Source organism: Curtobacterium sp. MWU13-2055 (genome assembly GCF_023242305.1).
In the GTDB taxonomy this organism is placed as follows: domain Bacteria; phylum Actinomycetota; class Actinomycetes; order Actinomycetales; family Microbacteriaceae; genus Curtobacterium.
The window spans coordinates 1-56694 of record NZ_JALLIO010000011.1; the positions used below are offsets into that span (position 1 = coordinate 1).

Genomic DNA, 56694 nt, shown 5'->3' on the forward strand with positions numbered 1-56694 from the left:
GCCGGTGACCGTGAGGCTCCACGCGCCGGTCGAAGCGTTCGCGGTGGTCTCCTGGCTCCCGATCGACACCTTCGCGCCCTTGGTGGCGGTACCGGACACGACCGCGCTCTTGGCGATGTTGTCAACGGAGTCGACCTTCGCCGTCAACGCGACGTTGGTCAGCGGCCGGGTGACCTGGATGGATCGGCTCGCGGAGAACACGGGATCTCCCATGGGTGTGTTCCCACCCGTGAAGAAGTAGACGGTTTTCGTCTCCCCGGCCGCCCAGCCCCAGTAGTTGTATCGAGACCCGTTGCTGCCGATCCAGCTCCCGGTGTGGTGGGGATTTGAGCTCAAGCTCACGACGAGATCGCATTGATATACGTCGCCTTGGCAATTAGGAGTGCCGTAGACCGTGAAACCACCGGCATCAAGGTTTCGCGCGCCGTAGTTGGTGGGTGGCGTAACCGTGAAGGCGTCGATCTGGTTGCCCGGTGACGACGTTCCGGGCACGGCGGAAGCGGCGGCGGGACCGAAGGACAGCCCGCTCACGATGGTGGCGACAGCGAGACCCGCTGCGCCGAAGGACTTCAGGGCGGTGGTCGCCCTCTTCTTGCTTGACATGTGCATCTTTCAGGACGGGCCGCTCACGCGGCGCTCGGGAGGATGTCCATGCAGCGGCTCGTGCCGCACATGATGTGCCAATACTAGCATGTGAAATATTCACAGAACGATCCGGCCTGCTGATAAGCGCGACCTGGGAGTTGAGTGGGATCGACGCAACTTCGGCCTCCCGGAGTTGACGCCAACCGAGTCCTGAGTAGAGTTGAGTCCATCGGACGCAAGTCCAACGACTTACCTCGAGCAAGAAGGAGCACCACACATGGGACGTGCAGTAGGCATCGACCTCGGAACCACCAACTCGGTCGTCAGCGTTCTCGAGGGTGGCGAGCCCACCGTCATCGCGAACGCCGAGGGCCTCCGCACCACGCCGTCGATCGTCGCCTTCACCAAGGACGGCGAGGTCCTGGTCGGCGAGACCGCCAAGCGCCAGGCCGTGACGAACGTCGACCGCACCATCGCGTCGGTCAAGCGTCACGTCGGCACCGACTGGACCACCGAGATCGACGGCAAGAAGTACACGCCGCAAGAGATCTCGGCCCGCACCCTCGGCAAGCTCAAGCGCGACGCCGAGCAGTACCTCGGTGAAGACGTCACCGACGCGGTCATCACCGTGCCGGCGTACTTCAACGACGCCGAGCGCCAGGCCACGAAGGACGCCGGTGAGATCGCCGGCCTCAACGTCCTGCGCATCATCAACGAGCCGACCGCTGCTGCACTGGCGTACGGCCTCGACAAGGGCAAGGAAGACGAGCTCATCCTGGTCTTCGACCTCGGTGGCGGCACGTTCGACGTCTCCCTGCTCGAGGTGGGCAAGGACGACGACTTCTCGACGATCCAGGTCCGTGCGACCTCCGGTGACAACCGCCTCGGTGGCGACGACTGGGACCAGCGCATCGTCGACTACCTGATCAAGAAGTTCAAGGACGAGCACGGCGTCGACCTGTCCACGGACAAGATCGCCAAGCAGCGCCTGAAGGAAGCGGCTGAGCAGGCCAAGAAGGAGCTGTCGTCGCAGATGTCGGCGAACATCCAGCTGCCGTACCTGACGCTCACGGCCGAGGGCCCGCTCAACCTCGACGAGACCATCTCGCGCGCACAGTTCGAGCAGATGACCTCCGACCTGCTCGACCGCACCAAGAAGCCGTTCAACGACGTGATCAAGGAAGCCGGTGTCTCGGTCAACGACATCGCGCACGTGGTACTCGTCGGTGGCTCGACCCGCATGCCCGCCGTGGCCGAGGTCGTCAAGCAGCTCACCGGTGGCAAGTCCCCGAACCAGGGCGTCAACCCGGACGAGGTCGTCGCCGTCGGCGCGGCACTGCAGGCGGGTGTTCTGAAGGGCGAGCGCAAGGACGTCCTGCTCATCGACGTCACGCCGCTGTCGCTCGGCATCGAGACCAAGGGTGGCCTGATGACGAAGCTCATCGACCGCAACACCGCGATCCCGACCAAGCGGAGCGAGACCTTCACGACCGCTGACGACAACCAGCCGTCGGTCGCGATCCAGGTCTTCCAGGGCGAGCGCGAGTTCACCCGCGACAACAAGCCGCTCGGCACGTTCGAGCTCACCGGCATCGCGCCGGCTCCCCGTGGCGTCCCGCAGGTCGAGGTCACCTTCGACATCGACGCCAACGGCATCGTGCACGTGTCCGCCAAGGACAAGGGCACCGGCAAGGAGCAGTCGATGGTCATCTCCGGCGGCTCGTCGCTGCCGAAGGAGGACATCGAGCGCATGGTCCGCGAAGCCGAGGAGCACGCGGCCGAGGACAAGGCCCGTCGGGAGGCAAACGAGCGTCGCAACCAGGCCGAGCAGCTCGTCTACTCGATCGAGAAGCTCATCAAGGAGAACGACGACAAGCTCCCCGAGGACGTCAAGTCCGAGGTGCAGGCCGACGTCGACGCGCTCAAGTCCGCGCTCGCGGGCGAGGACGAGGACGCCGTGAAGACGGCCTTCGACAAGCTCAACGAGTCGCAGGGCAAGCTCGGCCAGGCCATCTACAGCCAGCAGGACGCAGCAGCCGGTGCAGCCGGTGGCGAGCAGCCCGCGGGTGAGCAGCCGGCGGACGACGAGGACATCGTCGACGCCGAGGTCGTGGACGACGAGGACGACAAGGACAAGAAGTAACGATGACGGATCCCAAGGACAACGTGCCGAACGAGGAAGACCCTCAGGTCGAGGGCGACGCCACGAACGCGGCCGAGCCCGAGGACCTCATCGAGGCGGAGGGGCCCGACGTCGAAGTACCGACGGACGGCCCCGCCGCCGGTGGCCCGGCAACGGACGCGGCGAACGACCTCTCCCCGGAGGACCAGGCCCTGCTCGACGACGCCGCCCGCGGTATCCAGGAGGACAAGCTGTCCGACACGGACCGTGACCTCGTCGCCGAGATGCGGGCGGACATGCTCCGCGCGCAGGCCGAGCTGGTGAACTTCCGGAAGCGCGTCGAGCGCGACCGTGAGGCGAACCGCGAGGTCGCCATCGCCGAAGTGGTGCGGGCTCTGCTGCCGGCGCTCGACGACCTCACCCGGGCCGAGGCCCACGGTGACCTCGCCGAGGGCCCGATGCAGGTGATCGGCCAGAAGATCCGCGGGGGCTTCGACAAGTTCAAGCTCGTGCAGATCGGCGAGAAGGGTGAAGCCTTCGACCCGAACATCCACGAGGCGATCGTCCAGCTCCCGACCCCGGGTGCCACCGGCCAGACCGTGGCGGACGTCGTCGAGCCGGGCTACAAGCTCGGTGAGCGCGTCCTGCGTGCGGCCAAGGTCGCGGTGGCGGTCCCGGCCTGAGCCGGAACGGAAGGTAGGTACCAGTGGCCAGTCAGGACTGGTTCGACAAGGACTTCTACAAGGTCCTCGGAGTGTCGAAGGACGCGTCGGAGGCCGAGCTGAAGAAGACCTACCGGAAGCTCGCGCGGCAGTTCCACCCGGACTCCAACCCGGGTGACGCCGCGGCGGAGAACCGCTTCAAGGAGATCAGCGAGGCCTACTCGGTGCTCTCCGACAAGGAGCAGCGCCAGGAGTACGACCAGGTCCGCGCCATGGGCTCCGGCGCCCGCTTCACGGCGGGCGGCGGGGGCCAGGGCGGCGGCTTCGAGGACGTCTTCGGCGGGATGTTCGGGCAGCAGCAGGGCGGGGGCGGACAGCGCGTCCGCTTCGGCCAGGGCGGCCCGGGCGGTGCGGGCGGCTTCGAGGACATCCTCGGCGGGATGTTCGGCGGCGGTGGTGGCTTCGGCCAGACCTCCGGCGGCTACCGCGGCTTCGGTGGACCGACGAAGGGTCGCGACGTCACGGCGTCGACCACGCTCGACTTCACCACGGCGATCGCCGGCGACACCGTCAAGCTGTCGCAGGGCAACGGTCGACCGGTGAACGTCCGCATCCCCGCGGGGGTCGCGGACGGCCAGAAGATCCGGCTCCGCGGTCGGGGCGAACCCTCGCCCGACGGCGGCGAGGCCGGTGACCTGGTGGTCGCCGTCTCGGTCCGCAAGCACCCGGTCTTCGAGCGCGATGGTCTGAACCTGCGGGTGGACGTCCCCGTGACGTTCGTCGAGGCAGCCCTCGGCGCGACGATCGAGGTCCCGACGCTCGGCGGTTCGCCCGTCAAGCTGAAGGTCGCTCCCGGCACGCCGTCGGGTCGCGTCCTGCGCGTCAAGGGCCGTGGCGTCGCGACGAAGAACGGCACGGGCGACCTGCTCGCGACCGTCCAGGTCGCGGTGCCGTCGCACCTGTCGGACAAGCAGCGTGAGGCCGTCGAGGCACTCGCCGAGGCGCTTCCCGACGAGAACCCGCGCGAGGACCTCCTCGCCAAGGCGCGTGACTAGCGTCACGCAACCACAGCAGTAAACCGGCCTGGAGGCGGGGTGCGGCTTCCTGACGGACGCTCGCCGGGCCTCCAGGCTGGTTTTCACCACCACGCGAACGACGGAAGGAACACGCCATGACCGACATGGACGAGAACTCGCCCGTCTTCGCGATCGCGGTCGCCGCGGAGCTGTCCGAGATGCACCCGCAGACGCTGCGGCAGTACGACCGGCTCGGCCTGGTCGTGCCCGGCCGGACCCGCGGCGGTTCCCGCCGCTACTCGATGCGCGACGTCGCGCAGCTGCGCGAGATCGCGCGCCTCGGCTCCGAGGGGGTGTCGCTGGAGGGGATCCGGCGCGTGCTCGACCTGGAGAACGAGAACAAGGACCTGCGCGACCGGGTGCGCGAGCTCGAGACCGCGTTGGCCGACCAGCTCATCAACCGGCCGGGCGCGCGCGTGTTCGCGGCGACGACGACGGGTGCCGCGGTGTCGCTGCGGGCCGGTGCGCGGCCGCAGCGGAACACGCAGATCGTGTTGTACCGCGGGCCGCGCTGACCCTCGGCGTGCGACGATGCCCCGGACCGATCGGTCCGGGGCATCGTCGTGTCAGCGGGACGTCACCGGGTGTTCGCGTGGACGGTGAACAGCGACGTCGTGAACTCCGATCCGGAGACCGACACCGCGAACTTGAAGTCGAACTTCGTCGCGCCGCGCGAGACGGCCCGTTCGAAGCTCCAGGTGCCCTCGTCGCTGACCGTCACCGGGTCCGCCACGATCTGGTTGCCCGAGGCGTTGAGCACGAGGAGCGTCGCCCCGGCGGGACCGGTGCCCTCGAAGGTGTTCACCTCGCCCGGGTCGACGGCCCGGGTGCTGGTCTCGATGGGCGCGAAGCCCTGGTTGGCGGCGATGCTGAACAGCTCGGACGGCTCCGGCCCCTGGTCGCCCTTGGTCTGCTCGATGATGAACTCGAAGCTCGTCGCACCGTTGGTCACGACCCGGTCGAACGACCAGTTGCCCGCGTCGTCGACCTGGTGCTCGCCGGCGACGATCTGCGTGCCCGAGGCGTTCAGGACGCGGAAGGTCGCGCCGGGTTCACCGGTTCCGGAGATGTGGTTCGACACCCCGGGGGTGACGGTCTGCGGACCCGAGAGTCGGACCGCGGTCAGACGGCCGGTCTCGCCGGGGTTGATCGTGACCTCGGCGGTGGTGGTGTTGGCGCCCTTCGAACCCTGGACGACCCGCAGGACGTGCTCAGCGCGGTCGAGGTCCTCCGTGTCGACGAACCAGCGGCCGGTGGGCAGGACGCCCTCGGCGCTGCGACCGACGACACGCTCGCCGTCCGCGGTCACCTCGACCACGTGGATGGCCGACCCTGCTTCGCCACTGCCGGACATCGCGACCGAGCCGCCGCTGTGTGCGTCGCCGTCCCCCGGGGTGGTGAGGCTGACCGCGGTGCCGTAGTCGACCTCGCGCGTCACCTCGTGCTCGGTGTCGCGGGCCCCGTCGATGAACTGCGCAGCCGTGACCGCGATCACACCGCCGGCGTCAGGTGCCGGGATGGTGGTCTCCCAGTCGCCGCTGCGGCCGGCCGTGACCGACTCGCCCAGCTGCTTCCCCGCGGCGTCGTACAGCCGGACCTCGGCACCGGCCTGCGCCGTGCCGCTCGCCGTCACCGGAGCCGTCAGGTCGCCGGGGGTGAACGCCGCCTCGAACGTCAGCGGCGCGGTGGTCAGCGTCACCTCGAGTTCGGTCGACCCGGTCCGCTCCGTGCCCTCGTACTGCTCGAGTGCGATGGTGCTCGTGCCGAGCGGGAGGTTCGTGACGCGTGCCGTCCACTGCCCGTGCTCGTCGACCGCCTGCGGGTTCCGGCCGTCGATGAGGACGGTCGCGTCCGGCGTCCCCGTGCCGGAGATCTGGGCGCTCCGCGTCGAGACGTCGGTCGAGTCGACGCGGGCGCTGAAGTTCGGCGTGAAGTCCTCGGTGTTCGGCAGCCGGTCGGCGACGTTCTGGGACTGCAGGCGCATGACGCGGTCGGTGTTGAACAGGCCGAGGAAGCCACGGTTGTAGGTCGACTGCAGACCGGTGCCGATCGGGTTGTTCGAGCCGGTGTTCGCCGCGGTGCGGAACCGCTGCTTCGCCTCGCCGTCGACGCAGGTCTCGAGCGTGACCGGCGAGTAGCTCGTGATCGAGGCCGTCGCCGCCGTGAGGCACAGGTCCGGATCGGAGAGCGGCCGGACGGTGGTGACCGCCCCGGGGGCGGGGATGCTCCACCGGACGGCGGCAGCCCGCGCCGCGGCGAGGGTGTTCGCCCGGTTCGCCGGGATCTCCGCGCCGGCCGGTGCCGCCGACGGTGCACTGAACGTCGGGATCGACGCGTCACCGGCGAAGGCCGAGGTCTCGGTCACGAGGGGGCCGACCAGGGTTCGGCCCGACTCGTCCGCTGCCGCCGCGTTCGCCGGGGAGAGCCCGGCGGTCGCAGCGATCGTCAGGGCGGTCAGGCCGGTGGCGGTGAGTGCCACGCTCCTGCGGGGGTGTCTCTTCATCGATGTGTCTCTCTCGTCTCTGAGGGCGGACGGGCAGGCCCGTCGGTGTCCGGAGGGTCCGGATGGCACGCAACATATCAGGCGTGAAAACCCATCGCCTATCCGACAACGCGAGATACAGAATGTGCCTCGTATGCTGGAATACCAACGAGTGGACAGTGTGCGGGGAGCGCCGTAGGGTCGCGCCTGCAGGGGTGAGTGACCGCCCCGCCGAGGGAGTGAACGTGGTGGATGACCAGAGGGGCCCGGCCGGACGGCTCCGTCGCCGGACACTGTTCGCGGCGGCGGCCGGTGGCGTCGGACTGACCGCGGTGGTCGCACTGCGGCGTCCGGCTGCGACCGAGGCAGCTGACGACGTCGGCACCGATGCCCTGCAGGCTTCGGTCGATGCCGTGCCCTCCGGAGGGGACTTCGTCGTGGACCGCGCCTGGAGACGCTCGCGGAGCCTCGTGCTCCGGCGGCCGCTCCGGATGCGGTTCACCGGTACCGGTGCGATCACGATGGTGACGGACGCGACCGCGATCGTGATCGAGGCGTCCGACGTCGAGATCGTCGACGCCGTGGTCACGGGGACCGGTGCCGACACCGGCGGCGCCGGACACGGCATCGCGGTCGTGGGGAATCGAGGGGCGCCCTTGCGCGGCATCACGGTGCGTCGCGGCCGCTTCCACGACATCCCGCACGACGGCGTGCACCTCGAGTACTGCGACCGGTTCCGGGTCACCGGCACGACCATGGAACGGTTGGGCTACGCCGGCATCGTCGGTGTCGGAGTCGTGGACGGCCTGATCGACGGCAACGCAGTTCGGGACGTCCGACAACCCGGCGACCGGGTGAACTCCTACGGCATCACCCTCACGCGTGATGCGCGGTGGGACCCGGCGCACGCTCGGCGATCGGCGCGGGTCCGCGTGACGGGCAACCGCATCACCGACGTCCCCGAGTGGGAGGGCATCGACACCCACGCGGGTGAGGACATCCAGATCCGTGGCAACGTCGTGTCGGGGTGCCGGGTCGGCATCGCCGCCGTGCCGTCGAAGGACCCGCACGACCGCGAACAGACGAGCGTCGCTCCGATCGGCATCGTGATCACGGGCAACACCGTGACCAGGTCGTCCGACCTCGCACCGGGTTCCGCGATCGTCGTGAGCGGGGCGGGGACGACCGTCGGCTCCACCCGGCCGCGCGCGACGGGGACCGTGTCGGACAACGTCCTGACGGGTGGCGGTGGTGCTCCGGGCGAGGGTGGCATCCTCCTGAAGCTGACCCGAGGCATGACCATCGACGGGAACCGGATCGAGGCGAGCGTCGACAACGGCGTCTGTCTCGCCCACTCGAACGCGGCCGTCACGATCCGTGGGAACCGGGTGGTCGGTGTCGGTGGGGCCGGGGTCGGGGTGAACGTGCCTGCCGGCGCGAACGACGGAGCGATCACGGGGAACCACTTCGACTCCGCGCGGCGTGCGCTCGTCGTCGCGGTCCGCTTCGGGAGCGCTGACAACCACTTCGCCGTCCGGGGCAACACCTGGGGGACGGCACGGGTCCGGATCGCGAGTGGCGGGGCGAGGGTGACGACGGGCTGACGCCGAGGTGCGGGGTCAGGGCGCCGACGTACGGGGCCCGGAGCCGCAGCACCCCCGAGGCTGCTGGGCCTCGGGGGTGCTGTCGTCGTGGTGCTGTCGTCGTGGTGCGTGGTGCGTGGTGCGTGGTGCGTGGTGCGTGGTGCGTGGTGTGCTCAGCTCGCGGCGAGGGAGAAGGTGCCGGACTTCTTCGCGGTGCCGTTGACGGTCTGCTCGATCACGATGTCGAGCTTGGTGGCGCCCTTGGACACGACGCGGTCGAAGGACCAGGTGCCGTCGTCGGCGACCGGGTGCGTACCCGGGACGATCTGCGTGCCGCTGGGGTTCAGGACACGGAACGTGGCGCCGGGGGTGGCGGTGCCCGTGATGTGGTTCGAGATGCCGGGGACCACGGTCTTCGTCGTCACCGTGACCTCGCGCTCGGTGGCGGCGGCGAGGGAGAAGGTGCCGGACTTCGTCGCGGTGCCGTTGACGGTCTGTTCGATCACGATGTCGAGCTTGGTGGCGCCCTTGGACACGACGCGGTCGAAGGACCAGGTGCCGTCGTCGGCGACCCGGTGCGTACCCGGGACGATCTGCGTGCCGCTGGGGTTCAGGACACGGAACGTGGCACCGGGGGTGGCGGTGCCCGTGATGTGGTTCGAGATGCCGGGGACGACGGTCTTCGTCGTCACCGTGACCGGAACGGTCTCCTGCACCTCGGCGGTGAACGCGATGTCCCGCATGGCGGAGGTGCGGCCGTCGGCGGTCGTCTGCGTGAAGGCGAGGGTGTAGCCGTCGTGGGCGGAGAGGTCGGCAGTGGCCCGCCAGGTGGCGATGCCCGACCGGGCAGCCTTCGCCGTGGTGGTGAACAGCGGCTTGCCGTCCTGGTCGGTCGCTGTGATCGTCGCGCCCGCCTCGGCCGTGCCCGAGAACGCACGCTGACCGGGCACGTAGGTGTTCGTGTCCTGGACGCCGTCGACCTCGAGCAGGCGCGGGAGGGCCACGCGCTCGGAGACGCCGCTGTACTGCTGGCCGTTGAACGCGAGCGTGACCAGGTCGAGCTGCTTGCCGGTGGACTCCTTGCCGATGGTGAAGGACCACCCGCCGTCGTCGCCCGGGTAGCCCGCGACGACGCGGTCGCCGTCGAGCACCCAGATGCCGTTCGTCTTCTGACGCTCGCCGATCACCTGGACCCGGCCGTCCGGGTGCACGTGCACGTCGCGGACGACCGGCGGCGGGGTGGTGCGGTCTTCGCCGAGCGGGCCGAGGTCGACCGCGGTCGTCGCGGACGGCACAGCGCCGGACTTCGCGACGAGCAGCACGGTCTCGCCGACGCGGTCCGCGGGGACCAGGATGCTGAAGCTCCCGTTGGCCGGTGTGGTCGACGCGATCGGAGTGCCGTCCTCGGTCTGCACCTCGACCGCCGTCGCGCGTGTGTGGATGGAGCCGCGGAGCAGGTACTCACCGCTCAGCCGACGGTCGAGGGCGCGCAGGACCGGGGCGGGTGCAGCGGACGACTCGAAGGCGACGTGGTCGATCGACGTCGTGCGACCATCCGTCGTCGTCTGGCGGAAGGTGATGTCGTAGGTGGCGTCCGGCGCGAGAGCAGTGCTCGCCGTCCACGAACCGAGCGCTCCGCGTGCCGGACCGGCCGAGGTGGTGAACAGCACGGCACCCGAGGCGTCGGTCGCGGTGATCGTCGCGCCGGCCGTCGCCGAGCCGGTGAAACGGTTGGTTCCCGGTGTGAACCGGTTCGTCTCGCGGAGACCGTCGACCTGCAGCGTGCGCGGCATCGCGATGCGCTCGGTCCTGGACGATCGGCCGTCGGGAGCGCGGTGGACGCGCACCAGGTCGAGCTGTGCGTCCTTGTGGCGGTCCTGCGCGAACAGTTGGAACAGGCCGCCGTCGCCGATCGATCGGTCGACGATCTCGTCGCCGACGAGCAGGTAGACGTCGTCGCCGCCCGCGGTGCCCATCACCGACGACGACCCGACCGTCGTGTTCGTGATCGAGAGGACGCGCGGTGCGGCGAGTGCGGCGTCGACCGGGATGTCGTCGACGGGCGAGGCGGTGACCGCGGACGAAGTCGAGGGCGTCGTGGCCGGGGCGGCCGTGGCGGCGAGGGGAACGGCGAGACCGGCGCCGAGGGTGGCGACGAGGACCGTGCAGGTGAGCGCCGTCGCGCGGAAGGGGGAGGGTGCCATGAGGACTCCTGATGTGGGGGAGTTGTCAGGATATCCATATGTTGTATATCAACCTGCAGGTATGTCGAGCGACAGGAAAACGGATGTCGGGTCGGTACGCTGACGCGGTGCCAGACTTCGCCGACCTCTTCCGCCGCCGCGACGACTCCGCCCCGGATCTCATCGCGATCGACGGCACCGACCGGTTCCTCATCGACGAGGCGCCGAACGTGCACGGCGATGCACTGCGACAGCCCGGTGAGGTCGCCGTCGTCGACGATCGGCTCGGGGTCCTGACGCTCGGACTCATCACCCAGTACGGCGCTTCGGACATCCGGGTCGTGCAGGACTCGCTCGTGGGGGAGCGGGCCCTCGAAGCGAACGCCGGCACGTTCGGGCTGCGCGGCTTCCACCACCCCGACTCGCTCGAGGATGCCTTCCGCGACGTCCGGCTCGTCGTGCTGCGGTTGTCGAAGTCGCACGACCGGCTCGACGAGATCGCCCGAGCAGTTGCTCGGTTCGCCGCTCCCGACGTCGTGCTGCTGTGCGGCGGCAACGTGAAGTACATGCACGTGTCGCAGAACGACGTGCTGCGCCGCTCGTTCGGCGAGGTCACGGCGTCGCGGGGACGGGGGAAGTCACGGCTGCTCATCGCGCAGGATCCGCTGCGCGCCCAGGCGAACCGCGCGGCCGCGACCAACCCGTGGCCTCGCTCGGTGCACGTCGACGACCTCGGGATGACCCTCGTCGCACACGGTGGGGTGTTCGCCGGCGCCTCGCTCGACCAGGGCACCCGGGTGCTGCTCGAAGCGATGGACGGTGCCGTGCCGACCGCGCGGACCGTCGTCGACCTCGGCTCCGGCAACGGCGTCATCGCAGCGGCGATCGCGCTGCGTCGACCGAACGTCCAGGTCGTCGCGACCGACGTGTCCCGGATCGCGGTGGCCTCGACGCGGGCCACGGCTGAGGCGAACGGCGTCGCGGACCGGGTGACGGCACTGCGAACCGACGCCGGCGACGAGCTCGCAGCCGGGTCCGCCCAGCTGGTGCTCTGCAACCCGCCGTTCCACGCGGACACCACGGTGACCACCGACGCGGCCGAAGCGATGTTCCGGAACGCGGCCACGATCCTCCAGTCCGGCGGTGAACTGTGGTGTGTCTGGAACTCGCACCTGCGGTACCGGTCGGTGCTGGAACGTGTCGTCGGGCCGACCCGGCAGATCACGCGCACCGACCGGTTCACGGTCACCGCGTCGCGTCGGAGCGATCGAGCGTGACGTCGATGCCGACGACCTCGACCTTGCCGCCCCGCGTGGAGCGCCCGGCCCAGGACTGGTAAGCCGCCGTTCGGGAGTCGTCGGTCGGAGACATGTAAAATACCGAATATGTCCCGACTCAAGATCGCGCTCGCGGTCACCGCCGTCTCCCTGCTCGGCATCACGTACGCCGTGAACGCGCCCACTGCATCCGCTGTGGGCGATCCGCACGAGACCTCGATCCGGCACTCGGACGACGGCTCCTCGACGCGCGTCCTGGTGCACGGGATCGGCACGGCGGCCGCAGCCGCCGAGCTCGAGGGCAGGAAGTACACCCACAGCGACCTGCAGCCGGCCGCGCGGTTCGTCGCGCGCGGTCAGGACATCAGGGTGGACGTGCCCGCGGGTGCCCCGGCGATGGAGGTCGCCATCGGGCTGATGGGTCCGTACGCCGCGCACAACGACGGTCGCGAGGTCGGGTACCACCGCACGGCGCTCTCGGCGGGGACGAACGTCGTCACCGCACCCCACGACGGCATGGTCTCGCTGGTCAGCACCGCTGCTGCTGGGCACGTGACGGCCACGCTCACCGGCGGCACCGCCGTCCCCGTCTTCGTCCGCGGCGAATCCACGAACGCGTCGTTCGCGGAGCAGATGCGTCGGTTCGGCGACGCGCCGTTCGTCGAGGTCGTCGCGGAGCGGATGTTCGGCGACTTCCAGAAGCCGAAGACCGGGGCCGCGATCGCAGCCGATGACCTCGAGGCGCGGACGGCGAACTGGGATCGGGTCGTGGAGCTGACGAACGCCACGTACGGATTGGTCGACGGAGCGGTCGGCTCGTCCCGGAAGCACCCGCACCGGATCCACATCGTCTCGCCCGACACGGGCGCAGGCTTCGCCAACGCGACGAGCACCCGCATCATGTTCCAGGTCGACACCGGCGCCGCCAGGGAGCTGTTCGCCGAGGCACCTGCTGCGCAGTGGGCCCTGTGGCACGAGATCGGCCACACCTACGAAGCGCCGATCAACCTGTTCCCGGGGACGTCGGAGACCGTCACCAACCTGTCCTCCCTCGCCGTCCAGGACGGTCTGGGCTTCGGGAGCCGGTGGGACGAGAGCGTCCGGGACTTCGAGGCGTACTTCGCGTCGGACGATCGCGACTGGCTCACCGCGCACGATCGGATCCGACTGCTCGCATGGGAGCAGCTCCGACGAGCGTTCGGCGACGGCTACATGCCTCGTTTCTTCCAGGCGCTGCGGGTCGAGGCGGCGTTGACGAACCTCAACGTCCTCACCACCGAGGACAAGCACGCGCTCTTCGTCCGGACGGCATCGCGCATCGCGGACCGGAACCTGGAGCCGTTCTACGACGCCCTCGGGTTCCCCATGTCGGACGCCACCCGGTCGACCATCGCGGTGTACCCCGATCTCGACCAGCGCATCTGGGACAACGTCGACTCCCGGGAACGGGTCATCGAGCACGAGATCCCGGCCTACGACCCACCCGTCGGGGTGGTGAGCGACTCCGTACCGGACGTGCCGCTCGGTCGCTGGAACCTGCCGGCACCCGCGGTCGGCGGGCTCGGGACCGTCAGCGGGCGGGGCACGGCGACCGCTGCGGGGGCCATCGGCATCGCGGACACGGTCGGAGCCGGAGCCGCGCAGCTGGCCGTGGTGCTCCGGAGCTCGAGCGGCAGCGAGGACGCGATCGTCGTCCGGGCGGACTCCGTCGGCGGGAACGCGGTCCTCGCACGGGGGCAGGGGAACCGGGTGGTCGGGTCCCTGGCCGTCGACGGTGCGGAGGAGCGGTTGCGCTGGCGGGCGGTCACCTCGTACAAGTCGCACACGTCGTGGGCGGAGCGGGACTACCTGACGATCGCGCACCTGGACACGGACGGCTCCGAGATCGCCGCTGCTTCGGTCCGAGGCGATCAGACCGGTGCGGTGCTCAACGACGTCTTCGGGGACCGCCCCTACCGAGACGGGCAGTTCCTGCTCGTCGCGCACCAGGAACCGGCGTTGCTCGCGGCGTACCATGACAGCGCATCAGTCCAGGACGGCGGCGTCCCGCAGGCCTTCCGGCTCGTGGACGGCCGACTCGAGCCGATCGACCGCGAGGACGTCCCGGGTTGGCAGCCCATCCGGCCGGCCGAGTCGCCGGCGACGGATCTGAACCGAGGTGCGGACACTGCGGTACCGACGACGCTCTCGGTCCACGCCCGGATCACCCGCATCTCGGGAACCGTGACCGTGACGGCGCCCGAGGGGACGACGTTCGCCGCTGGCCAGACGACACTCCCCGGCTCCTACCGGGCTCCCGGCGGCACGTGGACGTCCAGCGCGAACCTGGTGCTGCGTGGCGGCGTGCGGAGTGCCGACGGCACGACGATGACGTACGGACTGGCGACGGGTTCCGGGTTCCGGCAGGAGCCGGGTGCTCTGTTGCGGTGGTCGCCGGTGATCAGCACACCGGCAGACGCCCGGCCCGGCGACTCGGCGCTCGGCATCCTCGCGACCGGCAACGCCGAGTGACGCGGCACGCAGGCTGAGCGCCGCCGCGCACACGCCACACGCAGGCTGAGCGCCGCCGCGCACACGCCGCGCACACGCCGCGCCACCGACGGACGAAGGGCGGCCGCGCACCGCGCGACCGCCCTTCGTGGGAACTGCTGACTACTCCGGGACGTAGTCGAACGTGTCGGGGTCCGGACCCGTTCGGTGGCCCTTGTCGAGGGTCGTGATGTCCGTCATGTCCTCGTCGGAGAGCTCGAAGTCGAAGATCGCGAAGTTCTCCTCGACGCGGGCACGCGTGACCGACTTCGGGAACACGATGTCGCCGCGCTGGATGTGCCAGCGGAGGACGACCTGCGCCGGGCTCTTGCCCGTGGCGCCGGCGATGCGGGTGATGGTCTCGTCGTCGAGCACGAGGCCCTGGGCGATCGGGGACCACGCCTCGGTCGCGATGCCGAGCTCGCTGTTCACGGCGCGGAGCTCGTCCTGGGCCAGGTACGGGTGCACCTCGATCTGGTTCACGGCCGGCGGGACGTCCGTCTCGGCACGCAGGCGGCGCAGGTGGTGCGCCTGGAAGTTGCTGACGCCGATCGAGCGGGAGGTGCCGGCGGCGTAGAGCTCCTCGAGCGCCTTCCACGTCGGCACGAAGTCCGAGACGGTGGGCAGCGGCCAGTGGATGAGGAACAGGTCGGTGTAGCCGCCGAGCAGGTCGGCCGACTTCTTGCCGTTCTCGGCAGCTGCCGAAGGGTCGTGGAAGCCGTTGTTGAGCTTCGAGGTGACGAAGATCTCGTCACGCGGGATGCCGGACGACGCGATGGCCTCGCCGACCTCCTTCTCGTTGCCGTACATCTCGGCGGTGTCGATGTGGCGGTAGCCGACCTCGAGCGCCGTGAGCGTCGCTTCCTTGGTCGACGAAGGGTCGATCTGGAAGACGCCGAAGCCGAGCTGCGGGATGGTCTTGCCGTCGTTCAGGGTGATGTTCGGAACGGTCATGGTGCCATGCAACCAAACGACCCCCAGCAGCCATTCCGGCAACGTCCAGGATCGGGCACCCCGGGCGCGCCCCTCAGGACAGCGCAGCGGCGATGTACGCCTGCAGCGCCTGGCCGTAGGCGATCGCGGGGACCTCGGACGCGAAGCTGCGGTCAGCACCGCCGATCGTCGCGGTGACCGTGTAGACGATCCGGCCGTTCACCGACACCCGGGTCAACCCGATGAACGACGGCCCGAGGAGCTCACGCAACTGGTCCTCACGCGGCAGCCACAGCGACTCCGACGCGGTCACGGAGTCGAGCGCCCACTCGGTCGTCCCGTTGAAGCCCAGGATCGTGCCGGTGGGGGAGTCGTGTCGTTCGACGGTCATCTCGGACACGGTGTAGACGTCCTCGTCCACCTCGGGCTTGTCGATGACGAACCGGTCGCCCGTCTCGGGGTGCCAGCGCAGGCCGGCGTCGCGGAGGGTCCTGGCGAGTGCAACGGTGATCACCTCCCCACCCTGCACGCGCGAGACCGCGCTGTCACCACGAAGTCGCGCTGTCACCACGTAGGTTGCCGAAAGCATCCCGTACTAGCATCGCCGAGCACCCCCACGCGCGAGCGCCACCCGATCGCGCGCGCGACGTGACGACGCCCGGGCAACCGGTGCCGCGCCTCCAGGCCGACCAACCGGCCACGGGGCGGGCCGCCGGCCGGCGTCCCGACCGAGGCGACGGACACCCCGTCCGCCGAAGAGAAGGACCCGCATGACCCTCGAACGCGAGGAACTCCGCGACGGCTGGACCGTGACCATGGCCGGAGGAACCGGCGCGCCGGACGGCGTCGCGGGACGCAGCATCCCGGCGACGGTGCCGGGGCAGGTGCACACCGACCTGGAGCGCGAGGGCCTGCTGCCGGACCCGACCTTCCACCTGAACGAGCAGGCGGCGAAGTGGGTCGGCCGGGCCGACTGGGCCTACCGCACCGCGGTCGACGTCGACCCGCGGGGCCACGAACGTGTCGACCTGGTCTGCGACGGCCTGGACACGGTGTCCGAACTGAGCCTGGACGGCGTCGTCGTGGGCACGACCCGGAACATGCACCGGCGCTACCGCTTCGACGCGCGCGTGCAGACCGGGTCCGGCGCGACGACGAAGGACCTCGAGATCCTGTTCGAGTCGCCGTACCGCGAGGCCGGCCGGGTCGCCGCGAAGGCCGGCAGCATGCCGGGCCCGTACGACGAGCCGTTCCCGTACATCCGCAAGAACGCCTCGAACTTCGGCTGGGACTGGGGGCTCACCGCCGTCACGAGCGGTCCCTGGCGACCGGTCGCGATCGAGCGGTGGTCGACCGCGCGGCTGCGCGAGGTCCGCCCGCTCGTCGACGTCGAGGCCGGCGAGGGCGTGCTCGACGCCCACATCACCGTCGAGCGCTCCGGCCTGAACGACCTGGACCAGGACGGCGAGGACGACGACCTGGTGCTCGTCGTGACCGTGAGTGGTCTCAAGGAGGACGGCACGCCGACGCGGCAGCGGTCGCGGGCGCAGCTGACGCCGAAGGACGACGAGACCGTCGTCACGGTGCGCGTGCCCGAGGCGCTGCGCTGGTGGCCCCGCGGCTACGGTGCGCAGGCGCAGTACGACGTGGTCGTGGAGCTGCAGACGGTCGACGGCGAGGTGCTCGACCGCGACACGTTCCGCACCGGCTTCCGGTCGACGCGGATCGACACGCAGGTCGACGACATGGGTCGTCCCTTCGGCATCCACGTCAACGGGACGCTGATCGACGTGCGCGGGGTGAACTGGATCCCCGACGACGTGATCATCTCCCGCGTCGACCGCGCGCGCCTGCAGTCCCGTCTGACCGCGGCGGCGTCGCTCGGCACGAACCTCGTGCGCGTGTGGGGCGGCGGCGTGTACGAGTCACGCGACTTCTACGAGGTCTGCGACGAACTCGGCCTGCTCGTCTGGCAGGACTTCCCGTTCGCGTGCTCGGCGTACCCCGAGGTCGAACCGATCCGCAGCGAGGTCATCGCCGAGGCGCGGGACAACGTCGCCCGCCTCGCCCGGCACCCGTCGCTCGTGCTGTGGAACGGCAACAACGAGAACATCTGGCTGCACGACGTGGACGGCTGGGCGGACTCGCTCGGTGACCGCGGCTGGGGCCTCGACTACTACCTCGACCTGCTGCCGACGATCGTCGACGCGGTCGACCCGTCGCGCTTCTACACCGTGGCCTCGCCGTGGTCGGGCGCCGAGTCGCTGCCCGCGAACGACGTCGACCACGAGACGCACCACTCGTGGGACGCCTGGAACCGCCTGCCCGACACCGCCTACCGCGGATCCGTGCCGCGGTTCGTGTCCGAGTTCGGCTGGCAGGCGCCGCCCGCCTGGCGGACGCTGCGGGACGGGGTCGCGGACGAGGTGCTGTCGCAGGACGCACCCGGGGTCGTGCACCACCAGAAGGCTGCCGACGGGATGGGCAAGCTGGCCCGCGGCATCGAGCCCCGGTTCGGCACGGGGCCCTTCTCGTTCGATGCGTGGCACTACCTGACGCAGCTGCAGCAGGCTCGGGCCATCGCGACGGGCGTCGAGCACTGGCGCACCCACTGGCCGCGCAACACGGGCGTGGTGATGTGGCAGCTCAACGACCTGTGGCCGGTGTCGTCGTGGTCGGCGATCGACTCGGCGGGGCGGCTGAAGCCGCTCGCGCACGAGCTGCGTCGGTTGTACGACGACGTCCTGCTGACGATCCGTCCCGTGTCGCGGGTGGCGGTCGCGCCGTCCGCCGTCTCCGGGCCGGCTGCGTCGCCGGCGTCGTCGCCCGTCTCACCGGTCTCCGGAGCGGTCGCGCCCGCCTCGCCGGTCGCGTCCGGTGCGGATCGGACGGGAGGCCCGGATCACCCCGGCCGCTCGGCCTCCGCCGGCGAGACGGCTGATCTGGGCGACGTGGCGGACACCCTGTCCCTCGGCGTCTCGCCCGGTGCGTTCGGGTCCTCGCCCGTCGAGGTCGCCGTCCGGTCCACGCGCGGCGGCCACGACAGCGTGGTGCGCGTGCGACGGGTCACCACGGCCGGCACGATCCTGGCCGAGGCGTCGTTGCCCGTCCGGTTGTCGTCCGCCGGGGTCGCCGTCGTCGCCCTGCCCGAGTCCGTCGGCGTGGTCGACGACCCCGCGCGGGAGCTCATCGTGGCGGACATGGACTGGCGTCGGGCGGTCTGGACACCGGGCCCCGACGTCGACGTGCGGTGGGAACCCGCGCGGTACCGCACTGCGTTCACGCCCGTCGACGGCGGGCTCGACCTGACCGTCGAGGCCGAGACGGTCGTCCGCGACCTGCTCGTGCAGCCCGACCGGGTGACCGCGTCCGGGGTGGTGGACCGCGGGTTCATGACCCTGCTGCCCGGGGAGCGGGTGACCTTCCGGCTCACCGGTGTGACCGAGGCCGACATCCCGGCGCTCCGTGCCGAACCCGTCCTGTGGAGCCTGGACCGGGCGCTGTCGACCGGCTAGCGGCGATCAGCGCGCTCGAGCGGGTGCGCTTCCCTGTGCGAACGGTGTCCGTTCCGGTCCCCGGCCTGGGCATCGGGGAGCGGGAGAGTTACGATGGGGGGAACACGGACTTCCGCCGCGTGGGTCGAAGAAGACCTGCGGACGGCGACCAGTTCCAGATCAAGGAGTCATGATGCTCGGAAACCTCGGCGGCGTACACCTGCTGATCATCCTCGGGATCGTCATCCTGCTGTTCGGCGCGACGAAGCTCCCGGCGCTCGCCAAGGGCCTCGGGCAGTCGATCAACATCTTCAAGAAGGAGATGACCGACGACGAGAAGAAGGCTCAGGCAGGCGACACCACGGTGCAGAACACCGCGGCCCCGACCAGCACCGTGCCGAACGCTCCCGCCGAGCCCGCTGCCGGTCCGATCCTGAACCCCGGCCCGAGCGCGCAGCCGAACACCGACTCCCGGCGCTAGAACACCAGCTCAGGACACCCAGCCCCGTCCTGTCGGCAGCCCCCGCGACCACTCCGGTCGCGGGGGCTTCGTCGTGCGGGGCGCGCAGCGGTCCGAGGGGGCGCAGGATGAGCACATGACCACTGCTGCACCCCGCGCGACCGCGCCGCTCCGGGACGACCGGCGCACCGTGCTCGTGGTGGCGATCCTGTCGTCGTTCGTCGTCGGGCTCGACTCGAGCGTGGTCAACGTGGCGCTCCCCGCGATCCGGCAGGAGCTCGGCGGCGGACTCGTCGTGCAGCAGTGGACCGTCGACGCGTACCTGGTGACGCTCGGCTCGCTCATCCTCGTCGCCGGATCACTGTCGGACGTGTTCGGTCGGGTCCGGATCATCACGTGGGGGCTCGTCGTGTTCGGGATCGCCTCGGTCGCGTGTGCGATCGCCCCGACGGGGGAGTTCCTGATCGTCTCGCGGGCGTTCCAGGGTGTCGGCGGCGCCCTGGTGACCCCGAGCGCGCTCGCCCTCATCGTGGCGGCGTTCCGCGGGGCCGCGCAGTCGAAGGCGATCGGCACGTGGACCGCCTGGTCGAGCGCGTCGACGATCCTCGGACCCGTGGTCGGCGGGATGGTGGTCGACAGCATCGGCTGGCGGTGGATCTTCGTGCTGACCGCCGTCCCGATCGCCGTGACGATCCCGCTCGTGCTGCGGATCACCGGTGACGTACACCCCGCGATCCGACCGCGCATCGACGTGGTCGGCGCCGTGCTGGCGGTCGTCGGGGTCGGTGGGGCGGTGCTCGGGCTCATCGAGCAGGAGCGGCTCGGGTGGGGTGCCCCGGTGGTGGTCACCGCGCTCGTGCTCGGTGCCCTGGCGCTCGGGGCGTTCGTGCCGTGGGAGCTCCACGTGACCCGGACGACCGGTTCGCCGCTGGTGCCGCTCGCGTTGTTCCGGGCCCGCAACTTCGCGGTGGGCAACCTCGCCACCCTGTCGATCTACGGCGCCCTGAGCATGGTCTTCTTCGTGGTCACCCTGTTCCTGCAGGAGGTCTGGGGGTTCCCCGCCTGGCTCGCCGGCCTGGCGACGCTGCCCCCGACGGTGGTCCTGCTGCTGGTGTCCTCGGCCGTGGGTGGGTTGGCGGGACGGTTCGGGCCGCGCTGGTTCATGGCCGCGGGCCCGGCGGTGGCAGCGGTCGGTGCGCTCCTGATGCTGCTGGTCGGTGCGCAGCCGGACGGCTACTGGGTCGCGGTGTTCCCCGGGCTCGTGCTCATCGGGTTCGGGATCGCGCTCATGGTGACACCGCTGACCAGTGCCGTGCTCGGATCCGTTCCGCAGTCCGAGGCGGGCGTCGGGTCGGCCGTGAACAACGCGATCGCGCGGATCGCCGGCCTGGTGATGGTCGCGCTCGCGGGCGTGGTCCTCGGCGGCGAGATGAGCGTCGCCGGCCTGCACCGGGCGGTCGTCGTGATGGCGGTCCTCCTGCTGGCCGGCGCGGTCGTCAGCGCCGTCGGGATCCGGAATCTCCCGGCGCCGACGTAAGTTGAGTGCAGTAGACTCAAGTACAACACCACCGCAACGAAAGGACGGAACGCATGGCGAACCTCCAGGGTGCTCCTGACTCGCAAGAGCGACAGAAGACCGCCCTCGAGCAGTACGGCGTCGACCTGACGGCGATCGCTCGCAGCGGCAAGCTCGACCCGGTCATCGGACGCGACTCCGAGATCCGACGCGTCAGCCAGGTGCTCACCCGCCGCACCAAGAACAACCCCGTGCTCATCGGCGAGCCCGGCGTCGGCAAGACCGCCGTCGTCGAGGGGCTCGCACAGCGCATCGTCGCCGGGGACGTCGCCGACTCACTGAAGGACAAGCGGCTCGTCTCGCTCGACATCTCCTCGCTCATCGCGGGCGCGAAGTACCGCGGCGAGTTCGAGGAGCGCCTCAAGGCCGTGCTCAAGGAGATCAACGACTCCGACGGCCAGGTCATCACGTTCATCGACGAGCTGCACACGCTGATGGGTGCCGGCGGCGGCGAAGGGTCCGTCGCGGCCTCGAACATGCTCAAGCCGATGCTCGCGCGCGGCGAACTGCGGCTCATCGGGGCGACGACGCTCGACGAGTACCGCGAGTACATCGAGAAGGACGCCGCCCTCGAGCGCCGCTTCCAGCAGGTCTACGTGGGGGAGCCCAGCGTCGAGGACGCCGTGGCGATCCTCCGCGGGCTCAAGGAGCGCTACGAAGCGCACCACAAGGTCACGATCAACGACTCCGCGCTCGTCGCCGCGGCCAGCCTGTCGAACCGGTACATCTCCGGTCGGCAGCTGCCTGACAAGGCGATCGACCTGATCGACGAGGCCGCCAGCCGGCTCCGCATGGAGATCGACTCCAGCCCGGTCGAGATCGACGAACTGAAGCGGAACGTCGACCGGCTGCGTGTCGAGGAGTTCGCGCTCAAGCAGGAGAAGGACGACGCCTCGAAGGCCCGGCTCGAGACCCTGCGGAACGAGCTGCGCACGCGCGAGGAACGACTGGGCGAGCTCGAGCAGCGCTGGCAGGCCGAGCGGGCGAGCCTGAACCGCATCGGTGAGCTGAAGCAGCAGCTCGACGACCTGAACATGCGCAGCCAGCGTGCCCAGCGCGAAGCCGACTACGCGACGGTGTCGCGCCTGGAGTACGCCGAGAAGCCCCGGATCGCAGCGGAGCTCGCGGCTGCTGAGCAGGCCGAGTCCGCCGACCGCATGGTGAACGACAGCGTTACCGACGAGGACATCGCCGCCGTCATCGCGCAGTGGACGGGCATCCCGCTCGGCCGGTTGCTGCAGGGCGAGACCGAGAAGCTCCTGCACCTGGAGAACGAGCTCGGCCGCCGGATCATCGGACAGCGCACCGCCGTGAACACCGTGTCCGAGGCCGTCCGCCGCACCCGCGCCGGCATCTCCGACCCGGACCGTCCGACCGGATCGTTCCTGTTCCTCGGACCGACCGGCGTCGGCAAGACCGAGCTGGCCAAGGCGCTCGCGGAGTTCCTGTTCGACGACGAGAAGGCCCTCGTCCGCATCGACATGAGCGAGTACGGCGAGAAGCACTCGGTCTCGCGGCTGATCGGCGCCCCGCCCGGGTACGTCGGCTACGAGTCCGGCGGGCAGCTCACCGAGGCCGTCCGGCGTCGCCCGTACTCCGTCATCCTGCTCGACGAGATCGAGAAGGCGCACCCCGAGGTGTTCGACGTGCTGCTCCAGGTGCTCGACGACGGCCGGCTGACGGACGGGCAGGGTCGCACGGTCGACTTCCGGAACACGATCCTCGTGCTGACGTCGAACCTCGGCTCGCAGTTCATGACCGACCTGACGCTGACGGACGAGCAGCGCGAGGACGCCGTGCGCGAGCTCGTGCAGCAGGCGTTCCGGCCGGAGTTCATCAACCGGCTCGACGACATCGTGGTGTTCCAGGCCCTGACGGCCGACGACCTCGGCCAGATCGTGTCGCTCTACGTCGACCGGCTCGCCCGTCGCCTGACCGACCGCCGACTCGAGCTCGCGGTCACGCCCGAGGCGCGCGGCTGGCTCGCCGAACGCGGGTACGACCCGCTCTACGGTGCGCGGCCGCTCCGCCGCCTCATGCAGCGGCAGATCGACGACAAGCTGGCGCGGGCGATCCTGTCCGGTGACGTCCGCGACGGCGACACCGTCCGGGTGGACGTCGCCGAGGACGGCGACGGCCTGACCGTCGAGCCGTTCCAGTTGGCGGAGGTCGTCGAGGAGTAGGCGACAGCCGCGCGGAACCAGGTTCCGGACACGACACCGCGGAACGGCGTGGTGCTGTGTCCGGAACCTGGTTCCGGGGTGGGTGGGGTGACCGACGGGAGGCCCGGGCCGGTTCCTGGGACCCGGCACGGGCCTCCCGGGTTGGCTGCAGGGCATGCCTGAGATCCGCGCGATCCGTCGCCTCACCGACACCGTCGAGCACGCGAGCGTGCTCGACAAGGCCGTCGACATCGACCGTTCGGTCGTGAACGCCCTCGCCCGGCCGAAGGCCCTGCGGCAGTTGCTGCACGGTGTGCCGTTCGGGCACCCGCTGCACCCACTCATGGTGCAGGTGCCGCTCGGGGCCTGGATCTCGGCCGCCGTGCTCGACGTGTTCGGCGGGAAGGGCAACGCGAGGGCCGCGAAGACCCTCGTCGGCGTCGGCCTGGTGTCGTCTGGTAGTGCGAGCCTCGCCGGGTACGTGGACTGGTCCGAACTCGACCGCGAACAGCTGCGCACGGGGTGGGTGCACCAAGCCGTCAACTGGGTCGGCATCTCGCTGTACGGCTTGTCGTGGTGGCAGCGCAAGAACGGCAACCACGGCGCCGGCAAGCTGCTCGGGTTCGCCGCGCTCGGTGTCGTGGGGGTGGGCGGGTACCTCGGCGGACACCTGGCCTACCGGCAGCGCGCCGGTGTGAGCGACCACGGCGAGGTGCCGTTCGACGCGTCGCACTGACGGTCACGGCTGGCACGCGCGTTACGGCGACGAAACAGACGACGTCACAGGCTGGGGGCATGGAGCACCTCACCACCGACAGCCTGCCGCTCACCGCCGTTCCCGGCGCCCCGACGGGCGGGTTCCGGGTCCGCATCGACGAGCAGACCGGGGTCGTCCACCTCGACCCAGCGGATGCCGAGGTATATCGCATGTAATGTCCGGATGCGTGTACTCGTGGTGGATGACGAAGCAGCCCTCGCCGACCTCGTCGCGAAGGGCCTGTCGCGGCAGGACATGGCCGTCGACGTCGCCTACCGCGGCGACCACGCCGACGAACTGCTGGCGGTGAACGACTACGACGTCGTGGTGCTCGACCGTGACGTCCCGGGGGTGCACGGCGACGAGGTCGCACGTCGGCTGGCGTCGCGCGGCAGCCTGACCCGCATCCTCATGCTCACCGCGGCGACGACCCTGACGGACCGCGTGCACGGCCTCGAGCTCGGCGCCGACGACTACCTGGCCAAGCCGTTCGAGTACCCCGAGCTCGTCGCCCGCGTCCGGGCGCTCGGCCGCCGCAGCGTCGCCCCGGTCGCGCCCGTGCTCGAACGCGCCGGGATCGTCCTCGACACGAACCGCCGGATGGCCACCCGTGACGGCCGACCGCTCGACCTGACCTCGAAGGAACTCGGGGTGCTCGAAGCGCTCCTGCGAGCCGACGGTCGCATCGTCTCCGCCGAGGAACTGCTCGAGAAGGTCTGGGACATGAACATCGACCCGTTCACCGCTGCCGTACGGGTGACGATGTCGAAGCTCCGCAAGAAGCTCGGCCGCCCCGATCCGATCCGCACGGTCCCGGGCGAGGGCTACGCGCTGTGAGACGGCTCCGGCGGACCTGGAGCATCCGGGCGCGCACCGCCCTGGTGTTCGCGCTCGCGTCGATGGCACTGACCGCTGCGGTGCTCGTGTTCGTCAACGTGACGTCGATCAGCTCCATCTCGACACGGATGCCGGGGTCGGACACCGCGACCGGACCGGCGCTGCCGGCGCCGGTGTCCCCGCAGAGCCCGAGCGAGCCGGATCCGTCGTCCACCGCGCAGGCGCAGAGCACGATGCTCGTCGCCGTCGTGGCGACGCAGCAGTGGCAGTGGTCGGCGGTGGGCATCGCGGGCGCCGGTGTGCTCGCCGGCGGTGTCGGGTGGTTCGTCAGCCGGCGCATGCTCCGGCCGATCGACCGGATCACCGCGACGACGCAGCGGATCTCGGCCTCGAACCTGCACGAACGCATCGGGTTGGGCGGCCCCGACGACGAACTCCGACGCCTGTCCCGGACCGTCGACGACCTGCTCGGCCGCCTGGAGACCGCGTTCGAGAGCCAGCGACGCTTCGTGGCCCACGCCTCGCACGAACTCCGGACCCCGCTGGCCGTCCAACGTGCCGCGATGCAGATCGGGCTGCCCGACGACGCCGGCCCCGACGACGTCCGCCGTACCCGCGACGAGCTGCTCGAGCAGAACCGCCGGACCGAGCGATTGGTGGGGTCGTTGCTCCTGCTCGCCGAGGCCGACCGTGGCCTGGCGGGCGCGACCGAGCCCGTCGACCTGGACGGCACGGTCGACGACGTGGTGAGCGGGGTGGCGGACGCCGTCCACGAGGCGGGCGTGACCCTCACCCGTGCACGCCGCCACGGGCCTCCCGTCGGGGTGCGCGGCGAGCCGACGCTCGTCCGCCAGCTCCTCGTCAACCTGGTCGGGAACGCCGTCGAGTACAACGTGCCCGGTGGGTTCGTGCGCGTGACCACCGACGTGGGCGGGTTCACCGTCGAGAACTCCGGGCCGGTGGTCCCCGACAGCGTCGCGCCGGGTCTGGTCGAGCCGTTCCGACGGTGCCCGGACAGCGCCGCCGCGTACCGGCACAGCGGCCTCGGGCTGTCGATCGTCGCAGCCGTCGCGCAGGCGCACGGATGGCGGCTCTCGATCGCGGCGCGCGACGGCGGTGGGCTGCGGGTACGGGTCGACGTTTCGCCGACGTAACCGTCGGCGTACCCGGCGCGAAACACCGCGCTTGGTGTCCTGGTGGCACGAACACGGAGCGGACCACCGGTCCCGTTCCGTCCACGCCACGAAGGAGACCACCATGACGACCACCACCACCTCGGTCCGCCGCCCGCGCGCGTTCATCGCCGTCGCCGCAGCGGCCCTGCTGCTGCCCGCACTGCTCACCGCGTGCTCGGGGACGCCGAAGGACGACGCCACGACGGCGGCCGGCGGCAAGGACAAGGCGGTCTCGCTGGCCGCGTGCATGCGCGAGAAGGGCTACGACATGCCCGATCCCGCCGGAGCCGACACGACGAGCTCGGTCGGCGTCCCCGAGGGCGTGGACCCCGACCAGTGGCAGAGCGACCTGGCGGCCTGCGCGAAGGGTTCCGGCACGGCGGGCGACGCTGTCGGGTCGGCCGAGTCGATCCCCGGCGGCGCCGAAGCCGCGCGGAAGGCGGCGAAGTGCATCCGCGAGCACGGGTTCGCGGACTACCCCGACGACGACCAGTCGGCGTACGAGCCGTCGGATCCCGACGCGTTCGCCGAGGTGGCGCAGGAGTGCGAGCGCACGGCGTTCGACGGGCTGGGCGCCGAGGCCGGCAAGTGACCCGGTCCCGACCACGGCGGGCGGTGATCGTCGGCGTCGTCCTCGTGGCCGTCCTCGCCGCGGGCATCGGCACCTGGGCGATCGTGGACGTGACGTCCGGTGCGACCAGTGCATCCGCCGCCGACGCTCCGACGAAGGCCCGGACGACCGTCACCGTCGAACGCGGCGACCTGACCGACTCGAAGGTGTTCGCGGGCACCCTCGGCTACGGGTCGGCCACCGGCGTGCCCGGGGCGGCGGAGGGGACGCTGACCTGGCTGCCGAAGCCCGGGCAGGTCCTGCGCCGAGACGACTTCGTGTACGCGGTCGACGAGCGCGGGGTCCGCTCGATGCACGGCACGGTGCCACTCTGGCGGTCGCTCGCACGCGGGCTGCGCGGCACCGACGTGCAGCAGCTCAACGACAACCTGGCGGCGCTCGGGTACGACGTCGCCCAGGACGACACCTTCGGACCGAGGACCCAGCGTGGGGTCGAGCAATGGCAGCGCGACCGGGGCCACCGGGTGACCGGGGTGCTGACGGCCGACGACGTCGTGTTCGTCGACGGTGACGTCCGGGTGGCGTCCGTCGACGGCCAGCTCGGGCAGCCGGCGGCCGAGGAGGGCGGCGACGTCCTGCACGTGACGAGCACGAAGCGCATCGTGGTCGCCACGGTGTCGCAGGCCGACGCCGAACGGCTCGCGGTCGGGACGGAGGTCGCGGTGCGGGTGAACGGCGCCGGCGCCCCGATGGCGGGCGAGGTCACCGACGTCGCACCGGACACGAGCGACGAGGGCAGCACGAAGGTCGACGTGTCCGTCGCGTTCGAGTCGGGCGACCGGAAGCTCCCCGCCGCCGCCTCGGCACAGGTCGACGCGAAGGGAGCGACCGAGCAGGACGTGCTGTCGGTGCCGGTGGCTGCCCTGGTCGCCGGGGCCGGTGGGAAGTACGCCGTCGAGGTGGTCCGGAAGGACGGCACGACGAAACGCGTACCCGTCACGCCCGGCTTCACCGCGGCCGGCCGGGTCGCCGTCACGGGCAACGTGACCGAGGGCGACCGTGTGGTGGTGCCGGGATGAGCGCGCAGCCCACCGACGGCCGGGTGCTCGCCCTCCGGGACGTCGTGAAGGCCTACGGCGACGTCGGCGCCCTCCGCGGGGTCTCGCTCGACATCGGAGCGGGCGAACTCGTCGCGGTCGTCGGGCCGTCGGGTTCCGGCAAGTCGACGATGCTCAACGTCATCGGCACCCTGGACCGCCCCACGTCCGGCACCGTGACGATCGCCGGCAACGACGTGGACACCATGACCGACGACGAACTGTCCCTGCTCCGGGCCGACCACATCGGGTTCGTGTTCCAGCACTTCCACCTGCAGGACGGGGCGACCGCCACCGAGAACGTCGCGGACGGCCTGCTCTACGCGGGGACGAGCCGACGGGAGCGACACCGACGCGCGGTCGACGCCCTCCGTCGCGTCGGGCTGGGGCATCGTCTGGACCACCGGCCGAACCAGCTGTCGGGCGGCGAGAAGCAACGGGTGGCGATCGCCCGGGCACTGGTCGGGGAGCCGACGATCCTGCTCGCCGACGAGCCGACCGGTGCCCTCGACACGGCGTCCGGGGCGGCGATCCTCGCGCTGCTGCGTGAACTCAACGCCGGCGGGACGACGGTGGTCGTCATCACGCACGACCTCGAGCTCGCCGCGTCGCTGCCGCGCCGGGTGCGGATGCGCGACGGCCAGGTGCAGCACGACTCCGGGACGGACGGCGGCACCGTCCCCGCCGCCGCGCTCGCCTCCGCGATCCGGGGTGCTGCGTGAACGCCCGGCGCCGCCTCCGGTCTGCGGTCACCGCGGGCGAGCTGCTGCGGCTCGGACTCTTCGGGCTCCGGACCCGGCCGACGCGCGTGGTCCTGTCGGCGCTCGGCATCGCGATCGGCATCGCCGCGATGATCGCCGTCGTCGGGATCTCGTCGTCGAGCAAGGCGGAGCTCGACCGGGTGCTCGACGCGCTCGGCACCAACGTCCTGACGATCACGCAGGCCGACGGCATCGGCGACGTGCCGCCGCTCCCGTCGACGGCGCTCGACTCCGCGCGTCGTCAGGACGACGTCGAGGCGGCGGCTGCCGTGGGCGCGGTCCCCGAGGCCGCCGTGTACCGCAGCCCGTACATCCCGGCCGCGGAGAGCAAGGGCATCGGGGTGATGACCGCGTGGGGCGACGTGCCGGAGGTGCTCGGTGCCGGACTCGCCGACGGCCGCTGGCTGGACCCCGCCGCGGACGCACCACCCCAGATGGTGCTGGGAGCGGACGCCGCAGCGGCACTCGGCATCGACCGGGTCCGTGCCGACAGCCGCGTCTGGACCGGCGGGCAGTGGGTGCAGGTGGTCGGGATACTGGAGCCGATCGCGCTCGCCGACGACCTGGACAGCCAGGTCTTCGTCCCCGAGGAGCTCGGCCGGCAGCTCGGCTCCGACGGGGCGCCGACCGCCGTCTACACCCGGGTCGACCCGACGCGCGTGGCACCGGCTCGCGACGTCCTGGCGAACGCGATCCGCCCCGGAGCGCCGCAGGACGTCGGCGTGACCCGACCGTCCGACGCGCTCGCCGCGAAGGACGCCACCGACGACTCGTTCACCGGGTTGCTCGTCGGCATCGGCGGCGTGGCCCTGCTCGTCGGCGGCATCGGCGTCGCGAACACGATGGTGATCACCGTGCTGGAACGTCGTGCCGAGGTCGGGGTGCGGCGAGCCCTCGGAGCGCGGCGGCGGAACATCCGCGACCAGTTCCTCGTCGAGTCGCTGCTGCTGTCGTTCCTGGGCGGGGTGGCCGGTGTGGTGATCGGGGTCGGGGTGACGGTCGCCTTCGCCCTGGCGCAGGGGTGGCCGGTGGCGATCCCGCTGTGGGCCGTCGGCGGCGGGCTCGGCGCGACCGTCGTGATCGGCGGTGCGTCCGGGTGGTACCCGGCAGCGCGCGCAGCGCGCATCCCACCGACGTCCGCCCTGGCGGCCGTCTGAGGCCGTGGTGGTGATCCGGGAGGCCCGGTGCCGGTCTGCGGGACCGGCACCGGGCCTCCCGGTCGTTCCGTCCACCCCGTCGACGCGAATCGCAGATCATGGCTGGTCATGACCAGTCGTGTCAAGCATTGGCGACGATCTGTTCGCCATCCGTGATCCCCCGGAAACACGCGGATCGAACCCGCTCACAGGGACCGATCCAACGGTTGACAAGGGCTCTCGGAAGGTCTTCTATTGCGAATACGCAACGACCTTTCATAAAGGCCGGACCAAGGGAGTCAACGTGACACGCACGCGTTTCGCCGCACTCGGTGCGCTCGGCCTGGCGGCCGCGCTCGCCCTCACCGGGTGCTCCGCCGGAAGCAACGGAGCTTCCGACGGTGGCACGAAGGCCATCGGCACACCCGATGGCAAGGGCAAGACCATCACCGTCTGGATGATGAACGGCGACCTGAGCGACAAGGTCCTCGACGCAGCTCAGAAGCAGTTCACGAAGGACACCGGGGCGAAGGTGAAGATCCAGACCCAGCAGTGGGACGGGATCACCACGAAGCTCACCACGGCGCTCGCCCAGGACGACGCCCCGGACGTGGTCGACCTCGGCAACACCCAGGTGCCGGTCTACGCAGCGGCCGGCGGTCTCATGGACCTCACGCCGTACCGCGACGAGCTCAAGGACGGCCAGACCTGGCTCACCGGGCTCGAGGGGCCGGCCACGGTGGACGACAAGCTCTACGGTGCTCCGCTGTTCGCGGGCAACCGCGCCGTCGTCTACAACAAGAAGGTCTGGAAGGATGCCGGCGTCACCGACGTGCCGACCACCTACGACGAGCTCACCGCCGACCTGGACAAGGTCAAGGCCGCCAACACGGCAAGCGACTTCTCCGCCTTCTACATGCCCGGCCAGTACTGGTACGGCGGGCTGCAGTGGGTCTGGGACGCCGGCGGCGAGATCGCCTCCGACAAGGACGGCAAGTGGACCGGGAAGCTCGACTCGGCCGATGCGGTCAAGGGTCTGACAGCGTGGAAGACGTTCCAGAACGACTACTCCGCGAAGTCGACGCAGGACATCAACACCGACAAGCCCTCGCAGAGCGACGTCTTCGCGCAGGGCAACACCTCGGCGTTCCTCGGCTCGGCGTGGGAGATCGGTTCGATCACCACCGCGAAGCCGGCGCTCGCCGACCAGATCGGCACGTTCCCGATGCCCTCGCAGACGGACGGCAAGACGCAGCCGGTGTTCCTCGGCGGCTCCGACCTGGGGATCCCGGCGAAGGCCGCCAACCAGGACCTCGCGCTGTACTACCTGAAGATCCTGACCTCGAAGGAGTTCCAGCAGGACCAGGTGTTCGGTGTGGACGGCTGGGAGCCGAACTCGACCGAGCTGCTCGACGCCGTGGCCGACGACGTCGACACCCTGCACAAGCCGTACTTCGCGGCAGCGGGCACGAGCCGTCCGACCCCGGCGACGCCGGGCTGGGCGACCATCGAGGGCGACGCGTCGTTCCAGTCGATGTTCGCGGACATCGCCACCGGGCGGAAGTCGCCTGAGCAGGCCGCCGAGGGCTTCTCGAAGCACCTCACGACCGCGCTGAACGCGCAGCAGTAGTCGATGACCTCCACTGCAGAGCAGGCGACCGGTTCGGAGCAGTCCGAGCCGGTCGCCGGCGGCGGGGGGACCGGGGGCACGGGCGCCGGGGGCAGCGGCGGTGCCGGGTCGGGGCGGCCGGTTCGTCCCGGCCGCGGTGCGCGTCGTCGGTCGGCGGTGGCGTCGCGCGCTCCGCTCGTCCTGCTGGCGCCCGCGGCGATCCTGCTGCTCGCGCTCGTCGTCTACCCGCTCGTCCGGCTCGTCGTCATCTCGTTCCAGGACTACGGGCTCCGGGCGATCTTCACCGGGGAAGCCGGGTTCGCCGGGGTCTCGAACTACACGAACGTCCTGACCGACGCGTCGTTCTGGCCGGTCATCCTGCGCACCGTCCTGGTCACCGGGGCGATGGTGCTCGGCACGATCGTCATCGGGATGGGCGTCGCGCAGCTGCTCACCCGGTTGGGTGTCGCGATGCGCACCGTGGTCAGCGTCGTGCTCGTGCTGGCCTGGGCGATGCCGAACGTCGCCTCGAGCCTGGTGTGGCAGTGGCTGTTCCAGCCCTTCTACGGGGTGCTCAACTGGCTCATCACGCAGCTGCGGGTGTTCGGCGACCACACGCAGGACAACTGGGCGTCGCACCCCGGGCAGGCGTACACGATCGTGCTCACGCTCGTGATCTGGCAGGCCGTGCCGTTCGTCGCCCTGACGCTCTACGCCGCACAGTCCCAGATCGCGCCGGAGTACTACGAGGCCGGGGCGCTCGACGGGGCCTCGACGTGGACGATGTACCGCGCGATCACGCTGCCGGCACTCGCCCCGACGCTGCTCCTGGTGTCGATCCTGTCGGTGATCTGGGACTTCAACGTCTTCAACCAGATCTGGCTGCTCACGAGGGGCGGTCCGGAAGAGGCCACCCTGACGCTCGGCATCTGGACGTTCGTGAAGTCGTTCGTCTCCAACGCGTACGGCCAGGGCGCCGCGATCGCCGTCATCTCGACCGTGATCCTCGGCGCGCTCACCAGCTACTACATCCGCCGGCTCGTCCGCAGCGGGGAGGAGGACCTGTGACCGTCTCGAACGCAGCACCTGGCGCGGGTGTCGCACCAGTTGCTGGTTCCGCGCCTGCGCCGGCGCCCGCGCCCGCTTCCGCGCCCGTGCGGAAGCGGAAGCGGAAGCCGCGCGTGGTGGCGAACACCATCGCGGTGGTGTTCTGCCTGGTGTGGGTGTTCCCGATCTACTGGATGGTGAACACCGCCTTCAAGCCAGCGGACGAGGTCACCACCATGACCCCGATCTGGGCACCACTGCACCCCACGCTCGACAACTTCACCCGCGCGCTCACGCAAGAGGGCTTCCTGGTCTACCTGCGGAACTCGACCATCGTCGTGGTGGCCGCCGTGCTGCTGTCGATCGTGGTCGGGTTCCTGGCGTCGGCGGCGCTGTCGCGGTTCCGGTTCCGCGGGCGGCGGGCGATCCTGGTCGGCATCCTGTTCGTGCAGATGATCCCGTCGGGCGCGCTGCTCATCCCGCTGTTCCTGTCGTTCCAGACGCTCGGTCTGCTCAACAGCTACGTCGGGCTGATCCTGGCGTACGTCGCGAGCGTGCTGCCGTTCTCGATCTGGGTGATGCGCGGGTTCTTCGTAGCTGTACCCGTCGAGATCGAGGAGGCCGCGAAGGTCGACGGGGCCGGCACCTTCCGGATCCTGTGGAGCGTGCTGTTCCCGCTCGTGATGCCGGGAGTCATCGCCACGAGCGTGTTCGCGTTCATCGCGGCGTGGAACGACTACCTGATCGCGTACGTGATGCTCAAGGACCAGGGGATGTACACGCTGCCGGTCTGGCTCGCGGGCTTCTCGACGAACAAGGGCACGGACTTCGGTGGGCTGATGGCGGCGAGCGTGCTGTTCTCGATCCCCGTGGTCGTTTTCTTCCTCATCGTGCAGCGTCGGCTGGTCAGCGGTATGACCGCGGGAGCCGTCAAGGGCTGACGCGCTCGACCGAACACCCCGTCGCACACGCGGCGGGGTGTTCGTGCGTGTGGGGTGTTCGTGCGTGTGGGGTGTTCGTGCGTGTCCCGTCCGTCGAGGTTCCACGACATGCCGCGTGCTGGACGCCGAGGTTCCACGGACGGGCTGTGGGCGCCGCGAGATGCCGAGATTTCGGAACCTCGGGGGAGGGAGCGGGGAGCGGGACGAGTGCGGGTGGTTGTGTTTGTGTGGGTTTGTGGCTTATGGTTCCTGAAACCCACGGGAACGAAGGAGTTCGGGCATGTACGCAACCGAGCGGCACGACGCGATCGCAGCAGCGCTGCAGGACGCCGGCCGGGTCTCCGTCGCCGATCTGGCCGAGCACTTCGACGTCACCACCGAGACCGTGCGCCGTGACCTCGACACCCTCGAGTCCGCCGGGGTCCTGCGCCGCGTGCACGGGGGAGCGGTGCCCATCGGCCGCTCGAGCGTCGTCGAACTCTCCGTCGCCGAGCGCGAGGGGCAGCACGGTTCCGCGAAGTCCGAGATCGCCCGAGCCGCGATGCGCCTGGTGCCCTCGACCTTCACCGGCTCGATCGCGATCGACGCCGGCACCACCTGCGCCGCCGTCGCCGCCGAACTCGCACGCTGGGAGCCCGCCACCGCCGGCGCGACCCTCACCGTCATCACGAACTCCGTCCCGATCGCCGCGACCCTGCAGCACAGCGAGCACGTCGAGCTGCACCTGCTCGGTGGCCGGGTGCGCGGGGTCACGAGCGCCGCCGTCGGGACCGCCACCGTCGAGCAGATCAGCGCCCTGCGGCCCGACATCGCGTTCGTCGGCACGAACGGCCTGTCCGCCGGCTTCGGGCTGAGCACCCCGGACGAGTACGAGGCCGCCGTCAAGGGCGCCTACGTCCTCGCCGCCCGCCGAGCCGTCGTGCTCGCCGACGCCGCGAAGCACGGGGTCGAGGCCCTGATGCGCTTCGCCCGGCTCGACGAGATCGACACCGTGGTCACCGACCAGGAGCCGCCGGCCGACCTCGCCGGCGCCCTGACCGACGCCGACGTCGAGGTCGTCGTCGCATGAGCCGTCGCATCGTCACCGTCACGCCGAACCCGAGCCTCGACCGCACCATCGAGCTCTCCGGCGAACTGCAGCGCGGCGCCGTCCAGCGCGCCACCCGCTCCACCGCGGAGCCCGGCGGCAAGGGCGTCAACGTGTCCCGCGTCGTCGTCGCGAGCGGTGGGGACACCATCGCCGTGCTGCCCGGCGACGAGCTCGACCCTGTGCTGCTCGGGCTCGCCACGCGCGGCATCCCGACCGCCGCCCTGCCGATCGGTGCGCCGCTCCGCTCGAACGTCACCGTGACCGAGCCGACCGGCACCACCACGAAGCTCAACGAGCCCGGTCCCTCGCTCGCCGGTCGGCTGGACGACCTGGCCGACCTGGTCGCCGACACGGCCGCGGCGACCGCCACCGGACCCGCCGCCCGCTGGGTGGTCTTCGCCGGGTCGCTCCCGCCCGGACTGCCCGACGACGCGCTCGCCGTGCTCGTCCGCGCCGTCCGCGCACGCCACGGTGAGGACGTCCGGATCGCGGTCGACTCGTCCGGCGTCCCGTTCACCGCCCTGCTGCAGTCCGGCGAGCGGATCGACCTGGTCAAGCCGAACGCCGAGGAGCTCGCCGAGGTCGTCGGCGGCGACCCCGACACCTACGAGCAGGACCTCGACGCCGCCGTGGCCGCTGCCGAGCGGTTGCGCGACCGGAACGTCGGCTCGGTCCTGCTGACCCTCGGCAGTGCCGGCGCCGTGCTGGTGTCGGACGAGGGTGCCTTCGCCGCCGCAGCACCGCGGATCGTCGCCCGCTCGACGGTCGGCGCGGGAGACTCCTCGCTCGCCGGCTACCTGCTCGCCGAGGTCGCCGGAGCGTCGCCCGAGCAGCGCCTCGCCCAGGCCGTCGCCACCGGCGCCGCGGCCGCTGCCCTGCCCGGCAGCGACGTGCCGTCCATCGACCACACCGACCCGACGGCGATCTCGGTCCGGGTGCTCACCACGCACCCGGCACCCGAGCCCGCCTGACCCCGCCCCAGCTCGAACACCCCCACTCCCCGAACACCTGCACGACCCGCGCGATCAGCGCCATTGCGAAGGAGCAAGCACATGTCCGCAGACTCGAGTCCGCGCCTCATCAGCGCCCAGCTCGTCGGCCTCGACGAGGACCTCGGCGCCACCTCGGCCGACGTCATCCGCGTCCTCGCCGACCGCGTCGCCGCGACCGGCCGCGCCGCCGACGGCCGGGTCCTGGCCGAGGACGCCATCAAGCGCGAGGCCAGCGTCGGCACCGGGGTTCCCGGCGGCATCGCGATCCCGCACGCCCGTTCGGCATCGGTGTCCGAGCCGACCCTGGCGTTCGCGCGTCTCGCCCGGAAGGTGTCGTTCGGCGCCCCGGACGGCGACGCCGACATCGTGTTCATGATCGCCGTGCCCGAAGGGGCCGACAAGGACCACCTGACGGTCCTCTCGACCCTGGCCCGTGCGCTCATCCGCGACGACTTCACCGCCGCCCTGCGCGCCGCAGCCACCCCCGACGAGATCGTCCAGCTCGTCGACCGCGAGGTGAGCGGCGAGGTGTCCGAAGCCGGCGTCGGGAAGGCGAGCAGCGCCTCCAGTCCGACCGCCGCACCCGCGCCGGGCCGCAAGGTCTTCGTCGGCGTCACCGCCTGCCCGACCGGCATCGCGCACACCTACATGGCGGCCGACGCCCTCGTCGCCGCGGCGCAGCGCGCCGGTGCCGAGATGCACATCGAGACCCAGGGGTCCTCGCAGGTCGAGCCCCTTGACCCGGCCCTCATCGCCCGTGCCGACGCCGTCGTGTTCGCGGTCGACGTCGACGTCCGCGACCGCGGTCGCTTCGCCGGCAAGCCGCTCGTTTCCGGACCCGTCAAGCGCGGCGTCGACGAGCCCGACAAGATGATCGCCGAGGCCATCCGTGCCTCGGACGACCCGAACGCCGCACGCGTCCAGGGCGGTGCAGCCGTCGACGGTGCGTCCACCGCCAAGAACGAGCACTTCGGCCAGGCGCTCAAGCGCTGGCTGCTCACCGGCGTCAGCTACATGATCCCGTTCGTCGCGGGCGGCGGGCTCCTCATCGCGCTCGGCTTCCTGCTCGCCGGGTACGGCATCGCGCTCACCCACGGTGACGACGGCGTGAACAACGCGGTATTCGCGCTCCAGCACTACAACCTGGTCGACCTGCCGCCGGAGGGGCTGCGCTACTACCTCGGTGCCGCCGCGTTCCAGATCGGCTCCGTGTCGCTCGGCTTCCTCGTCGCAGCGCTCGCCGGGTACATCGCCTACGCCATGGCCGACCGACCCGGCATTGCGCCCGGCTTCGTCGCCGGTTCCATCGCCGTCTTCATGAACGCCGGGTTCCTCGGCGGCCTGATCGGTGGCCTCATCGCCGGTGCCGCGGCGTACTGGATCGGTCGCATCCCGACCTGGCGCTGGCTGCGTGGCCTGATGCCCGTCGTGATCATCCCGCTGTTCGCCTCGATCATCGCCTCCGGCCTCATGCTGCTCGTGCTCGGTGGACCGATCGCCTGGCTCATGACCCAGCTGACCGAGTTCCTCAACTCGCTGTCCGGCGCCTCGGCGATCCTGCTCGGCATCATCCTCGGCCTGATGATGGCCTTCGACCTCGGCGGCCCGGTCAACAAGGTCGCCTACGCGTTCGCCGTCGCCGGGCTCGGCGCCGGGACCGCCACCAACGTCGTGCCGTTCGAGATCATGGCCGCCGTGATGGCTGCCGGCATGGTGCCGCCGCTCGCCCTGGCACTCGCGTCGACCGTCCTGTACCGCAAGGGCTTCACGAAGCCCGAGCGCGAGAACGGCAAGGCCGCCTGGCTGCTCGGGGCGTCCTTCATCTCCGAGGGCGCGATCCCGTTCGCCGCAGCCGACCCGCTGCGCGTCATCCCGGCGTCGATGGTCGGTGCCGCGGTCACGGGTGCGATCTCGATGGCGGCCGGTGTGACCTCGCGGGCGCCGCACGGTGGGATCTTCGTGTTCTTCGCCATCGGGGACGTCGCGATGTTCATCGTCGCGATCCTGGCCGGCACGATCGTGTCCGCGCTGGTGCTCGTCGGGCTGAAGAAGTTCGTGCGCCGGGCCCCGGCGGCGGACGCCGCCGTGTCCGAGACGGCAGACGACCGCGTGGCCGTCGCCGTGTAGTCGACGTCACCGCGTGACGGAAGGGCGCGCCCCGCTCAGCGGCAACGCGAAGCGTTGCGCGGGGCGCGCCGACCGAGCTTGCGAGGGAGGGGTGCCAGCTGGCACCGGGCCTCCCGTCCGTCCGTGGTCGCGCCCACCCCGCGGGGTTCCGAGATCTCGGAACCTCGGGGGCATGCGGGGCCGTGCGTGGAACCTCGGCGGAAGTGAGCGGCGAGTCGTGGAACCTCGGCGCGCCAGCCAGCCAGCCAGGCAGACAGCAGGCAGCAGCGTCAGGCGGCCATCGCGAGCGCCGACGGGTCGACGGTGCCGGCGACACGGTCGTCGACGTCGCACGGCGCGATCGGCGCAACCGAGGTGTGGGTGATCTTCGGGTGTACCGGGCGACGTTCGGTCTCACCCCGTCCGATGAGGTCCTCGTGCAGCTTCTCTCCCGATCGCAGGCCCGTGAACACGATGTCGGACGGACTCCCCGTCGCGGCGAGCATGCGGCGTGCGATGTCGAGGATCCGTACCGGGGCACCCATGTCGAGGACCAGGACCTCGCCGGGATGGGCGATCGCCGCGGACTGGATCACGAGGTGGCACGCCTCCGGGATGGACATGAAGTACCGGGTGGCGTCCGGGTGGGTGACGGTCAGGGGCCGTCCGGCGCGGATCAACTCCGCGAAGAGCGGGAGCATCGAACCACGGCTGCCGAGGACGTTGCCGAACCGGACGGACACGTAGTCGCGGCCGGTGTCGGCAGCGGTCCAGGCGGTCAACCGCTCGGCGATCCGCTTGGTCGAGCCGAGCACGCTCGTCGGGTTCGCAGCCTTGTCCGTCGAGATGTTCACGAGCGTCTGCACCCCGGCTGCCGCGGCGGCGCGCAGGACGTTCAGCGTGCCGAGGACGTTCGTCTTCCAGCCTTCGTCCGGGTACTGCTCGAGCATCGGCAGGTGCTTCAGTGCCGCTGCGTGGAAGACGACGTCGGGACGGCGGTCCATCATGATGTCCCGGATGGCGTCGGCGTCGCGGATGTCGGCGAGGACGACGTTCTTCGTGTCGAGCAGACCGTGCCCGTCCACCGAGACCTGCACCTGCTGCAACGCGGTCTCGTCGCGGTCGAGCATGATGATCTCCGCCGGCTCGAACCGGACGAGCTGCCGGCAGAGCTCACTGCCGATCGAACCGCCGGCGCCCGTGATCAACACGGACCGCCCGCGGATGAAGTCGACGGCGACCTCGAGTTCAGCCGCCGGCTGGCGACCCCCGATGAGTTCGGCGATGTCGAGGCCTTCGAGGCCGGGGATGTGGCGCGTTGGCATGGGGGTCTCCTCCGGGAATTCTCCCCACAGTGTGAACCCTGAGCATGTGAAATGTCAATACGTCATTCGGCGATGTTCGCGGTGATCGCGTCGATGTAGGCGGCGCGGTCCTCGCGCGAGTGCGGCCGCCCCGGGACGCCCGGCCGCTGCTCCCACGGGAACGGCCCGGCCTCGTGCCGGTACTCGATCCCCATCGCCTCGAGCCGCGCGGTGTGCTCGGCCAACCGCCCGCGGAACTCGGCGACGTCGCGCGGCCCGGTGACGTCCGCCGACCAGAGCGCCTCGGCCAGGGCGGCCACCCGCGGGAACAGCTGGTAGTCGAGCTTCCGCGCGGTGTCGACGTGCTCGGTCCACATGTTGCCCTGGCCGCCGATGACGTGGGCGCGCTCGGACTCGGTCAGGCCGGACGGCACCGGGTCGAACCCGAAGACGTCGTCGACCGTCAGCACGATGGACACCGGGATCGGCTCGGTCGCCAGGTCGCTCTGGCGGTAGTCGAGGTAGGCCTGGTCGTCGGGCGACGAGATGACGTCGTGCCCGCGCTTCGCCGCCGTCCGGGCGCCGGTCAGACCACGCCACGACACGATGGTCGCCGAGGGGTCGAGCGTGCCGCCCTCGAGGATCTCGTCCCAGCCGAACGCCTGCCGCCCGTGCGAGGCGACGTGCGCCGCGAGCTGCCCGATGATCCAGGCCTGCAGCTGCTCTTCATCCTCGAGCCCGAGTGAACGCATGCGCTCCTGCGTGCGGGGGTCCTCGACCCACTGCACCTTCGGGCACTCGTCGCCGCCGATGCCGATGTAGCGCGAGGGGAAGAGCGCGATGACCTCGTCGAGGACGTCCTTGAAGAAGTCGACGGTGCTGTCGTCGGCGTTCAGGACGTCGTCGGCGATGCCCCACTCGGTCCAGACCTCCACCGGCGTCTCGGGGTGCACGCCGAGCGACGGGTAGGCGGCCAAGGCGGCACGGACGTGTCCGGGCGTCTCGATCTCGGGGACGACGGTGACGAACCGGTCCGCCGCGTAGGCGACGATCTCGCGGATGTCGTCCTGCGTGTAGTACCCGCCGTGCGGGCGGCCGTCGAACGCTGCGGGGTGCAGCACACCGTCGGCGTCGGGGACGTGCGCGCCCACCTGGGACTCGCGGCGCCAGGACCCGACCTCGGTCAGGCGCGGGTACTTCCGGATCTCGATGCGCCAGCCCTGGTCCTCCGTCAGGTGGAAGTGCAGCCGGTTGATCCGGTGCGCCGCGAGCTGGTCGACGACGCGCATGACCTCGTGCTTGGTGCGGAAGTGCCGCGCGACGTCGAGCATGACGCCGCGCCAGGCGAAGGCGGGGGCGTCCTCGACGATGGTGGACGGGACGGACCATGGCCCGGTGCCGACGCGGCCGCTCCGGTACACGTCGGCGGGCAGCAGTTGGAGGAGCGCCTGGACGCCGTAGAACACGCCGGCGGCCGAGCCGCCCGCGACGTCGACACCGTCGGGTGTGACGGTCAGGCGGAAGGACTCGGCGCGCTCGCCCTCGGGCGACGGCGGACCGGCGGGCAGGGAGGGATCGTCGGTGACGCGCAGCGAGATGACGCCCGTCCGCACCGGCCCGTCGGCGGAGGCCGCCCCGTCGACGGCCACGTCCTCCGCTGCGTCGCGGACCGGCTGGCCGGTCGACGCCCGGAGCGTCTGCTGCAGGTACAGTCGGACCGATTCGCTCGCTGCGTCCGCTGCGATGCGGGTCGACGGGGTGATCTCGAAGGCGCCGGTACCGGGGACGGCGCGGCGCGGTCGTGGGATGAGCATGTCGGAGTCCACCATTCCTCAATGATCTTTCGTAATGTGGAGGCTATGGCCGTGGACGAGACCGTGTCAACGATCCCGAGTGTCGTGGGGACGACGCCGGGCGTGCTCCGACTCATGAACTCCCGCGCCATCCTCGACGAGCTCCTGCGCGACGACGCGTCGCGCACCGTGACCGAGCTCAGCCGCACCGTCGGGCTCTCCCGCCCCACGGTCGAGGCGGCGCTCGCAGACCTGGTCGACGAGGGCTGGGTGACCGAGGCCGAGGCGATCGCCACCCCGAACAAGGCCGGCCGCCGGGCCAAGCGCTTCGCCGCGGACGCCACCGCCGGTTCCGTGCTCGGCGTCGACCTCGGACTGCACGGCATCGTCGGCATCCGCGCCGACCTGCGCGGGAACACCCTCACCCGGGTCGAGGAGCGCTATGCCGACCTCGCCGACGCGGAGCAGGCCTGGACGAGCGTGCAGGACGTCGTCCGCCGCCTGACGGCCGACTCGGAGGCGTCCCCGGTCCTCGCCGCCACGTTCGGCGTCCCCGCCGTCGTCGACCGCGCCGGCGAGATCGACTACACGGTTGCGGTGCCCGAGTGGGTCGAGCGCCGCGTGCCCGGCCGGATCCAGGACCTCTTCCCCGGCATCGCGACGTTCTTCGACAACGACGCCAAGCTCGCCGCCACCGCCGAGGCGATGTGGGGGCGCTTCCGGGGCGTCCAGGACGGCCTGTACCTGGTGATGGGTCGGCAGATCGGTGCGGCCTACGTCATCGACGGGGCGTTGGCGCGCGGGGCGCGCGGTGCGGCTGGCGAGATGGGCGGCCTGGCCTCGACCGGGTGGCCCGGTGCGCCGGCCCGCCTGGAGGCCCGGATCGCGTCCGACACGGACCTCGAGTCGGTCTTCGCCGCGGCCGGGCGCGGGGGCGCAGTGCCGGGTCACGTCGGCGATGGCGTTCCGGATCCGGCGGCGGTCCACGTCGTCCGCGCCTTCGCGGACGACGTGGCACCGGGCGTCGTGCAGCTCGTCACGACGATCGACCCCGAGGTCGTGGTCGTCGGGGGCGAGGTCCTGCCGGCGGCGTCGGTGTTCGCCGAGGCGCTCGCCGCGGTGGTCATGCCCCAGCTCCGGCACCCCGTCGAGATCGTGCCGTCGACGGTGGGTCGCGACGCCGTCGCCCGCGGTGCCCTCGCGCGGTCGCTGACGCACGTGCGGACCTCGCACATGGGACTCGGCTGACGTTCAGGTACCGCGCCGGGTCCTGACAGGGCGCTCAGGGATGCTGGGGGCATGACGACTGCCGTGACCGCCCGTGCCATGACCGTCGCCACCGGCGACTCCACCGCTCCCTCGGACCTCGGCGGACTCTCCGGCCTCGTGCTCCAGATCATCGACGCCCTGGGGGAGTGGGGCGTCGCGCTCATGCTCTTCGTCGAGACGGTGTTCCCGCCGATCCCGTCCGAGCTCATCCTGCCGCTGGCCGGGTTCCTGGCGGGCGCCGGCCAGATGAACCTCGTCCTCGTCCTCGTGCTGGCGACGCTCGGGTCCTACCTCGGGGCGCTGGTGCTCTACTGGCTCGGCGCGAAGATCGGGTTCGAGCGCACCACGCGGTGGTTCGGCAAGCTCCCCCTGGTCGACGAGGACGACTTCCGCAAGGCCGCCGCGTGGTTCCACCGGCACGGCAAGAGCGCGGTGTTCTTCGGCCGTTTCGTCCCGATCGTGCGCAGCCTCATCTCCCTGCCCGCGGGCGCTGACCGCATGCACCTCGGCACGTTCTCGGTGTTCACGATCATCGCGAGCGGGATCTGGAACAGCGCACTCGTGCTGCTCGGTGCCGCGTTCGGCTCGCAGTACGACCGCGTCGAGCAGTACACCGAGTGGATCGACCGGGTGCTCTACGTCGCGATCGCGGTCGTCGTGGTGACGTTCGTGGTCCGGCGGGTGCGACGGTGGCGGGCAGACCGTCGTGCGGACGGAGGCGGCAACGGTGACGGTGCCGCGAGCGGGGGCGCACGAGGTCGTCGTCGCGCCGAGCCCGCCCGCGACTGAGCCCGTCGTCGTCAGGCCTTGGTCAGCGCCGACTCCTTGTGCGCGGCCTGCTTGCCGCTCTTCTCCGACTCGACGATCCAGTACGGATCGTCGTCGGTCGGCTTGAACGTCTGACCGTCGAACTCGAAGTCGCTCGTGCGCTTCCGCACGAGTTTCCCGGTCGTCTTCCCTTGCGAGGTGTTCCAGTGCACCTCGTCACCCTTCGTCAGTGCCATCGCTGTCCTCCTTGCGTGATCGCTCACCCTGGTCGGAGGTCGAACGGTACCCTGATGCATCCGCATGAACACAGGGAAGTACGCCGATCACGATGTCATAACACCCGCCCAAAACGGGAGTCGGACGCGTACCGTTTCTCGTGAGCCAACACGCCGGCAGCAGCCGCGGAACCTGCGGCTCCCGACGGAACGACGGACACCATGACCCTGCTGGACGGCTTGCGGACGGAGACGGTCCTGTCGGGCCGGTACCGGCTGGTGAAGCTCATCGGCACGGGTGGCATGGGGACCGTCTACGAAGCCCGCGACGAGCACACCTACCGCGCCGTCGCCGTGAAGCTCTTCGCGACGCCGGACAAGATGACGACGGCTGACCGCGTCCGGCAGGAGCGCGAGATCCGGCTCCTCAGCATGCTGTCGCACCCCGGGCTCATCCCGCTCTACGACGCCGGCACGCACGACTTCCCCGACGGCCCGCACCGGTTCATCGTGATGGAGCTCATCGCCGACACGACGCTGCTCCGCCGGCTGTCCGAGGGGGCCCTGCACAACTACGAGGTGGCCGACCTCGGCGCCCAGCTCGCCGATGCCCTGGCCTACGTGCACTCGCGCGGCATCGTGCACCGGGACGTCAAGCCCGCCAACATCCTGATCAGCGACGAGGGCTCGTCCGGCTTCGCCCGGACCGTGAAGCTCACCGACTTCGGCGTCGCGCACTTCGTCGACGGCTCGCGCCTGACGAACGACGGCACGATCATCGGCACGGCGGCGTACCTGAGCCCCGAGCAGGTCGCCGGTGAGCCGATCAGCTTCGCCACCGACGTGTACTCGCTCGGACTGGTGCTGCTCGAGTCCCTGACCGGCAAGCAGGAGTACTCCGGCACCCTGATCGAGGCGGCACTGGCCCGCCTGCGGCACGACCCCGAGATCCCCGACGACGTCGCCTCGGAGTGGCGTGAACTGCTCAGCCGGATGACCGCCCGCGACCCGGAGCGTCGTCCGACCGCGGTGGCGATCGCGAACGCCCTGCGGGGCGGCTCCACGCAGGTCACCGGACCCGTGCCGCTCGGACCCGAGCGGGTCAAGCACCAGCGCGACCACCGGATGCACCGGGCGGCCCACCGGCACGCGAAGCGCGGGACCTTCTCGGCCGTCCGCCGCTGGCGTCGGCGGAACGTGCTCGTCGGCTCGTTCGCGGCGTTCGGCGTGCTGGTCGCGTGCGGCTCCGCCTACGTCGCGGGCATGCTGCACTGACGTCGCCCGCTCGTCCCGTTCGTCCGTGGTCCCTGGCAGGATGGACAGCATGACCGACCAGCGCTGGATCAAGATCTGCGGCCTGTCGACGCCCGACACCGTGGACGCCGCCGTCGATGCGGGCGCCGACGCGGTCGGGTTCGTCTTCGCCGCGAACAGCCCCCGCACCGTGACGGCCGACCTGGCGAAGGAACTCGTCGAACGGCTGCCGGACGGCATCGACGCCGTCGGCGTCTTCCGCGACCAGAAGATCGACGAGATCGTCGGCATCGCGTCCGAGGTCGGGCTCACCACCCTGCAGCTGCACGGTGGCGAGGCCGCGACCGACTTCGCCCGAGCCCGCGACGCGGGCTTCTTCACGATCCGGGCCCTCGCGGCCGAGGACTACCTGCGTGAGACCGCCGAGCAGCGCGCCTCGTTCGACCACGACTTGCTGTTGCTCGACGCCGCCGTGCCGGGCAGCGGTCGGCTGATCGACCCCGCTGTGATCGAGGGCGGGATCGACGAGGCCTGGATCCTCGCGGGCGGCCTCACCCCCGCCAACGTCGTCGCCGCGGTCGAGGCGCTCGACCCCGACGGTGTCGACGTGTCGAGCGGCGTCGAGTCGGAGCGCGGGGTCAAGGACCCGGCGAAGATCCGCGCCTTCGTCGAGGCCGTCCGCAGCCTGGGCTGACACGGGGTCAGCTGCCGCGCCGTCGGCTGCCGCGGGGTCAGCGCAGGGTCGGGATGAGCTCGGTCAGGAAGGCGTCGGTGTCCTCCCAGCCCTCGACCGCGTGGCACGGCACACCGAGGGCCTTCACCGGGTAGTCGTTGCCCTCGGGATCGAGCCGGTCGCCGACGAAGAGCATGTCGTCGAGCGCGATGCCGGTGATCTCGGCGAGACGCTGCATGCCGTAGGCCTTGTCGATGCCCTTGCGGGTGATGTCGACGCTGGTGGAGCCGCCCGATCGGACCTCGAGGTCGGGGAGCTCCGCCTGCACCCGTCGACGGAGGTCGTCCTTCTTCGCGCCGGTCGGGTCCCACTGCTTCTTGACGTCGACCGGAGCGGCCTGGCCGAGTGCGGAGAACGTGATCTGCGACCCGCGGTCCTCGAGGATGTCACCCCAGGTCTCGGACTCCCAGTAGCCGGCGTCCTTCGCGACGGACTCGACCGCTGCGAGGGCGCGTGCCTTCTGGTCGTCGGTGAGGTCCTCGGCGTACTGCAGGGCCCAGTCGTCGTCGGACCAGCGGTAGTACCGCGTGCCGCACGTCGGCAGGAGGTGCAGGTCGTCGAGGGTCAGGCCGTCGCGGTGGCGGAGCGGGGTGACGAGCTGCTGCTCGAACTGCGTGAAGTTGCCGCCGGAGATGACCGCGACCGGCACGACCTCGAGCAGGGACGCGAAGGTCTCGAGCATGCGGGGGTCGAGGGAGGACTTCGACGGGGCGAGGGTGTCGTCCAGGTCGAAGGCGACGAGGCGGGGCGTGGTCATGCCCCGATCCTGCCAGAGGCCACCGATCACGTGCCGGGTGCTGTGCCCACCGCACGCGACTGCTGCGCGATGTCTGCGGGGTCACGCGGGTCAGGCGCGGTGCGTCGCGGGGACCCGGTCGCGGTCGTACGTGATGTCCGTGTAGCCGTGCGGCGCCGGGTTGCCGTCGTCGTCGAGGTTCACGAACACGACCTCGTCGATGGTGAGGATGCTGCGGTGCGTGAAGAGGTTGCGCGCCTCGGCCCGCATCGTGAGCGAGCTGCGGCCGAAGCGGGTGGCGACGAGGCCGATCTCGACGATGTCGCCCTCCTTCGCCGAGGACACGAACTCGATCTCCGACATGTACTTCGTGACGACCTTGCCGTTGCCGAGCTGGATGATCGCGTAGACCGCGGCCTCCTCGTCGATCCAGCGGAGCAGGCTGCCGCCGAACAGGGTGCCGTTGGCGTTGAGGTCCTCGGGGCGGACCCACTTGCGGGTGTAGAAGTTCATCTCGGGCTGCATGTCACGACATTCTACGCGGCAGCGGGTACGGCAGCGGCCGCGCCCCGGTGGGGACGCGGCCGCGTGCTGGTACCGCTGACTACTCCTTGACGAGCACGACCTCGTCGAGGGGCAGGCGGGTGCGCGGTGCGACCTCGCGCTCGGCCGCCTTCTCGTCGAGCTGCGACGGGTGCGCGACGGTGCCGATGGCCGTCACGGTGAAGGGCAGGAAGCGCTCCGGCAGGTCGAACGCGGCGCGCAGGCCCGCGGCGTCGATGCCCGCCATCTGGTGCACGTGCAGGCCCTCGGCGTGCGCCTGGACGGTGAGAGCCGCGAGCGACTGGCCGAGGTCGTACTGCGCGAAGGGACGCTCGTCGCCGTCCTCGGTCACGGTCTCGAGCACGCCGACGACCAGGGCGCTGGCACGGAAGGCCCAGGCGGCGTTGAAGCCGAGCAGGTTCTCGTTGATCTTGCGGAACGTCTCGGTGCCACGACGGCCCGCGATGAAGCGGCGGGGCTGGAAGTTCATGGCCGACGCGGCCCAGCGGGCGGCCTCGAGGACGGCGTCGAACTGCTCGTCCGAGATCGTCGCGGTCTCGTCGTAGGAACGGGGGCTCCAGCGCTCTTCGAGCAGGGGTACGAGGGGCTGGCTGGAGTCGGTGGACCGGGTGAGGGTGTCGGCGTTCGTCGAGGTCATGGTGCCTGCAACGGTATTCGATGCGAACGCATTTCCGACCTGAGCGACGTCACATGGTGCAAGGATGGACGCGATGGGTGGCGTGTTGACCGGCTTCGCGATCATCGGCGCGATCATCGCCGGTGGGTACGTCGTCGGGCGCATCGGACTGCTCGGCCCGCACGCACAGTTCGTGATGAGTCGCCTCGCGTTCTTCGTGCTCATGCCCTGCCTGCTCTTCCACACCATCGCCTCGGCCGACATCGAGTCGCTGCTGTCCCCGATGCTCTGGGTCTCGCTGCTGAGCGCCGCCGTCGTCGCACTCGGAGCGGCGGCCGTCTTCCGGTTCGTGCTGCGGCGACCGGTCACCACCACGACGGTCGGGGCCCTGGCCGCGAGCTACGTCAACGCGAACAACATCGGCCTGCCGGTCGCCGTGTACGTGCTCGGGCAGGCGACCGCGGTCGTGCCGGTGATCCTGCTGCAGCTCATCGTCATCGCGCCGGTCGCGTTGACGATCCTCGACGCCGCGACCTCGGGCGCCGGCGGCTGGGGACGCCGGATCTCCGGACCGTTCCGGAACCCGATCATCATCGCCTCGCTGGTCGGCCTCGTGTTCTCGGCGACCGGCACCACGCTGCCCGACCCGGTGCTCGAGCCGTTCTCGCTGGTCGGTGCGGCAGCCGTGCCCGTCGTCCTGCTGTCGTTCGGGATGAGCCTGCACGGTGCCGCGCCGTTGCGGGACCCGGCGATCCGGACGGACGTCATCGTGGCGTCGTCGATCAAGCTCGTGGTGATGCCGGCGGTCGCGTACGTGTTCGCACGGTTCGTGTTCGGGCTCGACGACCAGGACGTGTTCGTGCTCACCACCCTGGCGGCGTTGCCGGCGGCACAGAACGTGTTCAACTACGCGCAGCGCTACGACGCGGCGGTCCCGGTCGCCCGCGACGTGGTGCTCATCTCGACGATCGGCTCGGTCCCCGTCCTGGTCGCGATCGCCGCGCTGCTGCACCCGTAGCGCGCCCTGGACGCACCGCGAGGCGGACGGGAGGCCCGTGGCGGGGCCGCCTCGTGCCTCCCGTCCGCCGTGGGGTCGCGTGCACCGCGGATGGTGAGCAGGAATGGTCGGGTCGCGGTCACGGACCCGACCATTGCTGCTCACGAAGCGCATCGGGGGCGCGCGTACGCTGACACCCACGGGGCGGACCCGCCTCGGGACCACGACGGACGGAGACCTCCGATGGACACGATGGCGATGATGAAGAACATGTCGATGACGGACATGCCCATGGAGATGGACATGGACGTGATGCAGGACACGATGATGGCGATGAACGCCGCGTCGATGGCCGCCACGATGTGCTCCGCGAGCGACATGCGCATGGGCGGCGAGATGGCCACGTGCGCCGCGATGTGCTCCAACACGGCGATGATGGCCGACACCGGCATGCGGATGATGATGCGTCCGGCCGGCATGGACCTGCCGAGCATGCAGGCGATGCTCATGGCCGTGATGACGATGGGCACGATGTGTGCTGCCGAGTGCCGGAAGCACATGGACATGGACGAGTCGTGCCGCTACTGCGCCATGGCCTGCGACGAGATGGTCGCGAAGTGCGAGGCGATGCTCGCCTCGATGTCTGCCTGAACCGACGGGCTACGCGCTGCGTGCCGTGGTCTGACGACCGCCGGCGCTGAGGATCTCCGCCACCGGGTGGTGGGCGATCGGGTCGCCGACCGACAGGAAGGCGTCGGCGTCCGCCACCCGGAGCTGGGTCACGCCGCCGTCCAGGAACACCACGACGGCGTCGGCGGGACGGGTCTCGACGACGATGCCGTCGCGCCAGGCGCCGGGGGCCGCGTTCGCCATGACGCGCTGGATGGGAAGGATCGTCGTGCGGGACATGGCTTCACCTGCTCTCGAAGGGGTTCGGTGCAGGAAATCTACGTCGGCGCCGTCACCTGCTCAACGAGGGTGGACGCCGGGCGTAACAGAACGCGTCACGGCCGCGTGACCGCTCAGAAGATCATCGGGCGGTCGTCGTCGAGCGACGTGTCCAGGTCGAGGTCGACCACCACGGGGACGTGGTCGCTCGGGGCGTCGCCCTTCCGCTCGTTGCGGTGGATCGAGGCGTCGGTGACGACGTCGGCGAAGGCCTGCGAGCCCATCACGAAGTCGATGCGCATGCCCTCGTTGCGCGGGAACCGCAGCTGTTTGTAGTCCCAGTAGGTGTAGCCGTCGGGGACGATCGGCCGCACGACGTCCTGCAGGAGCCCCGCTGCCTCGAACGCCCGGAAGGCGTCGCGCTCCGGTTCGCTGACGTGGGTGTGCCCCTCGAACACGCGGACGTCCCACACGTCGGTGTCGAGCGGTGCCACGTTCCAGTCGCCCATCAGCGCGAGCGGGGTCTCCGGCGACGCGGCGATCCACTCGGCGGTGCGGTCAGCCAGCTGCGCGAGCCAGTCGAGCTTGTACGTGTAGTGCGGGTCGCCGACCTCGCGCCCGTTCGGCACGTACAGGCTCCAGAGCCGCACGCCGTCGACGGTGACGCCGATGGCCCGGGCCTCGACGGGCAGGTCCGGCCCCTCGTGCCCCTTGAGGAAGCCGGGCTGGCCGGGGAAGTCGCGGGTCACGTCCTCCATCGGCAGCCGGCTGGCGAACGCGACACCGTTCCACTGGTTCAGGCCGTGCGCCTCGACGTGGTAGCCGGCGTCCTCGAACGCCTGCACCGGGAACTGCTCCGGCTTGCACTTGATCTCCTGCATGCCGAGGACGTCGACGTCCTCGCGCACCAGCCAGTCGACGATCCGCCCCACTCGGGTGCGGACGGAGTTCACGTTCCAGGTCGCCACGCGCATGGCATCGAACCTACCGGGGACGACCGACCCCGCCGTGCAGCGCTCCGCCTGCCGCTCTCGGGCGCAGCGCGGCACGATGGTGTTCGCTGGAAGTCCAGCAAGCGAACGCAGGAGGCACTGATGGCATCGACGACGAACCGCGTCGACGGGACCGTGACGACCGGCACCACGACCGGCACCACCACCACGCAGGTCACGGCCAAGGGCAAGACGATCATCGACGACACCGTCGTCGCCAAGGTCGCGGGCATCGCCGCGCGTGACGTCCCCGGCGTCTACGCCCTCGGCGGGAACGCCTCGCGGGCCTTCGGCGCCATCCGCGACGCGATCGGCTCGAGCGCGCTCGGCCAGGGCGTCCGCGTCGAGGTCGGCGAGACCCAGGTCGCCGTCGACCTGACGATCGTCGTGGACTACCCGATCCCGATGATGGACGTCGCGTCCGCCGTGCGCGCCGCCGTCACGAGCGCCGTCACCGAGCTCGTCGGGCTCGAGGTCACCGAGGTCAACATCGCGATCAACGACGTGAACATCCCGGCACTGAACGGCACCGCCGACGACCTCGACGGCGACGTCCGCGAGGGCCGGGTCCGGTGAACGCCACCGTTGTCGGGATGGGCGTCGGCGCCCTCCTCGCGATCGTCGCGGTGACCCTCGGGTTCTGGGCGTTCGTGGTCGTCGCCGTCTGCATGGCCGTCGGCGGGCTGGTCGCCCGCATCGTCGCCGGTGACGTCGACGTGCGTCGCCTGGTCGACGTGCTGCGCGGACGCCGGAGCTCGTCGTGACCGACGCCGCCGTCGCCACGGTCGGCGACAGCGGCGTCCGGCTCCGCGGCTCCGACCGCATCGGCACGTCGGCGCTCGTCCACACCGCCCAGGCGGTCGCCGCCGAAGCGCTGCGCGTGGCCTTCCGGGAGGTCCGTGCCCGGGTCGCCGACGACGGCCGCGGCGCGCTGGCGGTCGAGATCACCGCCCCGCTCACCCTGCCCGTGCTGGGGAGCCACGCGGTCCCCGACGAACCCGTCGTCACGAGCGCGCACCGGGCCCGCGGCACGATCGCCGAGCGCCTCCGGACCATCACCGGCCGACAGGTGTCCCGGGTGACCGTGACGTTCGCGTCGTCGGTCGTCGACGTCCCGCGGAGGGTCCGGTGACCGCCGTGGACGGCCGGACCGCATCGGCTCCCGAAACCGGCCTCGCACCGTCCACCGAGCACGCCGCTACGTACCGCCGTCTGCTCCGCCGCGAGACCCACGTGTCCCGGTCGGGTGCCGTCGTCATCGCGATGCTCATCACCCTCGTGCTCGCCGCCGCTGCCGTCTTCGCCGGTGCCCTCGTGCTGCTCGACCAGAACGTCCTCGGCGTCGACCCGCGCGCCGTGGTGGACGCCGCCCTCGCCGCGCCGGACGGCCTCGACACCACGCTCGTCGTCGGGATCGCGGCGATCGTCGCCCTCGTCGGCCTGGTGCTCCTGCTGCAGGGGTTCCTGCCGCAGCGGCGTCCGCGCCACGCGATGGCATCCGACCGGCTCGCCGTCGTGGTCGACGACGAGGTGCTCGCCTCCGCCGCGGCACGTGCCGCCCGTTCCGTCACGCGGCTCGGGCCGGATGCCGCCGTCGGCACCGTGGGCCGCCGGACCGTCGAGGTGGTGCTGCGTCCCGCCGCCGGCGTCGACGTTCCCGCAGTGGCCGCGACCGAGGCCGTCGAGCACGAGTTCGCGGGGATCGACGCGCTGCCCGCCCTCGCTGCACGGGTGCGCGTCCAGCCGACCGGACGGGTGGACGGATGAACGCGACCAACCGTGGGCTCGGCCGGGTGGCACTCGTCGTCGTCGGGCTCGTCCTGTTCGTCGCCGGGGTCGGTGCGATCCTGGTGCAGACGGCCCAGGGCCTGCCGCTCGTGGCGTCCTGGTGGCGCACGGCCGGCGACGCACTCGCGGGCCTCGGCACGGACACGTCGCGCGATGACTCCCTGCTGTCGTGGACGTGGGTACTCGGTGGCGGGGTCGTCGTCGGCGTCTTGGCGATCGTGGTGCTGACGACGCTCGGCGGTGGCCGTGCGGGCACCGTCGTCGAGAGCGACGGATCAGCTGACGGCGTGGCCGGTTCGGTGCGCGTCGAGTCCACGGCCGTGCAGCACGCGCTGTCGTCGGCGATCGGGGAGCTGCCGCAGGTGGCCTCGCTCGCCGTCGACGTCTACCGCGTCCGTGGTGGCCGGGCGATCCGGGTGCGGGTCCGTCCGCGCCGGGGTGCCTCACCGCGCGAGGTCACCGAACGGGTCGAGGCCGTCGTGGCCGACCTGGACGCCCTGCTCGGCGAACGCCTGCCGGTCCTGCTCGAGATCGCGCGCGGTGGGGCCGGGTCCTCGCGCCCGGACCGCGTGCACTAGGGCCGTCGTGGTGCGGTCGATCGGCGGGCTGCCGGGGCCGGACTCCGTCGTCCCCGTGCCGCGGGTGGTCGTGGCGGCCGCCCGGGGCCGCGAGGTCGCCCTGGTCTGGCACAACGAGATCGGCGGCACGACGTTCCGGATCGGCCCCGACGAGCACGCCGACGAGTTCGTCAAGGTCCTGCCGCACGCCTACGGCCGGTGGATCGACAACGAGGCCGCGCGACTGGAGTGGGCGTCACGGTACGTGCGGGTGCCCGAGGTGCTCGACCACGGTGCGGACGACGACGGCGTCTGGCTGCACACCCGTGCCGTCCCCGGGTGGAGTGCCGTCGACCCGCGCTGGCACGACGAACCCCGGACCGCGGTGGTCGCGGTCGGTGAGGGGCTCCGCGCGTTCCACGACACCCTGCCGGTGGACGACTGCCCCTTCGCATGGTCGACGGCGGCGCGGCTCGACCGTGCTCGCGCGGCCGGTGCCGACACGGACCGCCTGGGCCCGGAGCCGCCCGGTGACCGCGTCGTGGTGTGCCACGGAGACCCGTGCACGCCGAACACGCTCATCGGTGCCGACGGTCGGTGGAGCGGGCACGTCGACCTGGACGCCACGGGTGTCGCGGACCGTTGGGCGGACCTGGCGGTGGCGACGATGGCGCTGGGGTGGAACTACGGGCCCGGGTGGGAGCCGCTGTTCCACGAGGCGTACGGGGTGCCCGACGACCCGGAGCGGACGGCGTGGTACCGCGCGCTGTGGAACGTCGATGTCGATGACGTCTGACTGCCCAGGGGCGTGCTGTGTCGGCGGAGTCAGATCTTGGGCTTGTTGACGATGGGGTCGTCCCACTCGGGGAAGTCCGGGAAAACGCCGGGGCGGGACCGGTCCGGGAACGTGACGGTCGAGCGTCCGTAGATGGCATCCGAAAGGGCGTTGCCGTCGTTGGTCCAGAACGGCTCGCCGTAGACGGTGATGGGGTTGTCGCCGTTCTCCTGGGCGGTGTACTGGATCTGCCAGCCGTCGCCGGTGGTGGCCCAGACTTCTTCGTCGCCGGTGATGGTGCGGCGTTCGATGGTCCAGCCCTGGTCGGTGAAGTAGTCGAGCATCGGTTGCAGGTCGTGCTGATCGCCGGTGGCGCCGGGGGGTGACCAGAGTCGTCCGCTGCGCATGTAGTAGCTGTTCTTCGTGTCCGCGCCCGGCAGCGGAGCGACGCCGTCCCCGCCGATCAACGGCAGGTCGTCGCCGCCAGCCCACTCCCATTCGCCGTCGTGGACCTGGAGCTGCGCATCCTTGAGGAGCCGTTGCATGTGTTCGTAGTGGTCCCCGAAGGCGTCGAACTCTTGGTGGAGCGACATCTCCGCGACGTCGTCCTGTGTCAGGTCGGCTGCGTCGGTGGGCATCTGGTTTCCTCCTGCCGCGCACCCGGTCAGCAGTCCCAGGGCCAGGACTGCCGTCGCGATGGTGCGGAGCATCTCAGATCTTGGGCTTGTTGACGATGGGGTCGTCCCACTCCGGGAAATCTGGGTACACACCCGGGCGGGACCGGTCGGGAAACGTGACGGTCGAGCGTCCGTAGATGGCATCCGAAAGCGCGTTGCCGTCGTTGGTCCAGAACAGTTCGCTGTAGACCTCGAGGGTGTAGCGGCCGTTCTCTTGAGCGGTGTAGATGAGTTGCCAGCCATCGCCGGTGTACCCCCGGAGCTCGTGGTCGCCCGTGATGTCGCGTTGCTCGATGGTCCACCCCTGATCGGTGAAGTAGTCGAGCATTGGTTTCAGGTCGCGTTGCTCGCCTGCGGCGCCGGGGGGTGACCAGAGCCGTCCGCTGCGCATGTAGTAGCTGTTCTTCGTGTCCGCGCCCGGCAGCGGGGCGACGCCGTCCCCTCCGATCAGCGGCAGGTCGTCGCCGCCGCCCCACTCCCACTCGCCGTCGTGGACCTGGAGCTGGGCATCCTTGAGGAGCCGTTGCATGTGTTCGTAGTGGTCCCCGAAGGCGTCGAACTCTTGGTGGAGCGACATCTCCGCGACGTCGTCCTGTGTCAGGTCGGCTGCGTCGGTGGGCATCTGGTCTCCTCCTGCTGCGCACCCTGACAACAGCCCGAGGGTCAGGGCTGCCGTCGCGATGGTGCGGAGCATCGATTGCATGGTGTTCATCATGGCTTCCCGGTGGCGATGATCTTCGCGATCGTCCGCTGTGAAGTCGCATCGGGGGACAAGTAGCCGACACCGCCGGCTTCCGGGTACATGTCGTGGCCGGTGACCGCTTTCGTGTCCCGGGCGGATTCCGCACTGAACGTGTCCACGTCGGGCAGATCGCGGGGATCGCTGCGCCCGATCCGGCCGAGGATCGCGGTGTGGTCGTTGGCGCCTTCGGTGGCGTAGACACGGCCCACGTTGAGGTGCTCGGGCAGCGTGGTGTCGGTGAACCCGACTGAGCCGTACGTGACGAACGAGTCCACGCGGTGCCGGGTCTGCGCGAGCGCCTCGGCCGCGGTCGTGGAGCCGTACGAGTGCCCGAGGACCGTGACGGACCGCGGTGCTGTGCCGCGGCTGTCGTGGATGCCGTCGAGGAAGGACGCGAGGTTCGCCCCGCCCGCGTGCGCGCGGTCCTGCCGCGGGACCTCGATGACACCCGGGGCGCGGTACCCGAGCCAGGACACGACCGCGAAGGAGTCTTCCGCGGATCCTCTCTGCCCAGCCGCGAAGAGGAGCTCGTTGGCGGCGCGGACCTTCTCACCCATGCTGTCGAGCGTGGTCATCGCACCCGGCACGTTCACGGTCACGTTGGACGCCGTGTCCAGATCGCCGAGGACGACTGCAGCGACGAGGGCCCCGTTCGAGACGCCGAACCCGACCAGCTGTGCGACCGCTGCCGAGGGTGCCTTCAGGCGACCCGCGAGCTGATCAGCACGGTTGAGTCCGTCGCGGAGCGCGATGACCTGCTCCGTGAACTCATCGAGGCTGACCGCCCCGTACGTGTACGCCAACCCCATCAGCCGGTACAGCCGCTCCGGATCCCGCACGGCTGCGGAGAGGACCGCACGGGACGCGATGTCGCGCTGCGCGGCCGGGACCCCGTCGAGCCCCGCGAACTGCAGCTGCGTGGTGAGCGGCAGCGCGCGGACGTCGGCGTCGGTGAATCCGAGTGCAGCCCAGATCGCTGCGACCTCCGCCGGTGTCAGGGAGGGATCGAGCAGCCGCTGCAGCCCGGGTGGGAGCGTCGAGGCCGCGGCAGCGTCGAGCGCGGTGTTCGCCAGGGAGCCCCCGCCGGCAGCACTGAAGGCGTCCGCGATCCGGTCGACCCAGGACGCGTCCTCAGCGTTCTCGGCGAGGTAGTCGCCGAACCCGCTCGGCAGCGTGGCACCGTCGATGGGGACCCAGCTGCAGCGGCTCGTGAACGCGGTCCAGGCGTTGCGCACCCGGACCAGGTCCTGTTCCGTCGAGGAATCCTGTGCTCGGACGGTCGCGCTGAACTGCCGCAGCCTGGTCGGATCAGCACTGCTGCGTCCGCCGGAGCGACCACTGCCGGTGCGCTGGCGGGACTGGGCGCTGAAGGTGGCGGACACCGGTGACGGGCGCTTCGGTGTGCTGGACGGCTTCGGGTCGAAGACCGCGCTGCCCCAGTCGAGCACAGGTTGCATCGGCACGCCACCGGCGATGCGCACGAGCTCACGGTCGGCTTCGCGTCGCTGCCACGCGGCCAGGTCCGCCGATCGCTGCCGTTCCTCGTCCGCCTGCCGTTGCACGATGCGGAGCTGATCGGCCAAGTCCTCGAGCTCCTTCGCCAGCCGGACGCGGTCGGTGGACTCCGTCACACGGGCCGCCTCGAACAGTCGCGAGTACGCCCCGTCGAAGTCGAGCAGCGCGGCCTCTGCGGTGCTCCGTCGCGGTCCGGCGCTGGCTCGCAGCGTCAGCGCCACCTCGACCGCGCAGTCGACCAGCCGGGACGCCGCTGCGTCGTCGAACTCGATCCCCATCGTCCCCCCACCATCCGAACTGGCTGATGGGGGAAACGTAGCATTTCAGCGGTGCAGTGTGAAATTGCAGCAACGCGACTGTGGGGAACGACGAACCGCCGCCCGCGTGAAGCGGACGGCGGTCAGTGTGCGATCGAGTGAGCTAGAAGGCGACGCCCCGCGCGGACATGAACGGCACCGGGTCGGTCGTGGCGCCGTTGATGTGTACCTCGATGTGGCTGTGGCACCCGGTGGACTGGCCGGTCGAGCCGACGAGCGCGATGAGCTGCCCCGCGGAGACCTGCTGGCCGATGCCGACCCGGAAGCCGCCGTTGACGATGTGGCCGTAGGCCGTCTGGACCCCGTTGCCGTGGTTGATGCGGACGTAGTTGCCGTAGCCGCCGTACCAGCCGACGTAGTCGACGGTGCCGGCCGACGCGGCGACGATGGGCGTCGAGCAGCCGCTGGCCAGGTCGGTGCCGTCGTGCTTGATGACGGTGCCGTAGATCGGGTGCACGCGGTAGCCGTACGGGCTGATGACGTAGCCGCTGGCCGGGCGGACCCAGCCCTGACCGCCACCCGAGCCGGCGGAGCCGCCACTGCCCGAGCCGCTGCTGCCGGAGCCGCCACCGCCGCCGGACGATCCGCCGCCGGCGTTCGCTGCTGCCGCTGCCGCCGCGGCCAGTTCTCGGGCGGCACGGGCTTCGGCCTCGCGCGCGGCCTTCGCCTCGGCCGCCTTGCGGACGCGCTCACCCTTGGCGAACTCGGCCTCGGTCCGGACACGGCCGGAGACCAGGGTCGCGAGCTGGGCGTCGAGCCGGGCCTTGTTCGACTGCTGTTCGTCGTACGCGGTCTGCACGGCGTCGGAGGCGGCCTGTGCCTCTTGCATGCGTGCCTCGGCCTTCGCGGCGAGCCGCTCGAGCTCCCCAGCAGCGCGGTCGGCTTGGGCCTCGAGCGACCGGGTGACGCCGGCGTCGACGGCCGCGGCGGCCTGCACCCGTTCGGCCTGTT

At 70.8% G+C, this 56694-nt stretch carries 55 protein-coding genes (1 of these 55 only partly in view); 37 read left to right on the top strand and 18 right to left on the bottom strand.

Annotation, left to right across the window (positions count from 1 at the left end; all coding sequences use genetic code 11):
• On the bottom strand, window positions 1-603 hold a 603-nt coding region (locus tag M4960_RS17590), incomplete at its 3' end, for a hypothetical protein (RefSeq protein WP_248704959.1).
• Between the two features lie 259 nt (window positions 604-862).
• Between M4960_RS17590 and dnaK the strand changes: the two genes are divergently transcribed.
• From dnaK to M4960_RS17610, 4 genes are all read left to right on the top strand, one after another.
• Window positions 863-2728, top strand: a complete 1866-nt coding sequence (gene dnaK, locus M4960_RS17595) for a molecular chaperone DnaK (protein ID WP_123293529.1) — start codon at window positions 863-865, stop codon at window positions 2726-2728.
• Between the two features lie 2 nt (window positions 2729-2730).
• Window positions 2731-3390 carry a nucleotide exchange factor GrpE gene (locus tag M4960_RS17600; protein ID WP_123672067.1) on the top strand — a complete coding sequence of 220 codons (660 nt, stop codon included), beginning with the start codon at window positions 2731-2733 and terminating at the stop codon, window positions 3388-3390.
• A gap of 23 nt (window positions 3391-3413) precedes the next feature.
• Complete coding sequence (locus M4960_RS17605; protein ID WP_134195408.1) at window positions 3414-4424, top strand: DnaJ C-terminal domain-containing protein; 1011 nt, start codon at window positions 3414-3416, stop codon at window positions 4422-4424.
• Between the two features lie 125 nt (window positions 4425-4549).
• A complete protein-coding gene (locus M4960_RS17610; protein WP_123293837.1) occupies window positions 4550-4960 on the top strand; it encodes a heat shock protein transcriptional repressor HspR in 411 nt (136 codons plus the stop codon).
• 62 nt (window positions 4961-5022) lie between these two features.
• On the opposite strand, the gene M4960_RS17615 is transcribed toward M4960_RS17610, so the two are convergent.
• Entirely contained in the window at window positions 5023-6924 is a 1902-nt protein-coding gene (locus tag M4960_RS17615; protein ID WP_248704960.1) for a hypothetical protein, read from the bottom strand.
• Window positions 6925-7175: 251 nt separating this feature from the next.
• Here M4960_RS17615 and M4960_RS17620 point away from each other — a divergent pair, with 251 nt between their 5' ends.
• The gene (locus M4960_RS17620; protein WP_248704961.1) at window positions 7176-8531 is read left to right on the top strand and encodes a right-handed parallel beta-helix repeat-containing protein; all 1356 of its coding nucleotides are present in this window, start codon (window positions 7176-7178) and stop codon (window positions 8529-8531) included.
• 152 nt (window positions 8532-8683) lie between these two features.
• On the opposite strand, the gene M4960_RS17625 is transcribed toward M4960_RS17620, so the two are convergent.
• A complete protein-coding gene (locus M4960_RS17625) occupies window positions 8684-10714 on the bottom strand; it encodes a hypothetical protein (protein ID WP_248704962.1) in 2031 nt (676 codons plus the stop codon).
• Between the two features lie 107 nt (window positions 10715-10821).
• Between M4960_RS17625 and M4960_RS19850 the strand changes: the two genes are divergently transcribed.
• Entirely contained in the window at window positions 10822-11970 is a 1149-nt protein-coding gene (locus M4960_RS19850) for a class I SAM-dependent methyltransferase (RefSeq protein ID WP_248704963.1), read from the top strand.
• Here the strand turns inward: M4960_RS19850 and M4960_RS19520 are convergent.
• On the bottom strand, window positions 11939-12064 hold the full coding sequence (locus M4960_RS19520; RefSeq protein ID WP_260097730.1) for a hypothetical protein: 126 nt from the start codon (window positions 12062-12064) through the stop codon (window positions 11939-11941). The genes M4960_RS19850 and M4960_RS19520 overlap by 32 nt on opposite strands.
• 14 nt (window positions 12065-12078) lie before the next feature.
• Between M4960_RS19520 and M4960_RS17635 the strand changes: the two genes are divergently transcribed.
• Window positions 12079-14481, top strand: a complete 2403-nt coding sequence (locus M4960_RS17635; RefSeq protein WP_123293536.1) for a M60 family metallopeptidase — start codon at window positions 12079-12081, stop codon at window positions 14479-14481.
• A gap of 141 nt (window positions 14482-14622) precedes the next feature.
• On the opposite strand, the gene M4960_RS17640 is transcribed toward M4960_RS17635, so the two are convergent.
• Together M4960_RS17640 and M4960_RS17645 are read right to left on the bottom strand one after the other, a co-directional pair.
• The gene (locus M4960_RS17640) at window positions 14623-15453 is read right to left on the bottom strand and encodes an aldo/keto reductase (protein WP_123293537.1); all 831 of its coding nucleotides are present in this window, start codon (window positions 15451-15453) and stop codon (window positions 14623-14625) included.
• Window positions 15454-15526: 73 nt separating this feature from the next.
• Window positions 15527-15946: a pilus assembly protein CpaE gene (locus M4960_RS17645; RefSeq protein ID WP_123293838.1), complete on the bottom strand. Its 420-nt coding sequence runs from the start codon at window positions 15944-15946 to the stop codon at window positions 15527-15529.
• Between the two features lie 256 nt (window positions 15947-16202).
• On the opposite strand from M4960_RS17645, the gene M4960_RS17650 reads away from it, so the two are divergent.
• From M4960_RS17650 to M4960_RS17735, 18 genes are all read left to right on the top strand, one after another.
• On the top strand, window positions 16203-18947 hold the full coding sequence (locus M4960_RS17650) for a glycoside hydrolase family 2 protein (protein WP_248704964.1): 2745 nt from the start codon (window positions 16203-16205) through the stop codon (window positions 18945-18947).
• A 172-nt stretch (window positions 18948-19119) separates the two neighbouring features.
• Window positions 19120-19407, top strand: a complete 288-nt coding sequence (gene tatA / locus M4960_RS17655; RefSeq protein WP_123293839.1) for a twin-arginine translocase TatA/TatE family subunit — start codon at window positions 19120-19122, stop codon at window positions 19405-19407.
• A gap of 115 nt (window positions 19408-19522) precedes the next feature.
• Window positions 19523-20923: an MFS transporter gene (locus tag M4960_RS17660; protein WP_248704965.1), complete on the top strand. Its 1401-nt coding sequence runs from the start codon at window positions 19523-19525 to the stop codon at window positions 20921-20923.
• A gap of 53 nt (window positions 20924-20976) precedes the next feature.
• On the top strand, window positions 20977-23145 hold the full coding sequence (locus M4960_RS17665; RefSeq protein ID WP_131921346.1) for an ATP-dependent Clp protease ATP-binding subunit: 2169 nt from the start codon (window positions 20977-20979) through the stop codon (window positions 23143-23145).
• A 154-nt stretch (window positions 23146-23299) separates the two neighbouring features.
• Window positions 23300-23860: a DUF2231 domain-containing protein gene (locus tag M4960_RS17670; protein ID WP_173169832.1), complete on the top strand. Its 561-nt coding sequence runs from the start codon at window positions 23300-23302 to the stop codon at window positions 23858-23860.
• A 59-nt stretch (window positions 23861-23919) separates the two neighbouring features.
• On the top strand, window positions 23920-24057 hold the full coding sequence (locus M4960_RS17675; RefSeq protein WP_173169830.1) for a hypothetical protein: 138 nt from the start codon (window positions 23920-23922) through the stop codon (window positions 24055-24057).
• Window positions 24058-24064: 7 nt separating this feature from the next.
• Complete coding sequence (locus M4960_RS17680) at window positions 24065-24718, top strand: response regulator transcription factor (RefSeq protein ID WP_123293542.1); 654 nt, start codon at window positions 24065-24067, stop codon at window positions 24716-24718.
• Window positions 24715-25872 carry a HAMP domain-containing sensor histidine kinase gene (locus M4960_RS17685; RefSeq protein WP_248704966.1) on the top strand — a complete coding sequence of 386 codons (1158 nt, stop codon included), beginning with the start codon at window positions 24715-24717 and terminating at the stop codon, window positions 25870-25872. Before M4960_RS17680 ends, M4960_RS17685 begins: the two co-directional genes overlap by 4 nt.
• A 103-nt stretch (window positions 25873-25975) precedes the next feature.
• Entirely contained in the window at window positions 25976-26485 is a 510-nt protein-coding gene (locus M4960_RS17690; RefSeq protein WP_173169826.1) for a hypothetical protein, read from the top strand.
• Window positions 26482-27543: a peptidoglycan-binding protein gene (locus M4960_RS17695; RefSeq protein WP_248704967.1), complete on the top strand. Its 1062-nt coding sequence runs from the start codon at window positions 26482-26484 to the stop codon at window positions 27541-27543. Before M4960_RS17690 ends, M4960_RS17695 begins: the two co-directional genes overlap by 4 nt.
• Window positions 27540-28283, top strand: coding sequence for an ABC transporter ATP-binding protein (locus tag M4960_RS17700; protein WP_260097731.1), 744 nt, complete (start codon window positions 27540-27542; stop codon window positions 28281-28283). The genes M4960_RS17695 and M4960_RS17700 overlap by 4 nt, the downstream gene beginning before the upstream one ends.
• On the top strand, window positions 28280-29479 hold the full coding sequence (locus M4960_RS17705; protein WP_248704968.1) for an ABC transporter permease: 1200 nt from the start codon (window positions 28280-28282) through the stop codon (window positions 29477-29479). Before M4960_RS17700 ends, M4960_RS17705 begins: the two co-directional genes overlap by 4 nt.
• A gap of 283 nt (window positions 29480-29762) precedes the next feature.
• On the top strand, window positions 29763-31088 hold the full coding sequence (locus M4960_RS17710; RefSeq protein ID WP_131921340.1) for a sugar ABC transporter substrate-binding protein: 1326 nt from the start codon (window positions 29763-29765) through the stop codon (window positions 31086-31088).
• A 3-nt stretch (window positions 31089-31091) separates the two neighbouring features.
• Window positions 31092-32135 (top strand): carbohydrate ABC transporter permease, encoded by a 1044-nt coding sequence (locus M4960_RS17715; protein WP_248704969.1) that lies wholly within the window; start codon window positions 31092-31094, stop codon window positions 32133-32135.
• Window positions 32136-32251: 116 nt separating this feature from the next.
• Window positions 32252-33055 carry a carbohydrate ABC transporter permease gene (locus M4960_RS17720; RefSeq protein ID WP_248704970.1) on the top strand — a complete coding sequence of 268 codons (804 nt, stop codon included), beginning with the start codon at window positions 32252-32254 and terminating at the stop codon, window positions 33053-33055.
• Window positions 33056-33335: 280 nt separating this feature from the next.
• On the top strand, window positions 33336-34124 hold the full coding sequence (locus M4960_RS17725; protein ID WP_123340051.1) for a DeoR/GlpR family DNA-binding transcription regulator: 789 nt from the start codon (window positions 33336-33338) through the stop codon (window positions 34122-34124).
• Window positions 34121-35116, top strand: a complete 996-nt coding sequence (locus M4960_RS17730) for a 1-phosphofructokinase family hexose kinase (RefSeq protein ID WP_248704971.1) — start codon at window positions 34121-34123, stop codon at window positions 35114-35116. The genes M4960_RS17725 and M4960_RS17730 overlap by 4 nt, the downstream gene beginning before the upstream one ends.
• Window positions 35117-35197: 81 nt before the next feature.
• Window positions 35198-37264 carry a fructose-specific PTS transporter subunit EIIC gene (locus tag M4960_RS17735; RefSeq protein ID WP_248704972.1) on the top strand — a complete coding sequence of 689 codons (2067 nt, stop codon included), beginning with the start codon at window positions 35198-35200 and terminating at the stop codon, window positions 37262-37264.
• Window positions 37265-37533: 269 nt separating this feature from the next.
• Here M4960_RS17735 and M4960_RS17740 read toward each other — a convergent pair whose 3' ends face one another.
• The gene (locus tag M4960_RS17740; RefSeq protein ID WP_123293552.1) at window positions 37534-38568 is read right to left on the bottom strand and encodes a UDP-N-acetylglucosamine 4,6-dehydratase family protein; all 1035 of its coding nucleotides are present in this window, start codon (window positions 38566-38568) and stop codon (window positions 37534-37536) included.
• Between the two features lie 62 nt (window positions 38569-38630).
• Window positions 38631-40376 (bottom strand): beta-N-acetylhexosaminidase, encoded by a 1746-nt coding sequence (locus M4960_RS17745; protein WP_248704973.1) that lies wholly within the window; start codon window positions 40374-40376, stop codon window positions 38631-38633.
• A gap of 36 nt (window positions 40377-40412) precedes the next feature.
• Between M4960_RS17745 and M4960_RS17750 the strand changes: the two genes are divergently transcribed.
• On the top strand, window positions 40413-41588 hold the full coding sequence (locus M4960_RS17750) for an ROK family transcriptional regulator (protein WP_185021010.1): 1176 nt from the start codon (window positions 40413-40415) through the stop codon (window positions 41586-41588).
• Between the two features lie 51 nt (window positions 41589-41639).
• Window positions 41640-42398: a DedA family protein gene (locus M4960_RS17755; RefSeq protein WP_248704974.1), complete on the top strand. Its 759-nt coding sequence runs from the start codon at window positions 41640-41642 to the stop codon at window positions 42396-42398.
• Between the two features lie 11 nt (window positions 42399-42409).
• Here M4960_RS17755 and M4960_RS17760 read toward each other — a convergent pair whose 3' ends face one another.
• A complete protein-coding gene (locus tag M4960_RS17760) occupies window positions 42410-42613 on the bottom strand; it encodes a DUF2945 domain-containing protein (RefSeq protein WP_123293555.1) in 204 nt (67 codons plus the stop codon).
• A 201-nt stretch (window positions 42614-42814) separates the two neighbouring features.
• On the opposite strand from M4960_RS17760, the gene M4960_RS17765 reads away from it, so the two are divergent.
• Window positions 42815-43867, top strand: a complete 1053-nt coding sequence (locus tag M4960_RS17765; RefSeq protein WP_123293556.1) for a serine/threonine-protein kinase — start codon at window positions 42815-42817, stop codon at window positions 43865-43867.
• 49 nt (window positions 43868-43916) lie between these two features.
• On the top strand, window positions 43917-44540 hold the full coding sequence (locus tag M4960_RS17770; protein ID WP_248704975.1) for a phosphoribosylanthranilate isomerase: 624 nt from the start codon (window positions 43917-43919) through the stop codon (window positions 44538-44540).
• A gap of 37 nt (window positions 44541-44577) precedes the next feature.
• Here the strand turns inward: M4960_RS17770 and M4960_RS17775 are convergent, their stop codons facing one another.
• The 3 genes from M4960_RS17775 to M4960_RS17785 form a co-directional block, all read right to left on the bottom strand.
• Window positions 44578-45336: an HAD-IIB family hydrolase gene (locus tag M4960_RS17775; protein ID WP_111086181.1), complete on the bottom strand. Its 759-nt coding sequence runs from the start codon at window positions 45334-45336 to the stop codon at window positions 44578-44580.
• A gap of 90 nt (window positions 45337-45426) precedes the next feature.
• Complete coding sequence (locus tag M4960_RS17780) at window positions 45427-45840, bottom strand: acyl-CoA thioesterase (protein WP_111086180.1); 414 nt, start codon at window positions 45838-45840, stop codon at window positions 45427-45429.
• A 79-nt stretch (window positions 45841-45919) separates the two neighbouring features.
• A complete protein-coding gene (locus tag M4960_RS17785; RefSeq protein ID WP_111086179.1) occupies window positions 45920-46516 on the bottom strand; it encodes a nitroreductase family protein in 597 nt (198 codons plus the stop codon).
• Between the two features lie 73 nt (window positions 46517-46589).
• Between M4960_RS17785 and M4960_RS17790 the strand changes: the two genes are divergently transcribed.
• Complete coding sequence (locus M4960_RS17790) at window positions 46590-47513, top strand: AEC family transporter (RefSeq protein WP_248704976.1); 924 nt, start codon at window positions 46590-46592, stop codon at window positions 47511-47513.
• 222 nt (window positions 47514-47735) lie between these two features.
• Entirely contained in the window at window positions 47736-48143 is a 408-nt protein-coding gene (locus M4960_RS17795) for an aldehyde dehydrogenase (RefSeq protein ID WP_123293560.1), read from the top strand.
• Between the two features lie 9 nt (window positions 48144-48152).
• Here M4960_RS17795 and M4960_RS17800 read toward each other — a convergent pair whose 3' ends face one another.
• Together M4960_RS17800 and M4960_RS17805 are read right to left on the bottom strand one after the other, a co-directional pair.
• Window positions 48153-48401, bottom strand: a complete 249-nt coding sequence (locus M4960_RS17800) for a nuclease (RefSeq protein ID WP_132100702.1) — start codon at window positions 48399-48401, stop codon at window positions 48153-48155.
• A gap of 113 nt (window positions 48402-48514) precedes the next feature.
• A complete protein-coding gene (locus M4960_RS17805) occupies window positions 48515-49354 on the bottom strand; it encodes an exodeoxyribonuclease III (RefSeq protein WP_123293562.1) in 840 nt (279 codons plus the stop codon).
• Window positions 49355-49474: 120 nt separating this feature from the next.
• Between M4960_RS17805 and M4960_RS17810 the strand changes: the two genes are divergently transcribed.
• Genes M4960_RS17810 through M4960_RS17835 form a run of 6 tightly spaced genes read left to right on the top strand, consistent with a single transcriptional unit; the run spans window position 49475 to window position 52513 of the window.
• Window positions 49475-49948: an Asp23/Gls24 family envelope stress response protein gene (locus tag M4960_RS17810; protein WP_123937445.1), complete on the top strand. Its 474-nt coding sequence runs from the start codon at window positions 49475-49477 to the stop codon at window positions 49946-49948.
• A complete protein-coding gene (locus M4960_RS17815) occupies window positions 49945-50136 on the top strand; it encodes a DUF2273 domain-containing protein (protein WP_111086173.1) in 192 nt (63 codons plus the stop codon). The genes M4960_RS17810 and M4960_RS17815 overlap by 4 nt, the downstream gene beginning before the upstream one ends.
• Window positions 50133-50504 (top strand): hypothetical protein, encoded by a 372-nt coding sequence (locus M4960_RS17820; RefSeq protein ID WP_123293565.1) that lies wholly within the window; start codon window positions 50133-50135, stop codon window positions 50502-50504. The genes M4960_RS17815 and M4960_RS17820 overlap by 4 nt, the downstream gene beginning before the upstream one ends.
• Entirely contained in the window at window positions 50501-51139 is a 639-nt protein-coding gene (locus M4960_RS17825) for a hypothetical protein (RefSeq protein WP_194671790.1), read from the top strand. The genes M4960_RS17820 and M4960_RS17825 overlap by 4 nt, the downstream gene beginning before the upstream one ends.
• Entirely contained in the window at window positions 51136-51738 is a 603-nt protein-coding gene (locus tag M4960_RS17830) for a hypothetical protein (RefSeq protein ID WP_248704977.1), read from the top strand. The genes M4960_RS17825 and M4960_RS17830 overlap by 4 nt, the downstream gene beginning before the upstream one ends.
• Window positions 51739-51745: 7 nt before the next feature.
• Window positions 51746-52513 (top strand): aminoglycoside 3'-phosphotransferase, encoded by a 768-nt coding sequence (locus M4960_RS17835; RefSeq protein ID WP_248704978.1) that lies wholly within the window; start codon window positions 51746-51748, stop codon window positions 52511-52513.
• A 29-nt stretch (window positions 52514-52542) separates the two neighbouring features.
• Here the strand turns inward: M4960_RS17835 and M4960_RS17840 are convergent, their stop codons facing one another.
• The 4 genes from M4960_RS17840 to M4960_RS17855 form a co-directional block, all read right to left on the bottom strand.
• Window positions 52543-53130, bottom strand: a complete 588-nt coding sequence (locus M4960_RS17840; RefSeq protein WP_248704979.1) for a hypothetical protein — start codon at window positions 53128-53130, stop codon at window positions 52543-52545.
• A gap of 73 nt (window positions 53131-53203) precedes the next feature.
• Complete coding sequence (locus M4960_RS17845) at window positions 53204-53884, bottom strand: hypothetical protein (RefSeq protein ID WP_148058322.1); 681 nt, start codon at window positions 53882-53884, stop codon at window positions 53204-53206.
• Entirely contained in the window at window positions 53881-55704 is a 1824-nt protein-coding gene (locus tag M4960_RS17850; RefSeq protein WP_248704980.1) for an alpha/beta hydrolase, read from the bottom strand. Before M4960_RS17850 ends, M4960_RS17845 begins: the two co-directional genes overlap by 4 nt.
• A gap of 142 nt (window positions 55705-55846) precedes the next feature.
• Window positions 55847-56694: the 3' portion of a M23 family metallopeptidase gene (locus M4960_RS17855; RefSeq protein WP_173169795.1), read on the bottom strand. 502 nt of this gene lie beyond the right edge of the window; 848 of the gene's 1350 nt are visible here — the last part of the coding sequence; its start codon lies beyond the right edge, outside the window; its stop codon occupies window positions 55847-55849.

Coding starts and splice junctions, on each gene's coding strand:
- M4960_RS17760 (WP_123293555.1), bottom strand. CDS start 42,613: ATGGCACTGACGAAGGGTGACGAGGTGCACTGGAACACCTCGCAAGGG.
- M4960_RS17670 (WP_173169832.1), top strand. CDS start 23,300: ATGCCTGAGATCCGCGCGATCCGTCGCCTCACCGACACCGTCGAGCAC.
- M4960_RS17640 (WP_123293537.1), bottom strand. CDS start 15,453: ATGACCGTTCCGAACATCACCCTGAACGACGGCAAGACCATCCCGCAG.
- M4960_RS17790 (WP_248704976.1), top strand. CDS start 46,590: ATGGGTGGCGTGTTGACCGGCTTCGCGATCATCGGCGCGATCATCGCC.
- M4960_RS17770 (WP_248704975.1), top strand. CDS start 43,917: ATGACCGACCAGCGCTGGATCAAGATCTGCGGCCTGTCGACGCCCGAC.
- M4960_RS17735 (WP_248704972.1), top strand. CDS start 35,198: ATGTCCGCAGACTCGAGTCCGCGCCTCATCAGCGCCCAGCTCGTCGGC.
- M4960_RS17730 (WP_248704971.1), top strand. CDS start 34,121: ATGAGCCGTCGCATCGTCACCGTCACGCCGAACCCGAGCCTCGACCGC.
- M4960_RS17665 (WP_131921346.1), top strand. CDS start 20,977: ATGGCGAACCTCCAGGGTGCTCCTGACTCGCAAGAGCGACAGAAGACC.
- M4960_RS17780 (WP_111086180.1), bottom strand. CDS start 45,840: ATGCAGCCCGAGATGAACTTCTACACCCGCAAGTGGGTCCGCCCCGAG.
- M4960_RS17660 (WP_248704965.1), top strand. CDS start 19,523: ATGACCACTGCTGCACCCCGCGCGACCGCGCCGCTCCGGGACGACCGG.
- M4960_RS17795 (WP_123293560.1), top strand. CDS start 47,736: ATGGACACGATGGCGATGATGAAGAACATGTCGATGACGGACATGCCC.
- M4960_RS17680 (WP_123293542.1), top strand. CDS start 24,065: ATGCGTGTACTCGTGGTGGATGACGAAGCAGCCCTCGCCGACCTCGTC.
- M4960_RS17715 (WP_248704969.1), top strand. CDS start 31,092: ATGACCTCCACTGCAGAGCAGGCGACCGGTTCGGAGCAGTCCGAGCCG.
- M4960_RS17785 (WP_111086179.1), bottom strand. CDS start 46,516: ATGACCTCGACGAACGCCGACACCCTCACCCGGTCCACCGACTCCAGC.
- M4960_RS17610 (WP_123293837.1), top strand. CDS start 4,550: ATGGACGAGAACTCGCCCGTCTTCGCGATCGCGGTCGCCGCGGAGCTG.
- dnaK (WP_123293529.1), top strand. CDS start 863: ATGGGACGTGCAGTAGGCATCGACCTCGGAACCACCAACTCGGTCGTC.
- M4960_RS17840 (WP_248704979.1), bottom strand. CDS start 53,130: ATGCCCACCGACGCAGCCGACCTGACACAGGACGACGTCGCGGAGATG.
- M4960_RS17625 (WP_248704962.1), bottom strand. CDS start 10,714: ATGGCACCCTCCCCCTTCCGCGCGACGGCGCTCACCTGCACGGTCCTC.
- M4960_RS17775 (WP_111086181.1), bottom strand. CDS start 45,336: ATGACCACGCCCCGCCTCGTCGCCTTCGACCTGGACGACACCCTCGCC.
- M4960_RS17800 (WP_132100702.1), bottom strand. CDS start 48,401: ATGTCCCGCACGACGATCCTTCCCATCCAGCGCGTCATGGCGAACGCG.
- M4960_RS17600 (WP_123672067.1), top strand. CDS start 2,731: ATGACGGATCCCAAGGACAACGTGCCGAACGAGGAAGACCCTCAGGTC.
- M4960_RS17635 (WP_123293536.1), top strand. CDS start 12,079: ATGTCCCGACTCAAGATCGCGCTCGCGGTCACCGCCGTCTCCCTGCTC.
- M4960_RS17805 (WP_123293562.1), bottom strand. CDS start 49,354: ATGCGCGTGGCGACCTGGAACGTGAACTCCGTCCGCACCCGAGTGGGG.
- M4960_RS17675 (WP_173169830.1), top strand. CDS start 23,920: ATGGAGCACCTCACCACCGACAGCCTGCCGCTCACCGCCGTTCCCGGC.
- M4960_RS17755 (WP_248704974.1), top strand. CDS start 41,640: ATGACGACTGCCGTGACCGCCCGTGCCATGACCGTCGCCACCGGCGAC.
- M4960_RS17765 (WP_123293556.1), top strand. CDS start 42,815: ATGACCCTGCTGGACGGCTTGCGGACGGAGACGGTCCTGTCGGGCCGG.
- M4960_RS17740 (WP_123293552.1), bottom strand. CDS start 38,568: ATGCCAACGCGCCACATCCCCGGCCTCGAAGGCCTCGACATCGCCGAA.
- M4960_RS17745 (WP_248704973.1), bottom strand. CDS start 40,376: ATGGTGGACTCCGACATGCTCATCCCACGACCGCGCCGCGCCGTCCCC.
- M4960_RS17845 (WP_148058322.1), bottom strand. CDS start 53,884: ATGATGAACACCATGCAATCGATGCTCCGCACCATCGCGACGGCAGCC.
- M4960_RS17830 (WP_248704977.1), top strand. CDS start 51,136: ATGAACGCGACCAACCGTGGGCTCGGCCGGGTGGCACTCGTCGTCGTC.
- M4960_RS17810 (WP_123937445.1), top strand. CDS start 49,475: ATGGCATCGACGACGAACCGCGTCGACGGGACCGTGACGACCGGCACC.
- M4960_RS17725 (WP_123340051.1), top strand. CDS start 33,336: ATGTACGCAACCGAGCGGCACGACGCGATCGCAGCAGCGCTGCAGGAC.
- M4960_RS17690 (WP_173169826.1), top strand. CDS start 25,976: ATGACGACCACCACCACCTCGGTCCGCCGCCCGCGCGCGTTCATCGCC.
- M4960_RS17850 (WP_248704980.1), bottom strand. CDS start 55,704: ATGGGGATCGAGTTCGACGACGCAGCGGCGTCCCGGCTGGTCGACTGC.
- M4960_RS17700 (WP_260097731.1), top strand. CDS start 27,540: ATGAGCGCGCAGCCCACCGACGGCCGGGTGCTCGCCCTCCGGGACGTC.
- M4960_RS19520 (WP_260097730.1), bottom strand. CDS start 12,064: ATGTCTCCGACCGACGACTCCCGAACGGCGGCTTACCAGTCCTGGGCC.
- tatA (WP_123293839.1), top strand. CDS start 19,120: ATGCTCGGAAACCTCGGCGGCGTACACCTGCTGATCATCCTCGGGATC.
- M4960_RS17650 (WP_248704964.1), top strand. CDS start 16,203: ATGACCCTCGAACGCGAGGAACTCCGCGACGGCTGGACCGTGACCATG.